Source organism: Streptomyces sp. NPDC002588, assembly GCF_040295925.1.
In the GTDB taxonomy this organism is placed as follows: domain Bacteria; phylum Actinomycetota; class Actinomycetes; order Streptomycetales; family Streptomycetaceae; genus Streptomyces.
Genome location: NZ_JBEOWF010000007.1, coordinates 57,672 through 115,342, shown reverse-complemented (window position 1 = coordinate 115,342; position 57,671 = coordinate 57,672). Strand labels below are relative to the sequence as shown.

The 57,671-nt window shown below is 71.6% G+C and carries 44 protein-coding genes (1 of these 44 only partly in view); 21 read left to right on the top strand and 23 right to left on the bottom strand.

The annotated features are described in order from the left end of the window. The 7 genes from ABT057_RS10000 to ABT057_RS09970 form a co-directional block, all read right to left on the bottom strand. On the bottom strand, positions 1–194 hold the 5' end (the start) of the coding sequence (locus ABT057_RS10000; protein ID WP_352341988.1) for a bi-domain-containing oxidoreductase. The gene continues 2,002 nt to the left of window position 1, outside the view; only the first 194 of its 2,196 coding nucleotides appear in the window; its start codon is at positions 192–194; the stop codon falls past the left edge of the window. A 20-nt stretch (positions 195–214) separates the two neighbouring features. Continuing rightward, the gene (gene asnB / locus ABT057_RS09995) at positions 215–2,149 is read right to left on the bottom strand and encodes an asparagine synthase (glutamine-hydrolyzing) (RefSeq protein WP_352341987.1); all 1,935 of its coding nucleotides are present in this window, start codon (positions 2,147–2,149) and stop codon (positions 215–217) included. Between the two features lie 3 nt (positions 2,150–2,152). Further along, the gene (locus tag ABT057_RS09990) at positions 2,153–3,673 is read right to left on the bottom strand and encodes a Wzz/FepE/Etk N-terminal domain-containing protein (RefSeq protein WP_352341986.1); all 1,521 of its coding nucleotides are present in this window, start codon (positions 3,671–3,673) and stop codon (positions 2,153–2,155) included. After that, positions 3,670–5,046: a Wzz/FepE/Etk N-terminal domain-containing protein gene (locus tag ABT057_RS09985; protein ID WP_352341985.1), complete on the bottom strand. Its 1,377-nt coding sequence runs from the start codon at positions 5,044–5,046 to the stop codon at positions 3,670–3,672. The genes ABT057_RS09990 and ABT057_RS09985 overlap by 4 nt, the downstream gene beginning before the upstream one ends. Then, the gene (locus ABT057_RS09980) at positions 5,043–6,308 is read right to left on the bottom strand and encodes a glycosyltransferase family 4 protein (protein ID WP_352341984.1); all 1,266 of its coding nucleotides are present in this window, start codon (positions 6,306–6,308) and stop codon (positions 5,043–5,045) included. The genes ABT057_RS09985 and ABT057_RS09980 overlap by 4 nt, the downstream gene beginning before the upstream one ends. Beyond that, positions 6,298–7,614 (bottom strand): nucleotide sugar dehydrogenase, encoded by a 1,317-nt coding sequence (locus tag ABT057_RS09975; protein ID WP_352341983.1) that lies wholly within the window; start codon positions 7,612–7,614, stop codon positions 6,298–6,300. Before ABT057_RS09975 ends, ABT057_RS09980 begins: the two co-directional genes overlap by 11 nt. A 73-nt stretch (positions 7,615–7,687) precedes the next feature. Next, a complete protein-coding gene (locus tag ABT057_RS09970) occupies positions 7,688–9,166 on the bottom strand; it encodes a sugar transferase (RefSeq protein ID WP_352341982.1) in 1,479 nt (492 codons plus the stop codon). 884 nt (positions 9,167–10,050) lie between these two features. Between ABT057_RS09970 and ABT057_RS09965 the strand changes: the two genes are divergently transcribed. Next, positions 10,051–11,970 (top strand): ABC transporter ATP-binding protein, encoded by a 1,920-nt coding sequence (locus ABT057_RS09965; protein WP_352341981.1) that lies wholly within the window; start codon positions 10,051–10,053, stop codon positions 11,968–11,970. A 123-nt stretch (positions 11,971–12,093) separates the two neighbouring features. Here ABT057_RS09965 and ABT057_RS09960 read toward each other — a convergent pair whose 3' ends face one another. Beyond that, complete coding sequence (locus tag ABT057_RS09960) at positions 12,094–13,596, bottom strand: alpha/beta hydrolase domain-containing protein (RefSeq protein WP_352341980.1); 1,503 nt, start codon at positions 13,594–13,596, stop codon at positions 12,094–12,096. A gap of 13 nt (positions 13,597–13,609) precedes the next feature. Then, a complete protein-coding gene (locus ABT057_RS09955) occupies positions 13,610–15,235 on the bottom strand; it encodes a GMC oxidoreductase (RefSeq protein ID WP_352341979.1) in 1,626 nt (541 codons plus the stop codon). A gap of 242 nt (positions 15,236–15,477) precedes the next feature. On the opposite strand from ABT057_RS09955, the gene ABT057_RS09950 reads away from it, so the two are divergent. Next, positions 15,478–16,209, top strand: coding sequence for a TetR/AcrR family transcriptional regulator (locus tag ABT057_RS09950; protein WP_352341978.1), 732 nt, complete (start codon positions 15,478–15,480; stop codon positions 16,207–16,209). Between the two features lie 88 nt (positions 16,210–16,297). Continuing rightward, a complete protein-coding gene (locus ABT057_RS09945; protein ID WP_352341977.1) occupies positions 16,298–16,786 on the top strand; it encodes a GNAT family N-acetyltransferase in 489 nt (162 codons plus the stop codon). Positions 16,787–16,870: 84 nt separating this feature from the next. On the opposite strand, the gene ABT057_RS09940 is transcribed toward ABT057_RS09945, so the two are convergent. Both ABT057_RS09940 and ABT057_RS09935 read right to left on the bottom strand, forming a co-directional pair. Further along, positions 16,871–18,091 carry a metallophosphoesterase gene (locus ABT057_RS09940; RefSeq protein ID WP_352341976.1) on the bottom strand — a complete coding sequence of 407 codons (1,221 nt, stop codon included), beginning with the start codon at positions 18,089–18,091 and terminating at the stop codon, positions 16,871–16,873. 549 nt (positions 18,092–18,640) lie between these two features. Beyond that, a complete protein-coding gene (locus tag ABT057_RS09935) occupies positions 18,641–19,165 on the bottom strand; it encodes a DUF2231 domain-containing protein (protein WP_352341975.1) in 525 nt (174 codons plus the stop codon). 263 nt (positions 19,166–19,428) lie between these two features. Between ABT057_RS09935 and tal the strand changes: the two genes are divergently transcribed. Continuing rightward, positions 19,429–20,550 carry a transaldolase gene (gene tal / locus ABT057_RS09930; protein WP_352342163.1) on the top strand — a complete coding sequence of 374 codons (1,122 nt, stop codon included), beginning with the start codon at positions 19,429–19,431 and terminating at the stop codon, positions 20,548–20,550. Positions 20,551–20,840: 290 nt separating this feature from the next. Here the strand turns inward: tal and ABT057_RS09925 are convergent, their stop codons facing one another. The 3 genes from ABT057_RS09925 to ABT057_RS09915 form a co-directional block, all read right to left on the bottom strand. Next, on the bottom strand, positions 20,841–21,914 hold the full coding sequence (locus tag ABT057_RS09925) for a hypothetical protein (RefSeq protein ID WP_352341974.1): 1,074 nt from the start codon (positions 21,912–21,914) through the stop codon (positions 20,841–20,843). A 494-nt stretch (positions 21,915–22,408) separates the two neighbouring features. Then, on the bottom strand, positions 22,409–24,046 hold the full coding sequence (locus ABT057_RS09920) for an ABC transporter permease (protein WP_352341973.1): 1,638 nt from the start codon (positions 24,044–24,046) through the stop codon (positions 22,409–22,411). Continuing rightward, entirely contained in the window at positions 24,043–24,978 is a 936-nt protein-coding gene (locus tag ABT057_RS09915; protein WP_189135555.1) for an ABC transporter ATP-binding protein, read from the bottom strand. The genes ABT057_RS09920 and ABT057_RS09915 overlap by 4 nt, the downstream gene beginning before the upstream one ends. Positions 24,979–25,200: 222 nt before the next feature. Here ABT057_RS09915 and ABT057_RS09910 point away from each other — a divergent pair, with 222 nt between their 5' ends. Then, a complete protein-coding gene (locus ABT057_RS09910; protein WP_352341972.1) occupies positions 25,201–26,046 on the top strand; it encodes a DUF6544 family protein in 846 nt (281 codons plus the stop codon). A gap of 125 nt (positions 26,047–26,171) precedes the next feature. Here ABT057_RS09910 and ABT057_RS09905 read toward each other — a convergent pair whose 3' ends face one another. The 3 genes from ABT057_RS09905 to ABT057_RS09895 all read right to left on the bottom strand — a co-directional run bounded on the left by ABT057_RS09905 (position 26,172) and on the right by ABT057_RS09895 (position 31,534). Continuing rightward, a complete protein-coding gene (locus tag ABT057_RS09905; RefSeq protein ID WP_352341971.1) occupies positions 26,172–26,789 on the bottom strand; it encodes a hypothetical protein in 618 nt (205 codons plus the stop codon). Positions 26,790–26,923: 134 nt separating this feature from the next. Next, the gene (locus ABT057_RS09900; protein WP_352341970.1) at positions 26,924–27,574 is read right to left on the bottom strand and encodes a hypothetical protein; all 651 of its coding nucleotides are present in this window, start codon (positions 27,572–27,574) and stop codon (positions 26,924–26,926) included. A gap of 213 nt (positions 27,575–27,787) precedes the next feature. Continuing rightward, positions 27,788–31,534 (bottom strand): nSTAND1 domain-containing NTPase, encoded by a 3,747-nt coding sequence (locus tag ABT057_RS09895; RefSeq protein WP_352341969.1) that lies wholly within the window; start codon positions 31,532–31,534, stop codon positions 27,788–27,790. Positions 31,535–31,962: 428 nt separating this feature from the next. Here ABT057_RS09895 and pcaDC point away from each other — a divergent pair, with 428 nt between their 5' ends. From pcaDC to ABT057_RS09880, 3 genes are read left to right on the top strand one after another with little or no spacing between them, the layout of a single operon-like run. Continuing rightward, positions 31,963–33,267, top strand: coding sequence for a bifunctional 3-oxoadipate enol-lactonase/4-carboxymuconolactone decarboxylase PcaDC (gene pcaDC, locus ABT057_RS09890; protein ID WP_352341968.1), 1,305 nt, complete (start codon positions 31,963–31,965; stop codon positions 33,265–33,267). Between the two features lie 43 nt (positions 33,268–33,310). Continuing rightward, entirely contained in the window at positions 33,311–33,946 is a 636-nt protein-coding gene (locus ABT057_RS09885; RefSeq protein ID WP_352342161.1) for an MBL fold metallo-hydrolase, read from the top strand. 30 nt (positions 33,947–33,976) lie between these two features. After that, positions 33,977–34,756, top strand: a complete 780-nt coding sequence (locus ABT057_RS09880; RefSeq protein ID WP_352341967.1) for an exodeoxyribonuclease III — start codon at positions 33,977–33,979, stop codon at positions 34,754–34,756. Between the two features lies 1 nt (position 34,757). Here ABT057_RS09880 and ABT057_RS09875 read toward each other — a convergent pair whose 3' ends face one another. Next, positions 34,758–36,467, bottom strand: coding sequence for an SGNH/GDSL hydrolase family protein (locus ABT057_RS09875; protein WP_352342159.1), 1,710 nt, complete (start codon positions 36,465–36,467; stop codon positions 34,758–34,760). 216 nt (positions 36,468–36,683) lie between these two features. Here ABT057_RS09875 and ABT057_RS09870 point away from each other — a divergent pair, with 216 nt between their 5' ends. After that, positions 36,684–37,103 carry a DUF6278 family protein gene (locus ABT057_RS09870; protein WP_352341966.1) on the top strand — a complete coding sequence of 140 codons (420 nt, stop codon included), beginning with the start codon at positions 36,684–36,686 and terminating at the stop codon, positions 37,101–37,103. Between the two features lie 135 nt (positions 37,104–37,238). Further along, on the top strand, positions 37,239–37,982 hold the full coding sequence (locus ABT057_RS09865; RefSeq protein WP_352341965.1) for an amino acid ABC transporter ATP-binding protein: 744 nt from the start codon (positions 37,239–37,241) through the stop codon (positions 37,980–37,982). Between the two features lie 86 nt (positions 37,983–38,068). On the opposite strand, the gene ABT057_RS09860 is transcribed toward ABT057_RS09865, so the two are convergent. Then, entirely contained in the window at positions 38,069–38,191 is a 123-nt protein-coding gene (locus tag ABT057_RS09860) for a hypothetical protein (RefSeq protein WP_352342171.1), read from the bottom strand. Positions 38,192–38,212: 21 nt separating this feature from the next. Then, positions 38,213–38,959: a hypothetical protein gene (locus ABT057_RS09855; RefSeq protein ID WP_352341964.1), complete on the bottom strand. Its 747-nt coding sequence runs from the start codon at positions 38,957–38,959 to the stop codon at positions 38,213–38,215. A 143-nt stretch (positions 38,960–39,102) separates the two neighbouring features. Between ABT057_RS09855 and ggt the strand changes: the two genes are divergently transcribed. Then, entirely contained in the window at positions 39,103–40,902 is a 1,800-nt protein-coding gene (ggt, locus tag ABT057_RS09850) for a gamma-glutamyltransferase (RefSeq protein ID WP_352341963.1), read from the top strand. Here the strand turns inward: ggt and ABT057_RS09845 are convergent. Together ABT057_RS09845 and map are read right to left on the bottom strand one after the other, a co-directional pair. Beyond that, positions 40,897–43,437 carry an ATP-dependent Clp protease ATP-binding subunit gene (locus tag ABT057_RS09845; RefSeq protein WP_352341962.1) on the bottom strand — a complete coding sequence of 847 codons (2,541 nt, stop codon included), beginning with the start codon at positions 43,435–43,437 and terminating at the stop codon, positions 40,897–40,899. The two genes, ggt and ABT057_RS09845, sit on opposite strands and share 6 nt — an antisense overlap. Before the next feature lie 120 nt (positions 43,438–43,557). Further along, on the bottom strand, positions 43,558–44,325 hold the full coding sequence (gene map, locus ABT057_RS09840; protein ID WP_352341961.1) for a type I methionyl aminopeptidase: 768 nt from the start codon (positions 44,323–44,325) through the stop codon (positions 43,558–43,560). A 32-nt stretch (positions 44,326–44,357) separates the two neighbouring features. On the opposite strand from map, the gene ABT057_RS09835 reads away from it, so the two are divergent. The 9 genes from ABT057_RS09835 to ABT057_RS09795 all read left to right on the top strand — a co-directional run bounded on the left by ABT057_RS09835 (position 44,358) and on the right by ABT057_RS09795 (position 55,437). Further along, entirely contained in the window at positions 44,358–44,609 is a 252-nt protein-coding gene (locus ABT057_RS09835) for a helix-turn-helix domain-containing protein (protein WP_352341960.1), read from the top strand. Positions 44,610–44,754: 145 nt separating this feature from the next. After that, positions 44,755–46,248: a hypothetical protein gene (locus ABT057_RS09830; protein ID WP_352341959.1), complete on the top strand. Its 1,494-nt coding sequence runs from the start codon at positions 44,755–44,757 to the stop codon at positions 46,246–46,248. Between the two features lie 179 nt (positions 46,249–46,427). After that, positions 46,428–47,270: a nitrilase-related carbon-nitrogen hydrolase gene (locus ABT057_RS09825; protein ID WP_352341958.1), complete on the top strand. Its 843-nt coding sequence runs from the start codon at positions 46,428–46,430 to the stop codon at positions 47,268–47,270. A 29-nt stretch (positions 47,271–47,299) separates the two neighbouring features. Then, complete coding sequence (locus tag ABT057_RS09820; protein ID WP_352342157.1) at positions 47,300–48,550, top strand: aspartate aminotransferase family protein; 1,251 nt, start codon at positions 47,300–47,302, stop codon at positions 48,548–48,550. A 27-nt stretch (positions 48,551–48,577) separates the two neighbouring features. Then, positions 48,578–50,164: a PucR family transcriptional regulator gene (locus ABT057_RS09815; RefSeq protein WP_352341957.1), complete on the top strand. Its 1,587-nt coding sequence runs from the start codon at positions 48,578–48,580 to the stop codon at positions 50,162–50,164. Positions 50,165–50,388: 224 nt separating this feature from the next. Further along, positions 50,389–51,231 carry a nitrilase-related carbon-nitrogen hydrolase gene (locus ABT057_RS09810; RefSeq protein ID WP_352341956.1) on the top strand — a complete coding sequence of 281 codons (843 nt, stop codon included), beginning with the start codon at positions 50,389–50,391 and terminating at the stop codon, positions 51,229–51,231. Positions 51,232–51,330: 99 nt separating this feature from the next. Next, a complete protein-coding gene (gene hydA / locus ABT057_RS09805) occupies positions 51,331–52,734 on the top strand; it encodes a dihydropyrimidinase (RefSeq protein ID WP_352341955.1) in 1,404 nt (467 codons plus the stop codon). Between the two features lie 11 nt (positions 52,735–52,745). Then, on the top strand, positions 52,746–53,765 hold the full coding sequence (locus tag ABT057_RS09800; RefSeq protein ID WP_352341954.1) for a TIGR03842 family LLM class F420-dependent oxidoreductase: 1,020 nt from the start codon (positions 52,746–52,748) through the stop codon (positions 53,763–53,765). Between the two features lie 121 nt (positions 53,766–53,886). Beyond that, the gene (locus ABT057_RS09795) at positions 53,887–55,437 is read left to right on the top strand and encodes an NCS1 family nucleobase:cation symporter-1 (RefSeq protein ID WP_352341953.1); all 1,551 of its coding nucleotides are present in this window, start codon (positions 53,887–53,889) and stop codon (positions 55,435–55,437) included. A 69-nt stretch (positions 55,438–55,506) separates the two neighbouring features. Here ABT057_RS09795 and ABT057_RS09790 read toward each other — a convergent pair whose 3' ends face one another. Further along, entirely contained in the window at positions 55,507–56,178 is a 672-nt protein-coding gene (locus tag ABT057_RS09790; protein ID WP_352341952.1) for a hypothetical protein, read from the bottom strand. 195 nt (positions 56,179–56,373) lie between these two features. Here ABT057_RS09790 and ABT057_RS09785 point away from each other — a divergent pair, with 195 nt between their 5' ends. After that, positions 56,374–57,648 carry a YhgE/Pip domain-containing protein gene (locus tag ABT057_RS09785; RefSeq protein WP_352341951.1) on the top strand — a complete coding sequence of 425 codons (1,275 nt, stop codon included), beginning with the start codon at positions 56,374–56,376 and terminating at the stop codon, positions 57,646–57,648. The last annotated feature ends 23 nt before the right edge of the window (positions 57,649–57,671 follow it).

Sequence of the window (57,671 nt, the reverse complement as noted above, 5' to 3'; positions counted from 1 at the left end):
GCCACTTGGTCCGGCCGGGAGCGGGCCTTGCCCACCATCGACATGCCGGCCTCGGACACCTTCATGAGCTCGGTCCCGGTGGATATCAGCGAGTAGGCGCTGCGGACCAGCACACCGCCCGGCTTGCACCCCGGCACCGGCACGTCGAGCAGGGCCAGCTCGCCGCTCTTGTAGTTCTGCACAACCTGTTTCACCGAAGAAGTCCCCTTGTTTTCTACGCAGTCGAGGGAGAGTTCTGGCCGGCCCCGGAGGTCGCGCCGCGATACCAGTACTCGAGGGTCAGCACATGCCACAGATGCTTGGAGAAGTCCTGCTGCCCGGCGGCGTCCGCGGCGACCATGCGCGCCAGCGCGTCGCGGCGCAGGAGCCCGGAACCGACGAGCACGCCGTCGTTCACCACCTCGCGCACCAGCGGAGCCAGATCCCGGCTCATCCAGGCGCGCAGCGGGGCGCTGAACAGGCCCTTGGGCCGGTACACGATCTCCCGGGGCAGGATCGACGTGGCCGCCTCCTTGAGGACGGCCTTGCCCTGCCGTCCGACGATCTTGCGGTCACCGGGTACGGCGAACGCCGCCTTGACCACCTCGACGTCCACGTACGGCACCCGCACCTCGGTCGACGCGGCCATGCTCGACCGGTCCGTGTAGGCGAGGTTGAGGCCCGGCAGGAACATCCGGGCGTCGGCCAGGCACATGCGGTTGACGAAGTCGTCGAGGTCGTTGTCCCGGTAGACGTCCGCGTGCTCGGTCAGCACGTCATCGACCGTCCCGGCCAGGTCGGGATCGATCAGGGCGAGCAGCTCGTCCCGGTCGTACATGGTGTAGCTGCGCCGGAACGCGGTCTCCTCCGGCAGATCGGCGAAGGAGAGGAACCGCTTCGCGAAGCGCACCGACCGGTACCCCCGCCGGGCCGTCGCGACCGGCAGCCGGTCCACGGCGGCGGACAGGCCGCGCCGCAGGGGCCGCGGGACGCGCTGGTAGCGCAGCGCCATCAGGTTGGCCAGGTGCTTGCGGTACCCGGCGAACAGCTCGTCGGCGCCCATCCCCGAGAGCATCACCTTGACCCCGGCCTCCCGCGCGGCCTGGCAGATCAGGAACGTGTTGATCGCGGCGGGGTCGCCGATCGGCTCGTCCAGGTGGTACGTCATCTGCGGCAGCATGTCGAGCACGTTCGGAGCGATCTCGATCTCGTGCAGGTCGACGCCGAACCGCTCGGCCACCTGCCGGGCGTAGCGCAGGTCGTCCGGCATCGCCTCGAACCTGGCGTCCTCGGCGCGGAACCCGATCGTGTAGGCGGAGATCCCGGGCCGGTCGCGGGCCGCCAGCGCGGTCAGATAGCTGGAGTCGAGACCGCCGGACAGGAAGGTCGCCACGGGCACGTCGGAGAGCAGATGACGCCGGGTCGAGTCCTCGACGACGGCGGCGACATCCGGCAGCTCGCCGGCCAGGGCCCGCTCCCGGGCCTCGGCCGCGACGTCCTTCAGATGCCAGAACCGGCCGCGCTCCGTCCGGCCGTCCGCCCGGCACCGCAGCCAGCTTCCCGGCGGCAGCTTCTCCGCCTCGCGGAACGCGCACCGTGAGTCCGGCACCCAGTAGTACAGCAGCGAGGCCACCAGCGCCGCATGGTCCACCTCCAGCGACCCGCCGCTCACGGCGGCGAGCGCCTTCAGCTCCGAGGCGAACATCAGACCCTCGCCGCGCCGGAGCAGGAACAGCGGTTTGATGCCGAGCTGGTCGCGGGCGAGCACCAGGTCACCGGTCCGCTCGTCGAAGATCCCGAACGCGAACATGCCGCGCAGCCGGGGCAGGCAGTCCGTGCCCCAGCGCCGCCAGGCCTCCAGCAGCACCTCGGTGTCGGAGGTGCCGCGGAAACGCACCCCGGCCGCCGCCAGCTCGGCACGCAGCTCGGGCGCGTTGTACAGCTCGCCGTTGTACGTCAGGACGAGACCGCCGGAGACCATCGGCTGGGCGCCGGTCTCGGACAGGTCGATGATGGACAGCCGGCGGTGCCCGAGATGTACTTCCCCGTCACCGGCGGGGTGGCTGTACCGGCCCGCCCCGTCCGGACCGCGGTGGGCGAGGGCATCGGTGAGCCGGTCGGTCACGACCTTCCCGTCCGGCCATCGGTAAGTGCCTGCGATGCCACACATGTGCTACCGCGCCTCCTGGTCGCTGTCCGGGACTCGCGCCGCCCACATCGGCAGCCGCTCCGTCCACCGCTGGCCCGTCCCGGTCTGCCGGGCCGGCCGATCGTTCTGGCCGCGCAGCGCCGTCTGCAGGCCGTCCCACAGCGTGCCGTCGGTCCGGTCACGCGGATCGGGGTCGATCAGCACCACACCGATCACCGGAATGCGCTGGTCCGCGAGCTGCCGGGCCACGGTGTGCAGCCATGCGGCGCTGCCGTGGCCGGCCCGCACGACGAGCACGGTCCGAGTGCCGAGGTACTGGAGATCGGTCCACGCCGTGCCGGGCGCCACCGAGCCGACGCCGAGCCGGCGCTCCTGGTGCGACACGGCCGCGGCACGCTCGCCGGTGACCACGGCCGGGTCCCCCGGCTTCGGACGGCGGCCGGCCAGCTGCCGCCCTGGCAGACCGTCGACGACGAACACCGGCCCCTCCGCCGACAGTGCCCTGGCGAGGTCCAGGGCGATCACGCTCGTGTTGCGCGCGCAGCCCAGTTCCAGCAGCGACACGGGCTCCACCGAGCCGCGCACGGCACGGGCCAGGGACGTGGTGAGCCGTTCGCGTGCCGCCCGGACCCGGCGGCGCTGCCATCGCCCGGCCGACCGGTGGGGCAGCTCCGCGATGACCGAGGCGCCCAGGTTCGCGGCGATCTCCCGGCGCAGCACGGGACGGTCCGCCACCACCGCGCCGACCGCGGCCGCCGCGAGCCCGAGGAAGAGCCCGAGGAAGAGCCCGATCCCGGCGTCGGTGGCAGCGGCCCTGGGCAGGGAGTGCCGCACCACGTGCGCGGCGTCAACGATCTGCGTGCCGGCGACGAGCCGGGGCGTGCCGATGCTCGCCTCCGCGGCGCGCTGGCTGAAATCGGTGATCTGCGAGGTGAGTTCGGCTCTGCGGGCATAGAGCGACTCCAGGTCCGCCGACGACTCCGGCCCGTTCGTCTCCGTTCCGTCTCCGATCGCCTTGTTGACCTGCTTCAGTTGGTCCTTCAGCTGGTCACGCTGGTCGCGCAGGGCCTTGGCCTCGGCGTCCGCGGCCGCCCGTATCCGCCGCACGTGGTCCGCGACGAACGCGTCGGCCAACGCCTTGGCGCGGGCCACCGCTTCCGCGTCGCTGTCACCGGTCACGGTGATCTGCAGCAGGTTGTTGGTCAGACCGATGCCGCTGTAGTCCTTCATGAAGTCCTCGGCTTCCTCCCGGGACTTGAGGGACTTCAGGGCCTTGTCGGCGATCCGTGTGGTCTGCAGCAGCGCGACGTCGGTGCGGATCAGCGTTCCGGGGTCGTTCGGCTGGTCCTCCTCATGCGCGACCAGCACCTTGGTCACCGCGGTCGGCGGCTGCGGCAGCAGGAACGCCGCCGCCGCGCCGACGAGCAGCCCCAGCACCGCGAGGGAGCACCAGAGGCGGCGCCGCCTGCGCACCGCCGCCACCAGGGCCTGCAGATCCAGCAGCGGAGCGGCGCCCGACGAATCCGGAGTCGTGCTCGTCGTCACCCTGTGACTCCCGTCGCGTCGTCCAGTTCGCCGTCGAAGGCCGCGAGCTCCGGTACAGCGGCATGCCGAGAGTGGCCGGCCGGCCCCGTCGCACGGACCGGACCGGCGAGGACGATGCCGGCGACCGCGTGCTTGGCGTCCGCACACGCCTCGGCGATGCCGGTGAGTTCCCCCGCGGTCCAGCTGCCGGGGCTGAGCACGACCAGGACACCGGACTCGTGGCCGCGGTCCGGCACCATCGGCCGGGACACCGAAACCGCCACCGCCCGCAGCAGCGGACCGCTCCCGGCCTCGACGACGAGCTGACCGGCGGCCCGGCGGGCGATCTCGTCCCCTTCGGGGAAGACGACCAGCAGCCGCCGCGGGGGCGGCAGCTGGTCCCGGAGACGGGAGCACACCCGCCGGTAGCGGATCCGCCTGCTGGCCTCGTCGCCGGACGTCTGCGGGGTCGGGATGTCCCACCGGACGTCGAGGCCCAGCAGCCGGCGGATCCAAGCCCGCGGGCCACGGCCTTCCGACCGGTGCGTGGGCCGTTCGACGGGCACGTCGACGATGCCCAGCACCGCCGCGCCCAGCGCGGCGGTGATCTCCGGTTCGCCGCGCAGCCGGCGGCTCATCCGCGCGGTGGTGAGATGGCCGATGACCGCGAACAGGAAGAACAGCAGCGCTCCGCCGGCGATGAGCTGGTTCCTCGTCGGCGGTGCCTCGCCGGTCGGCCGGGCCGCCGACCCCATGACGACCAGGTTCTTCGCCTCGTTCTTGGCCGGGTCGGCCTGCTCCAGCGTGTTGATGGCCTCCCGCAGCGCGGTGCGCAGCTTCTCCAGCTCGGTGCGGGTCTGCACACTCTCCACGGTCTGCCCCGGATCGGCCGCGTCAGCGAGCTTGCTGATGCGGCGGCTGGTGTCCTGCACCGCCTGCTGAAGCGCGTCGAGCTCCGCCGCCGCTTCGGGGTCGGCGCTGTCGTTCGCGATCCGCGTGGCGTAGGAGACGAAGTCCTTGGCCACCTGGTCGGAGAGCCGCTTCGCGCGCTCCGGGGTGTCGGCCGTGCCGGAGATCTTGATGATGTTCCCGTCGGTGGCCTTGGCGCTGACCTGATCCCGCAGGTCGCTGCCGCTCACCCCGGACCAGCCGAGCGTGGCGGCCGCGCGGTCGACCACCACCGAACTGGTCGCCACCTCCGCCTGGGTCAGCAGCTCGCGCTCCTCCCACGTCCCCGGCAGCAGCACCGATGCCGAGGTCGTGTAGCGCGGCGGGAACAACAAGGAGGCGCCGTAGCCGACGAGCGCACCCACCAGGGCGAGGATGGTGAGCAGCCGCCAGCGCCGGCGGATAATCCGCCCGATGGTGACCAGGCGTATCGTGTCATCGCTCAACGGCGCTGCCTCTTCCTCGCCCGGTCCGGGTCGCCTGCCGGCACCGGAGGGTTGTCACGGCAGGCTGCGGCGTACGCGGCGAGCAGCGATCGCTGGGAGTTCCGCCAGGAGAGCGGTCCGCTGATCCGTTCCTCGCCGATCTTTCCCATCTGGGCCCGCTTCTCCGGATCGTCCAGCAGCAGCGCGACGAGCCCGGCGAACCGGGCCTCGTCGTTTGCGGGCGCGTAGACGGCGGCGTCACCGGCGGAGACGCGCGCCTCCCGGAGGTCGAACGAGACGATCGGCCGGCCCATCACCATGTACTCCAGGACCTTGTTCATGGTCGACACGTCGTTGAGCGGATTGCGCGGGTCGGGGGAGAGGCACACGTCCGCGGTGGACAGGTAGCGCACCAGGTCGGCGTCCGGAATGCGCCCGGTGAACTGCACCTGCTCCGACAGCCCGAGCTCCCGGGACAGTTCCACCATCGCGTCGAAGGTGTCGCCGCCACCGACGAACACCGCGTGCCAGTCGGTCCGCCCGAGCTCGTCGCGCAGCTTCGCGAGGGCTCGCAGGGCGTAGTCGACGCCGTCCTGCGGGCCCATGACGCCGAGGTAGCACAGCAGATGGGGCTTGCCGCGCTTCAGTTCCGGCTCGGGCGGTACGGGGTGGAACCGGTCGATGTCGGGCGCGCTGCGCACCACGAAGACGTCCTCCGGCCGCCGGCCGCCACGGCGCACCGCGACCTCCCGGTAGCTCTCGTTCGTGGCGAGCACGATGTCCGCGGCCCGGTAGGTCCGCCGTTCCAGCGCGCACACGGCGCGGTAGAGCAGGTCTTCGCCGCGGTCGAACCGGGAGAGGTACAGCTCGGGCACCAGGTCGTGCTGGTCGAAGACGAACCGCGCGCCGCGCCGCTTCAGCCACAGGGCCGGCAGGAACAGCAGGTCGGGCGGGTTGCAGGCGTGGACCACGTCGACCGGGCCGACCTTCCGGGCCAGCCGGAACGTGTGCCACAACGCCGACCCGTACTCCCGCAGGTAGCCGGCCGGCCCTCCGGTGGCCGCGCGCAACGGGTAGCGGTGGATCCGCACCCCGTCGATCTCCGCCTCCGGCTCCGTGTCCCGTTTGCTCCCCTGGGGACAGATGACGTGCACCTCCCAGCCGGCGTCGCGCAGCGTCGTGCACTCCTGCCACACCCGCCGGTCGAACGGCACCGACAGGTTCTCCACCAGGATCAGCGCGCGCCGGTCGTGCCGGTCGCCGCCGGTCGCGTCACCAAGCAAGGCCCACGTACCCCGGTTCGGCCCGGCGCGCTTCGGCGTCGGGAAGGCGGATGAGGTCGACGATCACCGTGCCGTCGCCATGAGGCAGCGCCGACAGCACGGCCGGATCCCTGGTCCCGACCAGGCACACGTCGGCGTGCTCGAGCACCTCCTCGACGGAGTCCGCGAGCAGCTGCGCGAGGTGCGGCAGCCGGGTCTCGATGTACTCGCGGTTCGCGCCGAGCAGCCGGGACAGGCTCACATTGGCGTCGTAGATCTTGAGGTCGTAACCCTTGCCGAAGAGTCTCTCCGCCAGTTCGACGAGCGGGCTCTCGCGGAGGTCGTCGGTGCCGGGCTTGAAGGACAGCCCGAACAGGCCCGCCCGGCGCTTGCCGGTGCGCTCCACCAGGTCCACCGCGCGCTGCAGGTGGTCGGCGTTGGAGGGCAGCACGTGGGAGAGGATGGGCACCGAGACGTCGGCCCGCTGCGCCGCGTGGACCAGGCTGCGCAGGTCCTTGGGCAGGCAGGAGCCGCCGAAGGCGAAGCCGGGCCGCAGGTAGGCGGGGCTGATGTTCAGCTTGCGGTCGGCCAGGAACACGTCGATCACCTGGTGCGAGTCCACCCCGAGCGCCTGGCACACCGCGCCCAGCTCGTTCGCGAAGCCGATCTTGAGGCCGTGGAACGCGTTGTCCGCGTACTTGATCGCCTCGGCGGTCGGGACCGGCACCCGGAACACCTCGCCGGGCAGGCCGTCGTACAGCGCCATCACCGCGTCGCCGCTTGCCGCGTCGAGCTCGCCGATGACGGTCTTGGGCGGGTCGAAGAAGTCCCGCACGCTCGTGCCCTCGCGCAGGAACTCCGGGTTGACCGCGACCCCGATGTCCACTCCGGCCGTGCCGCCGACGTACTTCTCCAGGATCGGCACCAGCAGGTTCAGGCAGGTGCCCGGGAGCATGGTGCTGCGGAACACGACGGTGTGCCGGCCCCCCCGCTCGGCCAGCGCGGCGCCGATCTCCTCGGTGACCCGCTCCAAGTACGTGGTGCACAGGCTGCCGTTGGGCTCCGACGGTGTGCCCACGCAGACCAGCGACACCTCGCTGTCCATGATCGCCTCGCGGACGTCGCGGGTGGCGCGCAACGCTCCGGTCCGCACGACCTCGGCGATGAGCTCACCTATCCGCTCCTCGACCACCGGGGCCTTGCCGTCGTTGACCAGGTCGACCTTCACCTGGTTCACGTCCACCCCGACGACCTCGTGGCCCATGCTGGCCAGGCACGCGGCCGACACGCAGCCCACGTAGCCGAGCCCGAAAACGCTGACCCTCATGACTCGTTCCTCCCCCCAGGCAGGCCCTTGCGGCCTGCGGTCCGCGCGCCGACCGGTCGACGCTCCCCGTGCATCAGTAGGCCCCCTGCCCGTAGAGCACCGCACGCAGCGTCTTCCACAAGATCACTGTGTCCAGGGCGAGCGACCAGTCCTCCACGTACCGGAGGTCCAGCCGGACCGCCTCCTCCCACGACAGGTCGCTGCGTCCGCTGATCTGCCACAGGCCGGTGAGGCCGGGCTTGACCAGCAGCCGCCGCCGGATGTCCGGGCCGTACGCGGCGGACTCCTCCGGCAACGGAGGCCGCGGGCCGACGAGCGACATCGATCCGGCGAGCACGTTGAAAAGCTGCGGGAGTTCGTCGATCGAGTACCGGCGCAGCACTGCTCCGATCCGGGTCACCCGCGGATCACGGCGGACCTTGAACAGCAGGCCGGCGCCCTCGTTGCGGTCGGCCAGCGCGGCACGTGCCCCGTGAGCCCCGGCGACCATGGTGCGGAACTTGAGAATGGTGAACTCGCGGCCGTCCTTGCCGACCCTGCGCTGGCGGTAGAACGCCCCACCCCGGCTGTCCGTCATCACGAGCAGCGCGACGAACGCCATCAGCGGCGCGAACAGCACCAGCAGGATCGCCGCGCCCATCCGGTCGACGACCTCTTTGACCGCCCGGCGGCCCCCGGTGAAGGTCGGCATGCTGACCCGCAGCAGCGGGATCCCGAGCACCGCGTCGATGTGCAGCCGCGGGCCGGCCACCTCCATCAGCACGGGGGCCACGACCATCTCGGCGTCGCTGCCTTCGAGGTTCCAGGCCAGCCGCTGCAGCCGGTGCGGTGACCAGTGCGGGTCCGAGGTGACCGCGACGACGCGGTAGCCGTTGCGGCGGACGTGGTAGGCGACGTCCGCCAGTCGGCCGATGACCGGCACTCCGTCCAGTTCGTCACCGCCGAGCCCGAGACCGTCCGTCGTGCACACCGCATCCACCCGCCAGCCGAGATGCGGGAACTTGCGGGTCCGGGTGATCAGGTCGCGCACGGTGGCCGGGCTCCCGGCGGCGAGCACCGGCCGCAGGCACCGTCCTTCTTTCCGCTGTTTGTGCAGCCAGAGGCGCAGCAGATACCGCGCGGTCATGGTGACGAGCGCGATGGCGGGGATCGCGACGAAGATCCAGAGCTTGATGTTGCGCGAGGTGAGGGCGATCCCGCCGAGCGCCAGTACGACGGTCGCCGTGAACAGCGAGCGTCCGAGCCGGCGGAATTCCTCGGCGCCCTGGCCGAGCACGGCCGGAGCCCACGACCGGCTCACCGTGAACGCCCCCAGCACCAGCAGCTCGGTGCCGAACGCGAGAATTCCCCACTTCTCATGCCAGTTGGCCGCGTCCCGGGCCCCGAAGAAGTTGCCGATCGCCGCCACCACGAAGGCGGTGGCCACCGTATCGCTGGTGATCACGGCACGGCGGTACCGCTGCTCCCAGCCGGTCGCGGACTGGCTGATCGCGCCGTTCGCCAGACGCTCTCGCGCCGACGGAAACGGGCTGACTAGTCCCCCTTGCGGCACAGAACCCCCCCAGGTCCCCAGTGGTTCGACGTGTTCGCCCAACACTGTTCCTCCCCTTCGGGAGGCCCCCGCCCCCCGCACTGTTCCTCCCCTTCGGGAGGCCCCCGCCTCCCGTGCCGCGTCGTTCCTCCCCTCGGGAGGCCCCCGACCCCCCCACGCGTGACATACCGGCTATGTGAGAGCGACTTGAACACCCCGCCCTGGCGGCAGCGGACTCGTATGTTCCGCCGGACTCGCGAGGTGGCAGGAGCCCGTCGAAACCTCGGGTGCTCCCCGCACCCAAGGCCCTCTCGGGCTCCAGGAATTGATCACCCCCACGCCTGGCGCCGGGGATGCGACTGCTGGTTTTCCGGAGCGCCGGACCTATAGATCATTATGGGTCGCCTCGTGTCCGAACGGCCGAAGCAAGGTCAATCTAGACCATCGAGGCCAGTATGAAGAGAGGATGTGAGTATTTTGTGCTCAAGCTTTGATACTTGATCGATTGAAGGGTGACCGCCCATGGGCGCCTTCACGCCACCGCGCGCTCCGGCAGCTCACCCGGCCTCCGGGCGCGGTTTCTGTGCCGTAGTGGTCGGTGAGGCGCAACAGGCGTTCCTCCGCGCCCGGTTGGGCGACAACTCGGGGAGCGCGACCGCTGGGCGACCGCCCCCGCCCCAGAGCCTGCGGTGTGACGGCGAAGCCCTGCGGAAGATGCTCCGGCGGGGCTTCTGTGTGTGGCGGTCCGCCGGTCTCGCCCCGATGCCCACCCGGTGGTCGTCGGAGCCGGGCCACTGCGTACGTTGAACGCGACGATGTCCGGTTCTCGCCGGTCCGCGGTAAATGTGTGGACTGAGGACCTCCCCTGACGGGACACTTCCGACTTCCGAATCTCCGGGAGTGTGATGGGGACGAAAGACACGCGAGGACCGACGCCGGGCAGGAGCGCGGTCGTTCTGGCACTGCGCCGCTACGGCCGGGAACTGCTGCGACTACGACGACTCGCCCTGCCCGCGCTGCTGCTGCCGGCCGTGGGCAACATCGGCACCCGCTACGTCGCCCCCCTGCTGATCGCCAAACTGGCGGGACAGGCCGCCGACGAAGGCGGGCTCACCCTCGCCTCGGCGCTGCCGTACGTGCTGGGTTTCGGCGTCACGCTGCTGCTCGCCGAGGCCGTGTGGCGGGTCGGGCAGCACTGCCTGAACCGCGTGGACGCCCTCGGCATGGAACATCTGTACGTGAGCGGTATGGACGAACTCCTCGCCAAGGACGCGGCGTTCTTCCACGACAACTTCGCCGGCTCCCTGACCAAACGGGTGCTGAGCTTCGGCAAGCGATTCGAGGACTTCGTCGACACGGTGACGTACCGGATCGTGGGCAGTCTCGTCCCCCTGGTGTTCGGTGCCGTGGTCCTGTGGAGCTACGAACCGATGCTCGTCACCGGACTTCTGGTGATGATCGTGCTGACCGTGGTGGCCGCGACACCTCTGATCCGTCGCCGGCAGAGGCTCGTCAACGACCGTGAGGCGGCGCTCGCCCTGGTCTCCGGCCATGTCGCCGACAGCCTCGTGAACATGGAGACCATCCGGGCGTTCGCGGCCGAGCGGCGGGAGGCCGACGAACACCGCAGCCGCGTCGCGGACTCCCGGCGCCTGACGCTGAGGTCGTGGGACTACGGCAATCTGCGCGTCGACACCCTGATCGCCCCCATGTCCGTGCTGACCAACGTGCTGGGCCTGTTGGTCGCCATCGCCTTCGGTGGCCCGGGCCGGGGGGTGGAGGAGGTCGTCGTCGCCTTCACCTACTACTCCAACGCGACCCAGATCATGTTCGAGTTCAACCAGATCTACCGGCGTCTGGAAAGCTCGATGACCGAGGCCGCGCAGTTCACGGAACTGCTGCTGGATCCGCCCACCATGCTCGACCCGACGGAACCCGAACCGCTCGCACCGCGGGACACCGGCATCCGCTTCGAGGCGGTGACCTTCGCCCACGCGGGCGCGAAGCCGATCTTCCAGGCACTCGAACTGGACGTGCCCGCAGGCGCACGGATCGGTCTGGTCGGCAGGTCCGGCGGCGGCAAGACCACACTCACCCGGCTCCTGTTGCGGATGTCGGACATCGACGACGGACGCATCCTGATCGGTGGCCAGGACATCAGCCGGCTGCGCCAGACCGATCTGCGCTCACTGATCGCCTACGTCCCGCAGGAACCCGCCATGTTCCACCGCAGCCTGCGGGACAACATCGCCTTCGCCCGGCCCGGCGCCACCGACGAGGAGATCCACGCCGCGGCCGCGGCCGCGCACGTCACGGAGTTCGCCGGCCAACTCCCCGACGGCTTCGCCACCTTGGTGGGGGAGCGGGGAGTGAAACTCTCGGGCGGCCAGCGCCAGCGCGTCGCCCTCGCCAGGGCCATCCTGCGCGACGCCCCGATCCTGCTGCTCGACGAGGCGACCAGCGCGCTGGACTCGGAGAGCGAGCTCCTCGTCCAGGACGCCCTGTGGCGGTTGATGGACGGACGTACGGCCCTCGTGGTCGCCCACCGGCTGAGCACCGTCGCCGGCATGGACCGTCTCGTCGTCCTCGACCGCGGAAGCGTCGTCGAGCAGGGCACCCATGAGGAACTGCGCGCGGCGGACGGTGCCTACGCCAAGCTGTGGCAGCACCAGTCGGGCGGCTTCCTCGGTGAGAGCACCGAGTCGGCCCCCGGACGCCCGCTCCCGGGAGCCGGTCCGGGCGGGCTGCCCGGACCGGCGGACGCGGGGCCGGACGGGGACCTCAGGACGTCGTCGCATGTGCGTACGAGCACCGGGCCCACATGACCGAATCGGTTTCCGGACATCCTCGCCCGCGGGCGGCGTCACGCCGATACGTCCACCGCGTGCGGCGAACCGCGAAGCGCCGGGAGGAGGCGCGGGAGGGCCAGGGGCGTCGCCCGTTGCGCGTCAGCCGCCGATGCCGGACCGGGTGGCCGCTCCGACCAGTTCGGCCGCGTCGGCCGGGCGGATGAAACCCGTGGCGACCCCTCTCGCGGCGGCGGCCGACCACTTCGCGACGAACGTGGCGTGATCGGGATACAGGGTTGCCAGCTTCCCGGCGGTGAAGGGGGTGGTCGTGCCGAACAGGAAGCAGAACGACTCCCCGGTCTGCCCGAGGCCGGACAGGGTGGCGACCGGCGCGTCGACCGCCGGTGTGCGGAGGCCGCCGGTGGCGTTGCCGTGGGCGTCGAGGACGAAGGCGGGTGCGGAGCCGGAGGTGTCCACCTCGAGGCGGGGTGCCCTGGCCGGCGGGACACCGGTGGTCACCCAGCGGTTGAGCGCGAACGCGGCGGTGTCCAGGACGTAGTGCGCCTGGCCGGTGTTGATCGGCGAGGCACAGCCGGGCCGGGTCGGGGGACTGAGCATGGCGTTCAGCCCCAGGAGGCCCACGGTTCCGCTGCCGTCGTCACCCGCGCCCATGCCGATGTAGGCATCGGCATGGGCGGTGCCGGCCACCTCCCAGAGCCGGAGGCGTGAGGAGTCGGCCTGCCGGGCCGACAGGGAACCGAGCCCGATCACGTCGGTTTCGGTCTGCACGACGAGTACCGGCGCCTCCAGGTCCGTGCGGAAGCGGACGGCCTGCGGAGTCGGCACGTCCTCCTGGGGAGCCTGCGACAGCGGCGCCCCGATGTCCCGTCGGCTGTGCACGAGGAAACCGTCGTACACGGACACCAGGGGCTGGATCGCGTCGATGTAGGTGGTGAGCCGGAAAGCGGACTGCGACTCTCCGGCGGCCTGTACGGAGCGGGGACGCAGTCCGTCGAGGATCGTGGCGGCGGAGTCCCGTACGGCCTGGCCGGCCTGGCTGAAGATGTCGTAGGAGTAGCTGTCGCCGGGGTGGGACAGCCCCGCGTAGCGGACCGGATCCGCGGCCCTGGTGGCGGTCACTCCGGTTGCCTGCGCCGAGACGCCGACCCAGGCGTAGCCCGCGCGGATCAGTTCGTCGTGGGTGTAGATCCACTCCGGGGCCGCGTCCAGCCCGGCGCTGACGTTCAGCCACTCCACGACGACGGTCCCGTTGAAGCGGGCAGGATCGGCCGGCCGGTTCACGACGATGCGAGTGGTGTACGGCGCGGTGCTCGCCGGCGTCACCTGCCAGCGGCCGTCGGGGTCGAGAGGTGCCTTCGGCACATAGGACGCGGCGTTCCCGGACAGGAAGTACTCGGACTGCGTGTATCCCACGCCGCTGAGGTCGAACGCCGTTCCCTGCAGCACGACGGCACCGTTTCCGCCCGTCACCGGCCCGGTGACCGTCGGGCTCGCGGCCGCCTGAGCCGCCGTCTCCGAGCCCGTGCCGGCGGACTGCGCGGCGACCGCCGAGGGAGCTGCGAGCAGGAGCGGGAGGATCAGCGCGGCTGCCGTCACGAGCCGGGGGCGGACTCTTCCCGACCATCGATTTTTCATGTACATGACATCTCCTGATTCAGAAAACGCGGCCGACGTCCTGGCGGACGATGGTCTGCATGCTGTGTTCGGCGAGGGCCGCGATGGTCATGGAGGGGTTGCAGGCGCCGGTGGAGCCCGGGATGCGGGCGCCGTCGAGGACGTACAGACCCTGGTGGCCGAGGACCCGGCCGCTGAGGTCGACGGCGTCTCCCATCGGCACTCCGCCCAGCGAGTGCCAGGTGGACGGTGCGCCCGCGTCGGTGTCGACCATGAAGCCGCCGCCGGCCGCCGCGATGTCCTGCATACGGGCCGCGATCAACTGCTGCAGCGTGGCGTCGGCCTCCGCGGGCCAGGTGAGCACGGCGTCGTCCTTGTCCGCGTCGTAGGCCCATGTGCCGGCGCCCTCGACGATGCCGAAGCCGACCACGGTCAGGGCCGTGACGCCCGGGGTCCGGACGGGGGATCCGGCGTGCACGACGGTGAGAGGGACGGAGCCGTCCAGGTCTCGGCCGCCGACGCAGGCCGGTCCGCCCTGCTGGGTTCCGGCGTCCCCGCTCGGGTTGATCCAGGCCCAGATCCGGTCGCCGTTGTTGCCCCACCGCGTGCCGATGGCGTCGGGCAGATCGGGGATGAGGCCCTTGGCGCCGGACTTGACCAGGAGCCGGGTCGTGCCGGGGGAACCGGCGTTGAGGAAGACCGCGTCCGCGGTGACGCGGATCCGTTCCTGGACGGTGCCGGCGGTGTCGATGCGGTCGACGGACAGCACCCAGAGCCTGTCCGGACCGAGGGCGATGTCGCGCACGACGTGCAGCGGCGCCACCTCCACCAGTCCGGTGGACTCCGCCTGGGCGAGGTAGGTGACGTCGATGGAGTGCTTGCCGCCGTTGTTGACGCCGAAGGCGATGTCGCTGGTGGTGTAGGTCGCCTCGTACCGGCCGGTCAGCTCGCCGCGGGCGTAGCTCCAGTCGATGGGCAGGGGCACCTTGAAGGGGGTGAGGCCCGCCTTGGAGGCGACGTCCTGGAACAGGCGGGACGACTTGTACGGGTCGGAGGCCAGGATGTCGTAGGGGATGGTGGAGATGCCCAGCATGCGGGCGACGGTGGGGTACGCCCACAGGTTCAGGTCGTCGTAGAGGTCCGCGGCCTGCGGTATGGAGGTGGCGAAGTCCGCCTTCGACGGTTGCAGGGTCATGCCGTGGTACATGATCGAGCCGCCGCCGACCGCGGCCCCGCACATCGCGGTCATACCGTTGCCCTCGACTGCTTCGAGCACGCCGGTGTAGGGCGTCCACGTCTTGTCGACGCCGCCGACGACGGCGTGATCGGTCAGCCAGGCGGAACGGTTGTCCATGTCGGCGAAACGGCAGAACGTGGTGGCGTTCGGGCCGGTCACCCAACGCCGGCCGCGTTCCAGGACGAGCGTGGACACCCCCGCTCGGGCCAGCCTCAGCGCGGTGACGCCGCCGCCGAAACCGGTGCCCACCACCACGGCGCGTTCGCGCCGCTCCACGACGGAGGCCGCGGTGGCGGAGCGGGTCGCGGCGCGGGCCCGGCCCGCGCCGGTCACGGTCCCGCCCACGGCGGTCACTCCGAGTGCGGCCGTGGTCAGCAGCCTGCGGCGGGTGAACGCGGGGGAGGGGAGGGGGGACGAGTGGTCGGACATGGCGCTCCCGTCGGACGATGGATGCGATTCAGTAATGTCGCGAACATGTCAATTCCTGGAGGGATGCCGCCTCGGAGGCGAGGCGGACGATGGCGGCGGCCTGCTCGTCGGGTGCGACGACGCGGCCGCTTCCCCTGCGTGGGGGCTGGTGCGGCAACACCGTACTGCGTCCTGTCCCGGTGCGCCATGCTGTCGCACCACGACATCAATTAGGATCTCCGCATCGACGTGAGGAGGGGCGGATGGCCGGGCGACCCGGTGTGGGTGCGGGGCGACCGCCGCTGACGGAACGGCGCAGGGAAGCGACCCGCATGGAGATCGCCGACGAAGCGGTACGGCTCTTCGTCGAGCGTGGCGTGGCGGGAACCACCGCGGAGGACATCGCCGCCGGCGCCGGGATCTCCACACGCACCCTGTGGCGCTACTTCCGCTCGAAGGAGGAGTGCGTGCGCCCCCTGCTCACAGTGGGCATCGACGTGCTGACCGAGCGCCTGCGCGACCACTGGAGAGGCGATCGCACGCTCGCCCAGGCGATCTCGGCCATCGACGATCCCGGCATTCCCGTCGCGCAGCACCTCGAGACACTGCGCGGCCTGGTCCGCCTCAGCCGTGACGAACCCGGATTGCGCGCCGTCTGGCTGGAGGCGCACTTCGACGCCGAAGGCATCCTCGCCGGCCTGATCGCCGAGGCCACCGACCGCTCCGAGGAGGACCTGGCCGTACGGCTGGAAGCGGGCATGATGAACAGCGCGCTGCGCATCGCGGTCGAGCACTGGGCCCTCCAGCCCCACGAGCCGACCGGCCCGCCTCTCGGTGCGACCCTCGGTCAGGCCCTGCAGGCGATCACCCGGTTCCTCGACGCCGATGCTTCCCCGTCTTCCGGCTGGAGGCCGCTGATCCACCTCCCGGCCATGGATTCCCCGCCCAGCGGTGAGCCCCACCCGAGGTGCGCGAGACCGGATCCGCCCGCCTGAGGGCTGTCCCGTGATCCCCGGCGGGCGCGCCTGCACGAGCGGCCGACCCGCCGCAGGAGGGCACTCCCCGGTGCGAAATACTCTCCCGATGAGTTCACGCACTTCCCCGGTCAGCCAGCCGATCACCATACGGAGGGCCGTCGCGCGGGATGCCAGACGGCTCACGCGGCTCGTGCGTGGCTCAGGCGCCTACGAGGGCAAGTACGCAGCCGCAGTCGCGGGCTACCGGGTCGGTCCCGATTACATCGAGGCCCACCGCGCCTTTGTGGCCGTCGGCGGCGACGAGCATGGAGGCCGGGTCCTCGGCTTCTACTCGCTCGTCCTCGCGCCACCGGAGCTCGACCTGCTGTTCGTCGCCGACGAAGTGCAAGGACGGGGTATTGGACGGCAGCTCGTGGCACACATGCAGTCCGAGGCCCGCGCCGCCGGGCTCGACCGTCTCAAGGTCGTGTCGCATCTTCCCGCCGAGGACTTCTACCACCGCGTCGGTGCGGTGCGGACCGGGACCGCGCTCGCGAACCCGCCCGCCGTGCCGTGGGACCGTCCCGAATTCGAGTTCCGCATTCCTTCGGAATGACACGGGGTGCCGGCTTCGGGGTGCCGGCTTCGGGGTGCCGGCGCACCGCCGCATCTCCGGGCGGAACCGCCGGCCCGCCCGGCGCTACGGCGTGGGGGGCCGCTGCGGGGAGCGGAGCACGAGCAGGGTGATCTCGCTCGGGGCGAAGACGCGGAAGGGCGGGCCCCAGAAGCCGGTGCCACGGCTGGTGTAGAGGAGGGTGCGGATGCCGTGGCGGCTGAGGCCGGCGAGGGCGGGCTGGTCGATGCGGACCAGGTGGTGGAAGGGCCAGATCTGGCCGCCGTGGGTGTGGCCGGAGAGCTGGAGGTCGACGCCGGCGGCTGCTGCCCGGTCGACGAACTTGGGCTGGTGCGCCAGGAGCAGGACGGGCAGGTCGGGGTCGGCGCCGTGCAGGGCTCCGGCGAGGTGGGCGCCGTGGCCGGCGAGGCCGGAGGACTCGGCCGTGACGTCGTCCACGCCGGCGACCACGAGGGTGTCGCCTCCGCGTTCGAGCAGCAGATGGCGGTTGCGCAGCGGCTCCCAGCCCAGCTCGTCCATCAGGTCGACCCAGCCCTGGGCCTCGCTGTAGTACTCGTGGTTGCCGGTGACGTAGACCCGGGCCCTGGTGGCCTGCACGGTGCCGAGCGGGACGGCCTGGGCGCGGCGGCGTTCGGCCGTGCCGTCCGCGATGTCTCCGGTGTGGCAGACCAGATCGGCCTTCAGCGTGTCGACCGTCTCGCAGACCCGCGCCGACCAGCGGGCGCGGTCGAGCGGGCCGTAGTGGGTGTCGGTGATGAGGACGACGCGCGTGCCGTCCAACCCGGCACCCAGTCGCGGAAGTTGCACGTCCAGGCGGCGTACCCGTGGTACCCGGCGGGCCTCGGCGTACCCCCAGGTGAGCAGCACGGTGGCTGCGCCGAGGACCGCCCAGGTCACGATCCGGGCCCGGTCCTGGCCGTCGCCGACGCCGGTCACGGTCAGGGCGATCCGCAAGAGGACGCCGAGCAGAACGGACCAGGTGAACAGGACCCAGCTGGTGCCCAGCAGGGTGTCACCGACGATCGCCGCCCGGTCCTGCTGGCGTCGGCCGTGGCCGCGCACCATCGCGAGCGGCATACCGATCAGGCCGAGGGCGAACAGGGCGGTGCCGGCGAGCGTGACCGGGAGCGGCCAGTGCTGGCCGGTGTACAGCAGCAGCCAGCAGGGCACCGTCCACAGCAGGACGGGGGCGATCAGGGGGAGGTGGCGCATCAGGCGGTGCAGTCGGCTCTGCCGAGTCGCGTGCGCCGCACTGTCGGCGGATCGGGTTTCGCTGGTGTCGGTCACGCTTCCCCTCCTCGAGCAACCAGACTGCCGTCGCGCGCACTGTATCCGGCCGTCCCGGGCAGGTCGGACGGACGGGGTGCCCACGGTGGGCAGCCCCATATGGCGAGGAGGCCGCCGAGTTCGCCCCTCCCCTTCGGCGACTCGGAACCAACCCCCTGTCAAGGACCCTCCGACTAGCACCCTCCTGGCGCCTGCGCACACCAGGCCGATTGACGGGCCTGCGGCGTCGGGCGCTTGTCCCGGGCGATGAGCGCGACGCAACGGCCGTCCCCGATCACCGCGTAGTTTCGCAGTTCCGTGTACCCGTCCACGCGTGCCTGTCGGCCAGCCGGGACGTCCGACAGGTCCGGCAGGTCCGTCTGCCGACTCCTGGGCATGTCCGGTGCCGGCGATGGAGAACCCGAACTGGACGGTGTAGGCGTCACCTGAAGGCACCCTTTTCGGTCGTCCGCGGCCTCCTGGTGGAGAAGGACGCCGGCCAGGGGTGCGTCAGTGTCGGTGGAACGGCAGGTCGGCAGCTCCGGCCTCTGAGTGGACTGGCTGTGCCGTTCAAGCCACGTGGGAGCCGCGATGCAGGTGGATCAGTTCGGCGCTCTGCACCGCCCCTTCATCGCTTTCCTGGAGAGGCGTGAGCCGGATGCCGACGTGGTAGTCCTGGACCAGCGTCCAGCCCAGGAAGCCGGCCCCGAGCGTGCAGGCGAGTCCGGCCGCGGACAATGCCAGTCCGGGAGTGACGCCAGTCGACGGGCCATCCCAATGGGTGGCGTAGACAGCAAGGCTCGCGCCGAAGAGACCCAGCGCCGCGACATTGAGACTGCCGTGCGCGATGCCGACGGTCTTGGCCGCCGACCGGCGGGGGATGCCGAACGCCAGATCAGCGATGCCGGGCAGGGCTGCCAGCAGTGCCGTGCCGACCCCGGCGATGTTGAGGGCGATGGCCAGGTTGAGCCAGAACTGCTGTCCATTGGCCGCGTAGACGGCGAATCCCACCAGCGTGCCGGTGTAGCAGGCGACGGGGAAACCGATGAGCATCGGGTGAATGGGATGGCCGGCGATGGTGATCTTGCTGTACATGGAACCTCCAGACCGGTTGGTCCGGGCTTGGTCTTTCCAGCCTCTCCCTCGACGTACAGGAGTGCCAACGGGGGCCGATCAGCGGTTCGGAGACCAGGGACGCATGGGGTAGCCCAGCGGCTTGGTCTGTCGGCCTGGCCCGGTGTGCGGATGCGGGCCACTGGCCTTCCAGAGACGATGGAGCGACAGGCAGGCTCTGGCGCGGGCCGCGGAGGAGCAGCAGGAAGCCCGTCCGCTTGGCGCGCGGGAGGAGCGGCAGCGTCATGAATCCGTTGAACACACTGAGTGACGCCGGAGTGTCGATCTGGCTGGACGATCTCAGCCGTGAGCGGCTGGTGTCCGGGAGTCTGGCAGACCTGGTCGCCCGGGACCGGGTGGTGGGGGTTACCACCAATCCGACGATCTTCGCCAAGGCCATCACGAGCGGCGACGCGTACGACGAACAGATCCGTGACCTGGCCGCCCGCGGAGTCGGGGTCGGTGAGGCGCTGCGGGCGCTGACCACCACCGATGTCCGGTGGGCGTGTGACGTGCTGCGCCCGGTCTACGACGCGACGGACGGTGTCGACGGACGGGTCTCCATCGAGGTCGATCCCCGGATCGCGCACGACACGGCGGCGACGATCGCCGAGGTGCGGGCGCTGTGGTGGCTGGTCGACCGGCCCAACCTGTTCGTGAAAATCCCGGCCGCCCGGCAGGGCCTGCCGGCGATCGCCGCGTGTCTGGCCGAGGGAATCAGCATCAATGTCACGTTGATCTTCTCCCTGGCCCGCTACGACGAGGTGATGGACGCCTTCCTTGACGGGATGGAACGCGCCCGCGATGCGGGCCGGGAGCTCTCCGGCATCGGCTCGGTGGCTTCGTTCTTCGTCTCCCGCGTCGACGCCGGGGCAGACGCACGCCTGGACAAGACGGGCACCGCGCAGGCGGTCGAGTTGCGCGGCCGTGTGGCGATCGCCAACGCGCGGCTGGCCTACCAGCATTACGAGCGGGTTCTCTCCTCACTCCGCTGGCAAGCCCTTCGGGGGGCGGGAGCACATCCGCAGCGTCCGCTGTGGGCTTCGACCTCCGTCAAGGATCCCGCCTACCCCGACACCCGCTACGTGACCGAACTGGTCGCACCCGGCGTGGTCAACACCATGCCTGAGGCCACCTTGCGCGCGGTTGCCCACCACGGCCGAGTACCGGCCGACTCGGTCCGCGCCCACTACGACGACGCTCAGCAGGTTCTCGCTGGGCTGCGGGCAGTCGGCGTGGACTATGGCGACCTCGTGCAGGCCCTTGAGGACGAGGGCGTGTCGAAGTTCGACGCCAGCTGGGAGCAGCTCTCCGAGCAGCTCGCCGAAACGTTGCGGAGCCGTCCCGCAGCCCAGGAAGGGAACTGACGATGTCCGCGAACGACGCGTGTGTGATCGTCGGGGCCGGCCTGGCCGGTGCCATTCCGGAATCAGCGAGGCCGCCTCGGCGCCGGGAACGGTAACGGCATCGCCCGCCTCCTGGTCCGTCGCGAGTAGTAGGACAGGCGCGGGGATGCGCGCGGAGCAGTCGCCGAACAGGTCGTCCTGGACGTACTGGACGACATTCACCCTCGGCGATCCGTGCGGCTCGCGGACCCATGGATCGGCTCGCGCCGGAGCGGTCGCCGAGCAGAACCCCTCTGCCCGAGCAGGCGGCCTCAGCCCGGCAGGTGTTCGACCCCGGTCCGCAGTTCCTGCCCCCAGGGGGCGATCAGGGTGTGGGGGGCGGCCTGGGTGAGTACGCCGCGGAGCCAGTTGCCGCAGTCGGCGGCGAGCGGGGTGTCGCCGGTGCGGAGGGCATCTTTGCCCAGGGCGAGCAGGAGGCCGCCCCAGTATTCGGCGTGGTCGCCGAGGGCGTGGCGCAGTTCGCCGCGGCCGGAGGCTACCGAGTAGCACATGTGGATCTCGCGGCCGGTCAGGCGCCAGCCGTCCCCGGCCGTGCCTGTGGCCTGGTCCAGGGCGCGGGAGACGGCACGGGCGGCGTCGGGCAGGAAGACGAGATGGCTACCGCGCAGGGTGGGCGACCAGCGGTCCTCCTTGCGGCCGCCGTCCACGGTCAGCGCTTCGGCGAGATCGGTCGCCCATCGCTGCTTCTCGGCACCGGTGGCGCGCAGGGCCTCGACCAGGGTGTGCGGGCCTGGCGACTCCAGGTACTCCGCCACGGCCCAGGTGGCTTCGCGCAGGGTGTCCTGCGGGGCCAGCAGGGAGAGGATCCCGGGGTCCAGCAGGCCGCTGGTGGGCTGCCCGGTGCGCTGGAGTACTGCGGCACGGCGGCCGAGGAGCTGGGAGGCGGGGGCCGTCAGTCCGTTACCGGCGAGGAACTCGGCGAAGAGGCGTCCCACGTCGAAGGCCGAGTCCGCCAGTCTGCCGCGGCCCTGGCGGTGGTGGAGCAGCATGGCCCGGCCCGCGCAGTCCACCAGAGTGGCGAGCCCCGTGGCGGCATCGGCGCCGCGGCCCATGGCGCGGGAGTTGTCGTTGTACAGACGGACCGCCTGGTCGTAGGCGGCGACGGCGAGTTCGGCGTCGCCGCTCTTTTCCTGGGTCCGGCCGAGGACGGCGGTGCTCCTGGCGAGGGCGTACCAGTTGTCGTGCGCGGCGTCCACTGCGTCATTGGCCTGGTCAACGGCGCTGAGCAGGGCTCCGTTCCGTAGAGTGGCAAGCGGTTCGGTGCCGGGCTGCCCGTCGAGCGGGTCGTAGGTGGAGAGGGACGGCGGAGCAGAGGATCCGGGCAATGGCGTCCCCGGTAAGCGCGGTGGGGTGGGGCCCGGTGTGCGGTCGTGCCGGGTTCCGCGTCGCCAGAACGCCATGCCTTGTTCCCCTTTCGCGACCTCTCGCGATGCAACAAGCCTGCGCTGAACGAATGTTCGCAGGGCGGTGTGGTCTCGACAAGGCTCGGTCGGCCCGCGTCGGGCGACCGGGCCGCGCGCGTGACGGTCGGCCTTCCGAGCGCCAAGGCGGCAGGACCGGCAATCTGGGGCGGCTGCTCGCCACGCGGGGTGTGGCTGAAGTCCGTGGCGGAGCTGAAGACCGATTCGGCTACGGCCCGAAACGGGCTGAGCGCCGCGGTCTCTCACGGCGCTCCGCCCCAGGGCTCTCGAGCCGTACGCACGCGCTGTCCCTTTGCTGTTGTCCGGGCAGCGCGGCAGCGGGGCCCGCATCCTCCTTCAGCCACACCTCACGGAAGTTATGCGGCAGGCCCGTCAGACTCCCCCTCCACGTCGGGAGGTCAGGCCGGGAGGGCCAGGTTGCGGTGGCGGGATGTGACGATGCCGACCACCGCGAGGGCGGTGAAGGCCACGAGGAGGGTGAGGACGGGGGCCATGGTGATCGCGGCGGCCGGTGCCTTGGGGGTATGGGTGAACGGCGAGAGGTCCTGGGCCCACTGGGGCCATTTCAGGCTCGGGCCGAACAGCGGGCCCAGCAGGACGGACGCCATGAGCACGGTCCAGGAGACCGGGCCGGCCCACCGCGGCAGCAGCCCGACCACCGCGACCACGACACCGCCGAGCACCAGGATCCCCGGCAGCTGGGCGAGCGCGGCCGTCGCCAGGTCGCCCAGCTGGGCGGCGACACCTCCGCCCAGCGTCCGGCCGGCCGTTACTCCCATGCCGACCGCGAAGAGCAGGAGGAGCCCGGCGGCGCCGAGTACGGCGTTCACGATGTGGCCCGTCGCCCACCGTGCCCTGCTCACCGCGGTCGCCAGGACGGGCTCCAGACGGCCCTCGGTCTCCTCGGCATGCATGCGCAGCAGGATCTGCACCGTGTAGATCGCGGCGGCCATGCCGGCCATCCCGATGATCGAGGTGCGGTAGGCGTCGACGATCCGGTCCGTGCCGCCCACGCGCGTGTACCAGTCGCGGGCCGAACCGTCCATGTCCGCGACCTCGCCGCCGATGGCGCCGAGGACCAGGCCGAAACCGAGCATGCCGACCGCCCAGGCGAGCAGGGCGCCGCGCTGCAGCCGCCGGACCAGCCCGAAGGGGCTGAGCAGCCCGGGCGCGGCCTCGGCGTGGCCGCGCCGCTCGGGGAGCATGCCCCTGCCGACATCCCGTCGGCGCACGAGCGCGCCGGCCACGCCGAGCAGGACGGCGAAAAGGACGGCGAACAGCGCGAGCGGCCACCAGCGGTCGCCGCCGAACGGCCGCATCTGCTGGCCCCAGCCGATCGGGGACACCCAGGACGGCCAGGCACTGACCACCCGCAGCCCGCTCGCGTCGGCCCGGCCGAGCATGTTCCCGACGCCGCTGAGCAGGAAGGCGAGCCCGAGGACCGCCGAGGCGATACCACTCGCCCCGCGCGTGGTGGACGACAGCTGTACAGCGATCGCGGCGACACCGGCGAACACGATGCCCACTGCGCCGACCGACACGCCGGCTGTGACCGAACCCGCCGTCGGCTGACCGTTCACAATCATCGCCAGGCCCAGCAGCGCCGACAGCGCGATGTTCGCGCCGACCGTGACGACGACTCCCGCGGCGAGCCCCGCGTATCGCCCCACGACGGTCGCGCCGACCAGATCGGCGCGCCCGGTCTCCTCGTTCTGGCGGGTGTGCCGCACCACGGCGAACGTGCTCATCAGCGCCGCGAGCACCGCCAGCGTGAGATAGCCGCGGACCAGCGTGTAACCGCCGACACTGGCGCCGGAGGCCAGGCCGAGCATGCGCATCGCCGCGTTGCCCGCCATGAGCTCGGTCTGTTCGATCACGTCCTGGCGCGTGGGGAGACCGCTGACACTCATGGCGGTGATGCCGGCCATGAAGGCGCTCAGCCCGAGAACCCAGGCGGAGAGGGTGAACCGGTCGCGCCGCAGCGCGAGCCGGGTGAGCGCGACCGTGCCGGTCAGCCCGGCCGTCCGCCCGGTCATCGTGAACTCCCCAGACCCGCTTCGGCGTCCGAGGCGTCCGGGACGCGTATGTCGTCCCCGTAGTGGTGCAGGAACAGCTCCTCGAGCGTGGGTGGCGAGCTGGTCAGGGTACGGACGTCGAACGTCACCAAGCGTCTGAGCACCTCACCCACTTCACCGGGGTCCACACTGAACCGCGCACGGGTGTGGTCCCTGCTCAGGTCGTGCACGCCGGGCACCTCGCCCAGCGCGTCGATCGGCTCGGCGGTCTCGACGGTCACCGTCGTACGGGTCAGATGGCGCAGTTCGTCGAAGGTGCCCGACTCGGCGGTCCGGCCCGCGCGGATGATGGTGACGCGGTCGCACAGCGCCTCCACCTCGGACAGGATGTGGCTGGACAGCAGCACACTCCGGCCGGCCCCGCGCAGCTCTCGGACCACCTCCTGGAAGACCGCCTCCATCAGCGGGTCGAGACCGGAGGTCGGCTCGTCCAGGAGATACAGCTCGACGTCGGAGGCGAGGGCCGCCACGAGGGCCACCTTCTGCCGGTTGCCCTTGGAGTAGGCGCGACACCGCTTGCCCGGGTCGAGCTGGAAACGCTCCAGCAGGTCGGCCCGGCGCTTGCGGTCGAGGCCCCCGCGCAACGTGCCCAGCAGGTCGATCACCTCGCCCCCGGTGAGGTTCGGCCACAGATTCACCTCCCCCGGCACGAACGCCAGCCGGCGGTGGAGCGAGACCGCGTCCCGCCACGGATCCCCGCCCAGCACGGAAACCGCCCCGGCGTCCCTGCGCAGCAGTCCCAGCAGGACCCGGAGCGTGGTGGTCTTGCCGGCGCCGTTCGGCCCCAGGAAACCGTGCACCTCCCCGGTCCCGACCGTCAGGTCGAGACCGTCGAGGGCCCGGGTCGCACCGAACTTCTTGACCAGTCCGGTTACCGAGATCGTCGCTTTCACGTCCGCTCACCCCATCGCGAGCATCCACGCAGAAGGCGGCCTCGGGGTAGGGCCGAACAGTCCCGGGTCCCGGGCCCATCGTCCTGTGTGGCGGGCAGGCGGCACGTGGGGACCACCGGTCCCGAGCGACGGGGACTCACGGCCCTTGTCCGCCGGGTCTCCCAAGGCGTCGCCTGGGGGTGGTGCCGCGCACGGCGGCACCACGCCAGAGAGCCAGGGCCGATGATCAGCACACGCGCAGGAACAGGCCGCGGCGGCCCGGGCGAGAACCCGCTCCGGCCGAAGGACCGCCTCTACGACCGGCTGGTGGCGGACGTCGCCGCCGCCCACCTGCGGTCCGGTCACCCCGAAGGTGTGGTGACCGACGCCGACCTGGCCGGGCTGCCGGACGCCGTGCAGCGCTACATGCGGTTCATGGGCGTCGTCGGCAGGCCACGCGACTGGTCGTTCCGAGCCCGCTTCGTCGGCCGTTTCCGCATGCGGCCCGACGCCGGCTGGGCGACGGCGGAGGCATGGCAGTACAACTCCGCCGTCGAGATCGCCCGCGTCTTCTTCCTGCGGATCCGCCTCGCACACCTGGTACCGGTCGTCGGCCGGGACACGTACGTCCACGGACACGGGCGGATGCTCGTCAAGCTGATGAACCTCGTCCCTGTGGCCGACGGTAAGGGCGAGGAGTTCGACCGCAGCGAGCTGATCACCTATCTCAACGACGCCGTCCTGCTCGCCCCGTCGATGCTCCTCGGCCCTGCCGCATCGTGGGCAGCGGTCGACGGCCGCGCGTTCGACGTCACACTCACCGACGCGGCGCGCTCCGTGACAGCACGGGTGTTCGTCGACGAGCGCGGCGCTCCCGTCGACTTCCACGCCGACCGCTACGCCACGCTGCCGAGCGGCCTGACGCTGGCTCGCTGGAGGACCCCGGTCACGACCTGGGACACCGCCCTTTCGCAGCGGCCACTGCCCGGCCCGGCCAAGGCCGTCTACGACCTGCCCGACGGGCCGTTTCCCTACATCGAGGGCCGGTTCATGCCCGGCACGGTGGCCTACAACGTCGCACCGGGCTGAGGCGGCGGCCGCCAGTTGCGCATCAAGAATCCCCATCAACGCATGATGGGAAGCGGGAAGATCCCCAACCCCGTGGGAACGGCCCGGCGCCGGCAAAGGCTCCGCCAAGGCACGTCGGCAGAGGCTCACTGCCCGGCGGGCAGCTTCGCGGTGATGGACCGGGCCACCTGGACCACCTTGTCGCTCGGCACACCGTCCGCCGTGGTCGCGAAGGTCAGCACCCAGGTTCCGGCTCCCGAGTCCCACACGACGAAGGTGATGTGCTGCCCCGCCTGTATCTGGTAGCTGGTCTCCCGAAAGGCCTGCCGGCCCAGGTCGCTCACCGTTTCCACCCGCACGTCGCGCATCCCGGCCGAGGCCGGGTCCCCGCTCAGGGCGTGGGCGGCGGACAGTTCGGCGGCGTAGGTGCGGGAGGCCGGGGTGAGGGCGAGCGTCGACCTCTCGTCGGCGGCGACGTAACTGCAGCCGTCCGGGGCTTCGCCCTTCGCGGGGCTGAGCCGGGTCTGGAGCCGAGGGTCGGCAATGAGCTGCTCGGCGGCGCTCGTGGTCAGGGCGGTGCTGCACAGTCGGGACGGTGGCAGCGTCTTCATCGAACCGGAGGGGGTGGGGGCGGCGACAGGAGCGGTGGTGCCGGCGGCGGCCGAGGGCGTGGAGTCGGTGGTGCCGGTGCAGGCGGTCAGCACGGCGGCCGCGAGCACCGCGATCGAACCGGCGGTGGCGCGGAGGAAACGACGCTCCATCATGGAATCAGGTCCTGTTTATCGTGTTTGTTGTGTTTGTCTGGTTTGCAGGGGTCAATGCGGGAAGGGTGCGAGAGCCGAAAGGCGCCCTGCCGGACGGCGGGGCGCCTTCGCGGACCGGTCACGACCGGGCAGGGTCACGAATGGACGTTGTACGTCCCGTAGTCCCTGACGCTCAGATTGGTCGTCCAGCTGCCGAAACGGTCGTTGGGGGACCAGTTGTACCGCCAGGCCTTGCCGTTCGGCCTGCTCGGGCTAGGCAGGCAGGACTTCCCGGTGGAGTGGTAGATGCCCTGGTAGGTGCCCTTCGTCCAGCGACGCTCCACGATCTGGATCGGCTGGGCGAACTGCCCCGGCTTCAGGTTGGTCGTGAAGGTGTACGAGGTGGTGGTGGAGCCGCCGCGGTCGTACGAGGGGGTGAGCTCGTCGAACAGCTTGCCGACGTAAGGGATCGGGACCTTGATGCTGAGGCCGAGCGAGACCTTCCAGCTCGTCGTCTTCGACTGCTGCCAGGCGTAGGAGCAGCTGGGGACGTTCGTGGGGCACTTGAACGTGGGGCCCCGCCAGACCCAGTCCTGCCAGGTGTTGGACGCCCACTGCGTGGTCACCGACCGCGTCCTGTCCGGAGTCGAGGAGTTGCCGGCGATGTCGGTCTGGGAACCGTCGGAGTTCTGCAGGCACACGTTGGTGGCCGCCGAGGCGACGCCGGGGGACGCGATCACCACCAGCGGGACCAGCCCCAGCCCCAGCAGCCCCACCCACTTGCTCCGTATCAGGCTCTTCTTCACCCTTGTCTCCATTCTGTTGCCCTGAGCGGGCGCCGGCAGCGTGCGCCCGGCGCCTGGGCACCATGATTTGCCGGGGAGAAGTTGATCGGGCACTCGTCCCGTGGGGGCAATCAATTGCCTGACGGACATCTGCGGCATCGTTGACCCGCCCGTCACCTCGCCGTCGCACAGCTGCCGTTCTCGGCCGTCTGTCGGTCCGGCGACGCGAGGCCGTCAATCGCCGCAGACCCTCCGGTACCCCGCGTCCGGCACGTACGTCCGCCACTCCTCCCGTGTCAGGCCCGCCGCCCCCACCCGCGCGCACACCTTCGCCACCGCCCGTTCCGGATCCACCACGTACCGCTGGAGCGGCACATGCGCGCCCCCGGCGTAGAGAGTCCTGCCGTCCGTGGCGAAGGCGAGGCTGTCGATCTGTTCCCCCGGTGTGGTCAGCGGTCCGCCCAGTGGCTGCTGGGTCGCCACGTCCCACAGCTGGATGCTGCCCGCGTCGCCGCCCACGGCCAGGGTGTGGCCGTCGGGGCTGACCGCCAGTGCCGTGACCGCCTCCGGGATGCCCTCCCTCGGGGCCGGGAAGACGTTGCGCAGGACGCCCGCCCGGTGCTCGACGTCTCCGTCCCACAGCGCGACCCGGCCCGTCTGGTCGCCCACCGCCAGCAGTGAGCCGTCCGCGCTGAAGGCGAGCGCCCCGATCTGGTCGCCCTGGACGAGGTTGCGGCCCCGTACGGATCCGTCCGGCATCCGGGCCACCCGGTTGTCGCCGACCAGGAGCCCGCCGTCCGGCCGTACCACCAGGTGGCTGCTGGTCAGGCCCTCCACGGAGGACACCTGCCGACGGCGCCGGGTGTCCCACACCTCGTCCTTCAGGTCGTCGCCGAGGGAGGAGCGGACGGCGTACAGCGTGCGGCCGTCGCCGTTCAGGGCCAGGCCGATCACCGCCTCCGCCGAGCCTCCCGTCGCGAGGTCCACCGCACCCCGCACGCGTCCCGCGGGCAGGTCCCAGAGCACGGTGCGCTGCGGTGCCGCCTCGTATCCCGGGGCCGAGACACCGTAGGCGAGGGTGCTGCCGTCGGAGCTGAAGGCCATCAGGGACATCGTGTGCGCCGGGGTGATGGGCCGTTCCGGGTCGCGGGAGACGGGAAACGGCGGTGCCGGCAGGGTGCGGATCAGCCGCCCGTCCGCCGTGTCGCGCAGCTGGAAGCGGTAGGCGTCGCCCACGCGCTCGGTCGTGGCCAGGGTGCCGCCGTCGGGGCTGAGCAGGACGTCGTCCAGGGCGCGGTCGTTCCAGGCGGTCGTGACCGCCCGGGTCACGTCGAGGGAGTGGACGGTGCCGCCCTCGACGTAGCGCAGGACCGGGCGGCCGGGGTCCCAGTACAGGCCCCGGTACAGGTGCTGGTTGTTGAGGGCGTGGCGGAAGACCGGGGCGTCGGTCGCGGACAGCCGCCACACCTGGATCTCCGCGCCGTCGGCCGTCGCCAGGAAGTTGCCGTCCTTGCTGAAGGCCGCGTACTCGACGCCCCGCTGGGACAGGATCGCCAGCTGGTGACCCGACCGCAGGTCCCAGACACGGACCCCGCTTCCCGTGACGAACGCCAGCCGTCCGGAGCCGAGGAACGGCAGAGCCTGGCCGTCGCCGCAGACGTCGGTGGCGTCCTGCCAGTCGCCGGGCAGCACGCGCCCCTTGCGTACGTCCCACACCTGCGGGGCCGCCGAGGCCGAGGGGCAGACGACCGTCAGGGCACCGCCGGCGGGGCCCCGGGCCGCGTCCGTCGTCCCCCGGTTGGAGTGCTTGTCGAAGAGGAGGCGGCCGTCGGCGACGGTCCGCAGCTGCACACGGTCCTCGTCGCCCGCGCCGATCACCACATAGCCGGCGTCGGTGAGGTCGACCGTGGCGTTGGGTGGCTCCGGGTGCTTCACATCGCCGGTCCAGCGGCCGGTCGCCGTGTCCCACAGGCGGATGCCGTCGCTCGACGAGAGCGCGAGGACCCGGCCGTCCGGGCTCGCCGCGTCCACCAGGTCCGCGGCCGGGAGGCGGCCCGAGGCGATACGGCGGTGGGTGGCCACGTTCCAGGTGCGCCAGGTGCGGCCCTCGACGCTGAGCAGGGTGCGGCCGGAGTCGGCGAGGAAGCGGGCGGGGGTCTCGCCGGGGGCCGGGTCGGTGAAGGTGTCCAGTTCCGGCTGGGCGAGCGAGCCGAGCAGGGCCCGGCGGGTCTCCGGGAGTTCGTCGACCCGCCAGGCGGCGACGCCGAGCAGCTGGGCCAGGCGCGGGTCGGTGGTGCGCAGGGCGTCGGCGACGTCCGCGATCCGGCGGGCCGCATCCGCGGTGCGGCGGTCCCGGTTGTCGGTGTGGAATTGCCAGGCGGAGAGCCCGGCGACCAGGGCCACCACCAGGACCGCCGAGAGTCCGGCCAGCAGGGTGCGGGAGCGGCGGGCGGAGCGGGCGGCGGTCCGGCGTTCCGTCTCACGGGCCTCGACGGCGGCGACGAGGAAGGCGCGCTCCGCCGCGGTCATTTCCGGGTCGGTCGCGAAGCCGGGGAAGCACTCCTCCGCGCGTTCCAGGCGGCTGCCCCGGTACAGGTCGCCGGGGTCGAGGTCGTGCTCCCGCCAGGCGCGGGCCGCCTCGGTGAGGTGCCGGTGCCGGCTCAGCCGCTCGCGGTCCTCCTCGATCCAGCGGTGCAGCCGGGGCCAGCAGGTGATCAGTGCCTCGTGGGCGAACTGGACGCCGTCCTCGTCGGCGGTCAGCAGCCGGGCGCGGGCCAGCCGGTCCACCACCTCCGGCACGTCCGGGTCGGCCCATTCGTCGAGTTCGGCGCGGGTGAGCGGACGGCGGGTGTCGGGGGTGCCCCGGCCCGGCTCGACCATCCGCAGCAGCAGCCGGCGGGTCACGGCCTTCATCCCGCGGTCCAGCTGGCCGTAGACGTCCTCGGCCGTGGCCGCGATCGCGCCGTGCACCCCGCCGGCCGCCTCGTACGCGCCCAGGGTGAGCAGCCGGCCCTTGCGTCTTCGCCAGGTCTCCAGCAGGGCGTGCGAGAGCATCGGCAGGCTGCCGGGCTGGTCCAGGACCTCGTCGACGACCCGTGCGGTCAGCTCCCGCTCCACCAGGTGCCCGGCCACCTGCGCCGGTCTGATCACGGCCTCGCGCAGTTCGTCCGCGGTCATCGGGCCCAGCAGCAGCCCCGCCCCGGTCAGGGCGTCCGCGAGGCCGCGGTGTTCGGAGCAGCGGGCGTAGAAGTCGGCCCGTACGGTGACCAGGACCCTCAGCCGGCTCTCCGGTGCCCGGGCGGCGAGCAGCAGGTCGATGAAGCGGGCCCGCTCGGCGGCGTCCCGGCAGAGGGTGAAGGCCTCCTCGAACTGGTCGACCACCACCCAGCTCTCCGGCTCGTCCGCGGCGGGCGTGAGCAGATGGCCGTACCGCTCGGCGGGCCGCTCGCCGGGGGTCAGCACCCGCAGGACCGCCGGGCCGTCGCGGCGGGCGATCTCCTTCCGCAACCGGGGTATGAGCCCGGCCCGCAGCAGCGAGGACTTGCCGCTGCCGGAGGCTCCGAACAACACCGCGAAACGGTGATCGCACACCAGCCGGTTGAGCTCCTCGGCCATCCGGTCCCGGCCGAAGAAGAGATGATGGTCGTCGGGTTCGAAGCGGGCCAGTCCCCGGTACGGCGGCGGCACGTCGGCCGCTTCCTCGCGCACCGCGCCGGACAGTTCGGCCTCGGCCTCCTTCCAGCGGGCCTCCCACTCGCCGGGGTCGGCGCCGCAGGCCCGGGCATAGCCCAGGACGGCGTCGAGCGAGGGCAGCCGCTCCCCGGCCGCCGCCTGGGACAGCGTGGTCGCGGAGAAGCCGGCCGCCGTCGCCATCGCACGGTACGAGGGGCCGCCGGCGGCCTTGCGGAGCTCGCGGAGGCCATGGGCGAGGCGTTGTACGGGACCCGCCTCGGGGTCCACGGGTCTTTCGGGTCGGCCCATGGGGTGCCCCCTCGTAACCGTTGGCGGCTTTCGTGCGGCTTTCGTACGTGGCTTAAGAGAAGACAACCTAACGTCCGGACAAATAGCGGATCCAGCGATTCGCGGAATTGATTGCTCTGATGAAGAGGAGGCGCCGGTCAACTCTCCGGTTGCCAAGGCGGAAGGAGTGGCCCTGGCCGTCGTAACTGAGAGCATGCGGCTACGGCCGAGCCTTCCACCAAGCGTTCACCGTGTGGTGTTCAAGCTGCTGTTGGGCGGGATTCCGGGCACGCGCCCGGAGGGCCCACTGCCGACACGGCCACGAGTACACGCCGGAGAAGGTATACCTGGGCTCTCGTCAGCAGGTCCGGCAGTGCCGGAGCGGGGCAAGGTCCGACAGGTCCACCCCGGCGATGTGACATCTCGTGACAGATGAGAGGGTCGGGCGGGTGAGTGAGACACCGATGAACACCCTGCAATACCGCTTTGACGGGCCAGAAGACGCCCCGGTCCTGATCCTCGGTCCCTCACTGGGTACCACATGGCACATGTGGGACCGTCAGGTTCCAGAGCTGGCCCAGCAGTGGCGGATCTTCCGCTACGACCTCCCCGGGCACGGCGGTGCCCCGGCCTACCCGGGGGGCTCCGTCGTCGACCTCGCCGAGCGGCTGCTCGCCACGCTCGACGGCCTCGGTGTGCAGCGCTTCGGCTACGCGGGCTGCGCGCTCGGCGGCGCGATCGGCGTGGAGCTGGCCCTGCGCCACCCCGAGCGGGTCGCCTCGCTCGCGCTGATCGCCGCCTCGCCCCGGTTCGGCACGGCCGACGAGTTCCGCCAGCGCGGGGTGATCGTCCGCACGAACGGCCTGGACCCGATCGCCCGCAGCTCGCCCGACCGCTGGTTCACCAGTGGGTTCGCCGCCGCGCAGCCCGCCATCACCGAGTGGGCGGTGCAGATGGTGCGCACCACCGACCCCGGCTGCTACATCTCCGCCTGCGAGGCGCTCGCCGCGTTCGACGTGCGCGCCGAACTCGGCCTGGTCGGCGTCCCGACGCTGGTCCTGGTCGGCTCCGACGACCAGGTCACGGGACCGGCCGAGGCACGGACCCTGGTCGCGGGCATCCCGGACGCCCGCCTGGCCGTCGTACCCGGCGCCTCGCACCTGGTGCCGGTCGAGCAGCCCGCCGCCGTCACCGACCTCCTCGTACGGCACTTCTCCACGGCCTGGCAGCCCGCCTACGACTCCGCCACCGGACAGACGGCCGTGCCCGGCATCCCGGTCCGGGCGGTCGTGGCCGCGCCCCCGCAGCCGGTGCCGATCGCGGAGATCGCCCCCGCCCCGGCGGTCGAGCCGTCGCAGCTGACGGGCGGCCGCCCCGACCCGTACGACGCCGGTCTGAAGGTGCGCCGCGAGGTTCTCGGGGACGCGCACGTGGACCGGGCGCTGTCGCAGGCCGACGACTTCTCGGCGGACTTCCAGGAGTTCATCACCCGCTACGCGTGGGGCGAGATCTGGGACCGCCCCGGCCTGGACCGGCGCTTCCGTTCCTGTGTCACCCTCACCGCGCTGGTGGCCGGCGGCCACCTCGACGAGCTCGCCTTCCACACCCGCGCCGCCCTGCGCAACGGCCTCACCCCGGGCGAGATCAAGGAGGTGCTGCTGCAGGCGGCGGTCTACTGCGGCGTACCGGCGGCGAACAGCGCCTTCCGGGTGGCGCAGCAGGTCATCCGGGAGGAGACCACGCCGACCGAGTGAGCGTCCGGTCTTCCCGCGGAGGCAGGATGGACCCATGACGTCCTTGAAGCTCACGAAGAAGTCGCACGCCTGCGTCCGCCTCGAGAAGGACGGGCGCACGCTCGTCGTGGACCCGGGCGGGTTCAGCGAGGAGGACGCGGCCGTCGGCGCCGACGCGATCCTGGTCACGCACGAGCACCCCGACCACTTCAACGAGGGGCGGCTGCGCGCGGCGATGGACGCCGACCCCGCCACCGAGATCTGGACCCTGCGCTCCGTCGCGGAGAAGATCTCCGCCGCCTTCCCGGGCCGTGTCCACACCGTCGGTCACGGCGACACCTTCACCGCGGCGGGCTTCGACGTCCAGGTCCACGGCGAACTGCACGCGGTCATCCACCCGGACATCCCGCGCATCACCAACGTCGGCTACCTGATCGACGGCGGCCGCGTCTTCCACCCCGGCGACGCCCTCACCGTCCCCGACCACGCCGTCGAGACGCTGATGCTCCCGGTGATGGCGCCCTGGAGCAAGATCTCCGAGGTCATCGACTACGTCCGCGAGGTGAAGCCGCAGCGCGCCTACGACATCCACGACGCCCTCCTCACCGACCTCGCCCGCCCCGTCTACGACAACCAGATCGGCGCCCTCGGCGGCGCGCCGCACCTGCGGCTGGCGCCGGGGGAGAGCGCGGCCCTGTGACTGTCGGTGGCGCCCGGTAGGTTGTGAGGCATGCGCATCGCGACCTGGAACGTCAACTCGATCACCGCCCGCCTGCCGAGGCTCCTGGCCTGGCTGGAGAGCAGCGGCACCGACGTGCTCTGCCTCCAGGAGGCCAAGATCGCCGAGGCGCAGTTCCCGTTCGACCAGCTGCGCGAGCTCGGCTACGAGGCCGCGGTCAACGCCACCGGGAGGTGGAACGGGGTGGCCGTGATCTCCCGCGTGGGCGTCGAGGACGTCGTCAAGGGCCTGCCCGGCGACCCGGGGTACGACGGCTCCGAGGAGCCCCGCGCGATCTCGGCGACCTGCGGCCCGGTCCGAGTCTGGTCGGTGTACGTGCCGAACGGCCGCGAGGTGGACCACCCGCACTACGCCTACAAGCTCCGGTGGTTCGAGGCCCTGAAGGCGGCCGTCGCGGGCGACGCGGGCGGCAGCCGCCCGTTCGCGGTCCTGGGCGACTACAACGTGGCGCCGACCGACGACGACGTCTTCGACCCGGCCGCCTTCGAGGGCCTCACCCATGTCACCCCGGCCGAGCGGGCCGCCCTCGCGTCGCTGCGCGAGGCCGGCCTGTCCGACGTCGTCCCGCGCCCCCTGAAGTACGACCACCCGTACACGTACTGGGACTACCGCCAGCTCGCGTTCCCCAAGAACCGGGGCATGCGCATCGACCTGGTCTACGGCAACGAGCCCTTCGCCAAGGCCGTCGAGGACTCCTACGTGGACCGCGAGGAGCGCAAGGGCAAGGGTGCCTCGGACCACGCCCCGGTCGTCGTCGACCTGGACGTCTGAGTCACAACGCCCCGAGGTCCACGGCCTCCGCGAGCGCCGCGTACCCCGCGTCCCCGGGATGCAGATGGTCCCCGCTGTCGTAGGCGGGCAGCAGCCGCCCGGGGGAGGCGGGGTCGCGCAGGGCCCGCTCGAAGTCGAGGACGCCGTCGAAGACACCGGAGCCGCGGATCCACGCGTTCACCGCGGCCCGCTCGGCCTCCATGGCCGCCGAGTAGTTCCCGGAGCCCCCGCAGGGCAGCAGCGTCGCCCCGAGCACCCGCAGCCCGCGGGCCCGCGCCCGCTCGGCGATCTCCCGCAGACCGTCGACCACCTCGACGGCCGTGGCCCCGCCGCGTACGTCGTTGATGCCCTCGAACACGACCAGCGTCCGCGGCGAGGTCTGCGCGAAGACGTCCCGGTCGAGCCGGTGCAGCGCGCTGACCCCGCCGCCGACCAGGGACGGCCCGTCGCCCGGGTAGCGGTCGCTCACGACGCGGTTCGACGCGATGCCCGCGTTGAGCACGCCGTAGCGCGGTACCGCGTCCTGCCGGTGCAGCCGGGCGGCGAGGGCGTCCGGCCAACGCCGGTCCGCGCCCACCGTCGACCCGTGACCGTCGGTGATCGAGTCCCCGAGCAGCACCACGGAGCCCGGTCCGCCGCCCACGTCCACGCCGGTCAGCAGCGGCCAGCTGCCGAGGGTGGAGGTGTACGCCGTCGCGTCCGTGTCCGCCGTGTGGTCGCCGGGCCCGCTCCGGTACGACCGCTGCACCGCGAGCCCGTGCCAGGGCACGGTGGTCACCGTGCCGGGGAGGTGGAAGCTCACCAGCAGATCCGTCCGCGCGGGCACCTCGAAGGCGAGCGGATCGCTGACCGCCTGCGCCCCCGCGGGCACCTCGACGCCCGGCGCGCCCCCGAAGGACAGCGGCACCGGCGTGGCCAGCGCCGCCGCGCCCGCCGCCCGGACCGCCACCGTCGCCGCCCCGATCCGCACCGGCGCCGAGGCGAACACGTTGTCGAAGCGCAGCCGCACCCGCGGGCCGCCCGCCGAGGTGTGCACCACCAGCCGCAGCGTGCGGTCGGTCCACGGGCCCACCGCGGGGAGCGCGGAGGGCGCCGCCGCCCAGGAGCCGGTCCAGCCCGGCGCCGCCTCCCGCACTGCGAGCGCGAACACGTGCAGCCGGGGGGCGACCGGCAGCCGTACCGAGACGACGGGCCGCCCCCGCACCAGCGGCACGGTCACGACGTACAGCCGGGCCCGCTCGGCGAGCAGCCCGCCGGGTGTGCCGATGTGCGGCAGGGCGACCGCCTTGACGGCGAGGGAGCCGGTGCGCCAGTCGGGGGCGGTCAGCCGGTACCCGGAGCGGGATCCGTCGGCGTACCCGACCGAGCCCGCGCCGCCCGCCTCCAGGCCGCCGGTGCTCGTGACCAGGAAGGCGAGGGCGTCACCGCGCCCGCCGACGCGCACGGCCTGCCCGGCGGCGCGGACGTTGTCGGGGGCGCCCGGCGCCCGGCGCGGCCAGGTCAGCCGCGCCCCCTGCACGGTCGGCGCGCGGCCCGGGGTCCAGCCGGCGTCGGCCAGATCGGACGCGGGCAGGAAGCGGCCCGCGCCGTCGAGATCCGCCACGGCCGCGGTGCCGGGATCCGCCACGGCCGTGTTGTCGTACAGCGCCTCCAACGGCAGCGGCAGCGGTGGCGGCAGGGGAGGCACGGTGGCCCGCGCAGGTGTGAGCATCAGCCCGAACAGGGCGGGGACCAGCACGAACACCCCGGCAGATCGGCGCAACGACGACTCCTCCCGCACATCCGGCGGACCGACAGCGGCTCGCGACGCTAGGGAGCCCCGGCGGGCCGGTCAACGCGCCATGCGCGCCGGGGCCGCCGATTCCACCGGAAGCAGGTGCCCGCGCGCCTGTGGTGCGTACCTGGGTGCGAATGACACGCTGGGCATATGAACATCCCCTTCCTGGGCAACAGGCGCAAGAAGCACGGTGAAGCGCTCCTGGCCGCGGACCCCGAGGGGGTCGCCGAACTCCTCTCCGAATGCGAGCTGCTGCGTTCCCAGGCGGCCCGGGCGGGGATCCGGCTCGACGACACCGCCGCCTCGTTGGAGGCGCTCGACCAGATGGTGCCGCGCTGGCGCGACGACGAGGAGGCCCTTTCCTGGCTGGGCAACGACGCCGGGCTCTATCTCGGCACGGTCATCGTGCGCACCGTGTCCGGTGCCGTGTGGGACTTCTGGCCGGACGGGCAGCCCATCGTGCGGCTGCTGTCGGGCCGGGAGTTCGACGTCGTGACGGCCGGCCGCGAGTGGGCGGCGAACGGCGTGCCCGAACTGTCCCAGCTGTACGGCGAGGTGGCCGAGAACTGAACCACGGCGACGGCTCTGTATAAGGACGACATAAATACGGCTAATGCGCGGAAGGTGCGTGTCGTGTGCCGGGTCCCGGCCCGGCTGGATAGTTTGCGGCAACCACGAAACAGCTGAGAGTGAGTAGGGCTGCGGATGGCCGTCGATCCATTGATCGAGCTGCGACACGTCAACAAGTACTTCGGTGAGCTGCATGTCCTTCAGAACGTCGACCTCACCGTGGGCAGGGGGGAGGTGGTCGTGGTCATCGGCCCCTCGGGGTCGGGGAAGTCGACGCTGTGCAGGGCGATCAACCGGCTGGAGACCATCGAGTCCGGCGAGATCCTGCTCGACGGCAAGCCCCTGCCGGCGGAGGGCAAGGCGCTGGCGCGGCTGCGGGCCGATGTCGGCATGGTCTTCCAGTCGTTCAACCTGTTCGCGCACAAGACCGTGCTCGAGAACGTGACCCTGGGCCAGGTCAAGGTCCGCAAGGCCGACAGGAAGAAGGCCGAGGACAGGGCCCGTGCCCTTCTCGACCGGGTCGGCGTGGCCGACCAGGCCGACAAGTACCCCGCGCAGCTCTCCGGCGGCCAGCAGCAGCGCGTGGCCATCGCCCGCGCGCTCGCCATGGAACCCAAGGTGATGCTCTTCGACGAGCCGACCTCCGCCCTCGACCCGGAGATGATCAACGAGGTCCTGGAGGTCATGAGGCAACTCGCCCGGGACGGCATGACCATGATCGTCGTCACCCATGAGATGGGCTTCGCACGATCGGCTGCAAATCGCGTGGTGTTCATGGCCGACGGCCGCATCGTCGAGGACCGCGTCCCCGACGATTTCTTCACCGACCCGCGCAGCGACCGGGCCAAGGACTTCCTGTCCAAGATTCTCAAGCACTGAGAGGGGCGACTACGATGGGTCGTTCATCCCGTCGGTCGTAGGGGGCAGCAGTCACAGAGCCATACCCGCCCGGCGACGGCCGGAGATCACTGCTCGCGCAGCGGGAGCGACACGCACGACGGGTCGTTCGCCGGTGAGGAGAAGGTCAGCCGCGCGCCGGACGGGTTGTGCTCGATGCGGAGCGGGTCGGCCGTGTCGGCCGCCTTCACTGCCGGCAACCCGTCGGCACGTCAGGTGGGAGTGACGATCGCGCCCTCCGGCAGCGGCGTCTGGGCCGCCCGGGTCACGTCCTCGACCTTCTCGACGACGTCGGGACCGTACGCCTGGGAGTTGATCACCTTCAGGAGCAGCACGAAGGAGTTCGAGCCGTGCTTGCGGGCCAGCCGCTCGTGGTTGCGGGCGAGGTAGCGGGTGGCGGCCTGGTTGGTGATCGCGCGCTGGCCGCAGAAGAGGAACACCGGCCGCCCGTCCCGCCGTCCGGGCACGGTGAGCCGGGCCAGCAGCACGTACTCGGTGATGCCCGGGTCCAGCCGGTAGCGCTCGCCGCCGATCTGGAACGCGCCCCGGTCCGGGCCGGGTTCGGGGTCGACGTTGACCCGCACCCCCGGCAGCATCGCCGACATGTGCGCCGTCATACGGCGGTTGGAGGCGGGGCCGCCGAGACAGAACTCGGTGCGCTCGCCGAACCCCTGCTGAGCCGTGTCCTGCGTGGCCACCTGGACGCCCGCGCCGCACTCCTTGATCAACGCGGCGAGCTCGAGGAGCGCGAACACGTCGAAGCGGTGCACCGCCGGTTCCGAGGACGCCGGATCGCGGTTGACGACGAGCAGCGACTCGGAGTTCTCCGGCAGCCCGAAGAACGCCTGCTTGCGCCGGAGTCTGCGGCGCCACAGGTAGTTGCGGGCCAGCCAGCCCAGCGCGGCGCTGATGCCCGCCGCGACGACACCCAGGACGATGTTGCGCACGTCGTCGTTCATGGGCGCGCATGGTAGCGGTCGGGCGTGTCCTCCACGTACCCGTGTTCGAGGTGTGGCAGTCGTATGACAGTGCCCGGAAGGTGCCTGTCGAGGCCCCCGGAATGTGGTTACGCTGCGCGGACGGTCCTGGACTGGAGGTATGGATGCGTCGCCCTGTCGCGCGGAAACTGTCGGTCCTGGCGGTCTCGGCCGCCGTGGTCACGGTGGGGGCGGCGGCGCCACCCGCCGCCCAGAGAACTGCCGTCGGGAAGGTCCCCGTCGCCGTCGGCTACGGCGGGGCCGTGGCCAGCGTCGACGCGGACGCCTCCGCCGCCGGCATCGAGGTGCTGAGGAAGGGCGGCAACGCCGTCGACGCGGCCGTCGCCACCGCCGCCGCCCTCGGCGTCACCGAGCCCTACTCCTCCGGCATCGGCGGAGGCGGCTACTTCGTCTACTACGACGCCAAGTCCCGTACGGTGCACACCATCGACGGCCGCGAGACCGCCCCGCTGACCGCCGACTCCGGACTCTTCCTGGAGAACGGCGCCCCGCTCGCCTTCGCGGACGCCGTCACCAGCGGTCTCGGCGTCGGCACCCCCGGGACCCCCGCCACCTGGTCGACCGCGCTGTCCAAGTGGGGCAGCAGGAAGCTCGGCACGGTCCTGAAGCCCGCCGAGCGCATCGCCCGCGACGGCTTCACCGTCGACGACACCTTCCGCTCCCAGACCGCGGCCAACGAGACCCGCTTCCGCTACTTCCCCGACACGGCGAAGCTGTTCCTGCCCGGCGGCCAACTGCCCGTCGTGGGCTCCACGTTCAAGAACGCCGACCTCGCGAAGACGTACGAGGAACTGGGCCGCAAGGGCGTCTCCGCGATCTACCAGGGCGACCTCGGCGAGGACATCGTCGACACGGTGAACAAGCCGCCGGTGGACCCGGCTTCGGGCTGGAAGGCCCGCCCCGGCAAGCTCTCGGCGGCCGATCTCGCCGCCTACCGCGCCAAGTCGCAGGCCCCCACGAGGACGACGTACCGCGGGCTCGGCGTCTACTCCATCGCGCCCTCCTCCTCCGGCGGCACGACGGTCGGTGAAGCCCTCAACATCCTGGAGAAGACGGACCTTTCGAAGGCGAGCGAGGTCCAGTACCTGCACCACTTCATCGAGGCGAGCCGGATCGCGTTCGCCGACCGCGGGCGCTGGGTGGGCGACCCCGCCTTCGAGGACGTACCGACGAAGGAACTGCTGTCGCAGAAGTACGCCGACTCGCGCGCCTGCCTGATCAAGGACGACGCCGTGCTCACCAGCCCGGTGGCGCCCGGTGACCCGCGTCACCCGGCGGCCTGCGCCACCGGCGGGACGGCGGCGCCCACGACCTACGAGGGCGAGAACACCACGCATCTCACCGTCGCCGACAAGTGGGGCGACGTCGTCTCCTACACGCTCACCATCGAGCAGACCGGCGGCAGCGGCATCACCGTCCCAGGCCGGGGCTTCCTCCTCAACAACGAGCTGACGGACTTCTCCTTCGCCCCCGCCAACCCGGCTGTGCACGACCCGAACCTGCCGGGTCCGGGCAAGCGGCCCCGCTCGTCCATCTCGCCGACCATCGTGCTCGACCGGCAGAACAAGCCCGTGGTGGCGCTGGGTTCGCCCGGTGGCGCGACCATCATCACCACGGTGCTGCAGACCCTCACCGAGTTCCTCGACCGGGGCCTGCCGCTCGTCGACGCGATCGCCGCACCGCGCGCCAGCCAGCGCAACGCGGCTCAGACGGAACTCGAACCCGGCCTCTACGACAGCGACTTGAGGGCGCAGTTGGAGAAGATCGGGCACTCCTTCAAGCTGAACGCCGAGATCGGCGCGGCAACCGGCGTGCAGCGGCTGCCCGGTGGGAAGTGGCTGGCCGCCGCCGAGACCGTCCGCAGGGGCGGGGGCTCGGCACAGGTGGTGTACCCCGCCTCATAGTTCGGCCGTGGGGACGGGCGGCCGTGTGCGGAAGGCGAGCCGCCCGTCCTCGACCTCCACCCGCACCCGGTCCCCGTCCTTCACCCGGCCGTCGAGCAGCAGCCGGGAGAGCTGGTTGTCGACCTCGCGCTGGATGGTGCGGCGCAGCGGGCGGGCGCCGTACTCCGGCTGGAAGCCGCGCTCGGCCAGCCAGTCGACGGCCTCGCCGGCGAACTCCACCGTGATGCCCTGCGCGTGCAGCAGCCGCCGGGTCCCCTCCAGCAACAGATCGGTGATCTGCCGTAGTTGACCGCCCGTGAGCTGCTGGAACACGACGATCTCGTCGATGCGGTTGAGGAACTCCGGCCGGAAGTGCTCCCGCAGCGGCCGCAGCACCTGCTCGCGCCGTGCCTCCTCGTCCGCCGCCGGGCCGCCCGGCCCGAAGCCGATGCCGCCGCCGCGCCGGGTGATCGCCTCCGAGCCCAGGTTGCTGGTCATCACGATCACCGTGTTGGTGAAGTCGACCGTGCGGCCCTGCGCGTCGGTGAGCCGGCCGTCGTCCAGCACCTGGAGCAGGATGTTGAAGACGTCCGGGTGCGCCTTCTCCACCTCGTCGAGCAGGAGGAGCGAGTACGGGTGGCGCCGGACGGTCTCCGTCAGCTGCCCCGCCTCCTCGTGGCCGACGTACCCGGGCGGGGCCCCCACCAGCCGGCTGACCGTGTGCCGCTCCTGGTACTCGCTCATGTCGAGCCTGACCATGCGCTCCTCGCTGCCGAACAGCGCCTCGGCGAGCGTGCGGGCCAGTTCCGTCTTGCCGACCCCGGTCGGGCCGAGGAAGAGGAAGGAGCCGATCGGCCGGTCCGGGCTCGCCAGTCCGGCGCGCGAGCGCAGCACCGCGTCCGCGACGACCCGTACGGCCTCCTCCTGGCCGACCACCCGCTCGTGCAGATGCTGCTCGAGGCCCAGGAGCCGTTCCTTCTCCTCCTGGGTGAGGCTCGCGACCGGGATGCCCGTCTGCCGGGACACCACCTCGGCGACGGCCTCCGCGGTGACCTCCAGGTCCAGGCCCTCGTCGACCGCCTCCTCGCCCGTCTCGTCCGCGATGCGCCCCCGCAACTCGACGATGCGGTCACGCAGCTGGGTGGCCTGCTCGTACTGCTCGTCGGCGACCGCCTGGTCCTTGTCCCGGATCAGCTGCTCGACCTCGCGCTCCATGGCCCGTACGTCCGTGCCCTTGGTCCGGGCCCCGAGCCGTACCCGGGCCCCCGCCTGGTCGATCAGATCGATCGCCTTGTCCGGCAGCCTGCGGTCGGTGAGATAGCGGTCGGACAGTTCCACGGCCGCGACGAGCGCCTCGTCGGTGTAGCGGACCTGATGGTGGGCCTCGTAGCGGTCGCGCAGCCCGCGCAGGATCTCGATGGCGTCGGGGGCGGACGGCTCGGGCACCAGGATCGGCTGGAAGCGGCGGGCGAGGGCCGCGTCCTTCTCGATGCGCCGGTACTCCTCCAGCGTCGTCGCCCCGACGATGTGCAGTTCGCCGCGCGCCAGGGCGGGCTTGAGGATGTTGCCCGCGTCCATCGAGCCGCCCTCACCGCCGCCGCCCGCGCCGACCACCGTGTGCAGTTCGTCGATGAAGACGATCAACTGGTCGGAGTGGGCGCCGATCTCGCTCACGATGGTGTTGAGCCGCTCCTCGAAGTCCCCCCGGTAGCGGGTGCCCGCGACAACGGCGGGCAGGTCCAGGGCGACCACCCGGCGGCCGTCGAGCACGTCCGGCACATCACCGTCCGTGATGCGCTGCGCCAGCCCCTCCACGATCGCGGTCTTGCCGACACCCGCGTCACCGATCAGCACCGGGTTGTTCTTGCCGCGCCGGGAGAGCACCTCGATGGTCTGCTCGATCTCGTCTTCCCGCCCGATCACCGGGTCGATACGGCCCTGGCGGGCGAGGTCGGTGAGGTCGCGGCCGTACTTGTCCAGGGTGGGCGTGCCGGTGGGCCGCTGCCGCTCCGGGCGGGCCCGGTCGGTCTCCGGTGCCTCGGGCGGCAGGCCGGCCGGCGCGAACCGGGCCGCGTTGAGGATGTGCCCGGCCGCGGAGTCCGGGTTCGACGCGAGGGCGCTGAGCACGTGCTCCGGGCCGATGTGGCCCGCGCCCCGGGACCTCGCCAGCTCGTGGGCGTCGAGCAGGGCACGCTTGGCGGCCGGGGTGAGGGACAGCGAGGTCGGCGGGGGCGTTTCGCCGGGCGGGTGCTGGACCGGGCCCGAGCGGCTGTCGATCGCCGTCGCGAGGGAGTCGGGGTCCGCGCCGGCCCGGCTGAGCAGAGTACGGGTCGGCTCGGCGGAGAGGGCCGCGCGCAGCAGGTGCTCGGTGTCGAGGTCCCTGCTGCCGTGCTCGGCGGCGTACTGCGCGGCGCCCCGCACCAGATCCCTGGCGGGCCGGCTGAGGAGCTGGCCGATGTTGATCTGGCGGGGGCCTGGGCGGGGCCCGCCGAAGAAGCGGGCCAGGAATTCACCGAAGGGGTCGCCGTAGCCCTCCGGGCTGTAGCCGCTGGTCATGGCGTTCCGATCGATCGACGTGCGTCGGGCGGTGTCGACGGGTGCCCTGTCCGTGCCGGGTTACACCACGATGGCACGTTCGTCGGGGGGCGGCATGTCCTGGTGGCTCGAGGTGCCTTCCTACCGTTCGGTCAGGATGCGAGGCCCGTCCTCCGTGATCGCCACGGTGTGTTCCGTGTGCGCCGCCCTCGAACCGTCGTTCGTTTTCAGGGTCCAGCCGTCCGGAGCCACGTGGTAGTCGTCCCTGCCGCTCGCGATCAGCATCGGTTCGATCGCTATGACCATGCCGGGGCGCAGGCGGAGGCCCCGGCCGGGGCGGCCCTCGTTGGGGATCGGGGGGTCCTCGTGCATACGGCGGCCGATGCCGTGGCCGCCGTAGTCCTCCATGATGCCGTAGCCCGCCGTACGGCACACGGTGCCGATCGCGTGGGCGATGTCGCCGACGCGGTTCTCGGGGACCGCCGCCGCGATGCCGGCCGCCAGGGCGCGCTCCGCCGTCTCGACCAGGCGGACGTCCGCCGGGCGTGCCCGGCCGACCGTGAAGCTGATCGCCGAGTCGCCGGCCCAGCCGCCGAGCTGTGCGCCGCAGTCGATCGAGACCAGGTCGCCGTCGCGGAGGCGGTACCGGGTGGGGATGCCGTGCACGATCGCGTCGTTCACGGAGGCGCAGATCACCGCCGGGAACGGGGTGGGCGCGAAGTGCGGACGGTAGCCGAGGAAGGGTGAGCTCGCGCCCGCCGCGCGCAGCACGTCGTGCGCCACCTCGTCCAGCTCCAGCAGGGAGACGCCCACGCCGGCGGCCTCGCGCACGGCCGTCAGGGCCCGCGCGACGACCTGGCCCGCCTCGTACATCGCGTCGATCGACGCATCCGTCTTCAGTTCCATCATGCCAATTACTATACCGGTATTAGAATGACGGCATGGTGCGCAATCCGTTGACCCCAGAAGAGCGCGAACGAGGCGAGCGGTTCGGTCGGCTGCTGCGCGAGGCCCGTGGCGGGCGGAGCATGACCGAGGTCGCGGCGAGCGCGGGCATCTCCGCCGAGACCCTCCGCAAGATCGAGACCGGACGGGCCCCGACCCCGGCGTTCTTCACCGTCGCCGCCCTCGCCGGGGTGCTCGGGCTGTCCATGGACGAACTGGCGGGGAGGTGCGCGCCGGTCGGGGTGTGAACCGCGCGGTGGTCCGCGGACGCTTTTTGGTCAAGATCGAGCAAGGTGTCGGCCGCGTCCGCTTTGAAAACTTGCCGTAGCCCGGCCGTAACACGGAGGGTGTTTTCTACGGACCGAGGTGTTCCTGTCGGGCGGGAGTCGAGCGATGGCTTTGGATCAACTCCCGGGCAGGGTACGGGAGTTCGCGAGCTACCTGAACGCACTGCTGACGCGCCTCGACCAGGGCGCCGGATGGTGCGCGGTGTTCTGGCAGCGCGATCCCGACGGTATGCAGGCCTGCCTTGACGGGCGTGAGGTTCCGCCCTGGGACGTGGTGGAGGCGCTGCTCCACGACCTCGCCGTCGAGTACGGCGCCCCTGCGGCCGTCCGGGAGGCGGACCGCGTACGACCCCTGCACTCCGCCGCGCTCGCCGCGTACGACGACCGCCCCGGCGGCCGGGAAGCCCTCGGCGACCGTCTCGACGTCATGCTCCGCGAACAGCGCTACGCCGCCGAACGGCAGGCCGACCTCGGCCGCCGGCTCGCCGGCGCGACCACCCAGGAGGACGCCGACGCCCTCCGTCTCGACCTCGCCTGGGCCCACGACGACCATGAACGCGCCGTCGCCCGATGCGCCGAACTCCGCTACCGGATGACCGAGCTGGATCGCCGGACGGGGGAAGGGCACCGTACCGCGGTGCCCTTCCCGGCCGAACGGGAGGCGCCTGCCGCCGCCCCCGCACCCGGCGGTGGGGCCGCCTCCGGACCCACCCTCGCCGCCCGGACCGCCCCCGCGGAGCCCGGCCTCCGGGCCCCGGCACACGACACCGAGCCCCCCGCCGACACCGCCGCCGGCGACCCGCCCGGCGCCGGGGAACCCGACCCCGCCACCCCTTCGCCCGCCGAGGACGCCTCCGCCCCCCTCCCCAAGCAGCGCAAGCGGCGTCGCGGCAGCGCGCGGTTCGCCGGTGCCGCCGAGGAGGAGGCCGTCGTCGTCGTACCGCCCGGCGGTGACCCGGTCCTGCCCGACACGGCCCCCGCGAGCCGGCGTGCCCTCCGGGGCGCCCGGTTCGCCGGGGCGGCCGAGAAGGCGGAGCGGCGGCCCGCACCGCAGCGCGAGGCGCTGGACGCCGAGGCACGGCGGGAGACCGTGCACGTGGTGGAGCGGCTGGTGGCGCTGCGCTCGGAGGGCCGCAGCGGCGAGGCACACGCCCTCCTCGTCGAGCTGGCGTACTGGCCCGCCGCCCGCATCCCGCTGCTCGCCGCGGAACTGCAGCGCGCCGGGCTCGGCGCGGACTGGACCACCCTGCTCTGGGAGGCCGCCTCGCTGCCCGCCGACCGGCTGGTGGCCGCGGCGGACGCCCTGGTCGCGGTGGGGCGCGCCCCGGACGGCGAGCAGATCCTCCGGCAGGGCGTCGCCCGGCCCGCCGAGGAGATCGGGCAGGCCGTCCTGGGGCTGGCGGGCGAGGGCCGCCGCCGCGAGGCCCGCGCCCTGCTCGACGCCTACGTCCGCGTCCGTACCCCCGAGGAGGCGGCCCGCAGCGCCGCGCCCGGCCCGGGGACCCTCGTCCCGATGCTGGTGGAGGCGGCCCGGGGAGTGTCCGAGCAGCGCCACTGGGACCTGGTCCACGCCCTGCGGGTGGCGGGCTTCAGCGCCTGACCCGCCCCGGCCGGGTACGCCGTACGCCCGCGACTCACCCACGGGAGTGTGAAACGCGATCGACTCGGCGGGTTAACGACGATGGTCTTGGCAAGCCCCTCCCGGAGGCTTACGTTCGTCCCTCTACGACCTTCGTCTACGGGCGTAGAGGCTCTGACGTCCCGTCGAAGGAGCAGCTCATGACCGACGTCGTACGTGCCGCACTGGTCCAGGCCACCTGGACCGGCGATACCGACTCCATGGTGGCGAAACACGAGGAGCACGCGCGCGAGGCGGCCCGGCGGGGCGCGAAGGTGATCGGGTTCCAGGAGGTCTTCAACGCCCCCTACTTCTGCCAGGTGCAGGAGCCCGAGCACTACCGCTGGGCCGAGCCGGTCCCGGACGGGCCCACCGTGCGTCGTATGCAGGAGCTCGCCCGCGAGACGGGCATGGTGATCGTCGTCCCGGTCTTCGAGGTCGAGCAGAGCGGCTTCTACTACAACACGGCCGCCGTGATCGACGCCGACGGCTCCTATCTCGGCAAGTACCGCAAGCACCACATCCCGCAGGTCAAGGGCTTCTGGGAGAAGTACTACTTCCGGCCGGGGAACGCGGGCTGGCCGGTCTTCGACACGGCCGTCGGGAAGATCGGCGTCTACATCTGCTACGACCGCCACTTCCCCGAGGGCTGGCGGCAGCTCGGCATCAACGGCGCCCAGCTCGTCTACAACCCGTCCGCCACCCACCGCGGGCTGTCCTCCCACCTCTGGCGGCTCGAACAGCCCGCCGCGGCCGTCGCCAACGAGTACTTCGTCGCCGCGATCAACCGTGTGGGAGTCGAGGAGTACGGGGACAACGACTTCTACGGGACGTCGTACTTCGTCGACCCGCGAGGGCAGTTCGTGGGCGAGGTCGCGAGCGACAGGAGCGAGGAACTCGTCGTCCGCGACCTGGACTTCGACCTGATCGAAGAGGTGCGGCAGCAGTGGGCCTTCTACCGCGACCGCCGCCCCGACGCCTACGAAGGGCTGGTGCAGCCGTGAGCGACCTGTACGCGCGTCACCGCAATGTCATGCCGGACTGGCTGGCGCTCTACTACGAGGACCCGCTGGAGATCACCCACGGGGAGGGCCGGCACGTCTGGAGCGCCGACGGCACCAGGTACCTCGACTTCTTCGGCGGCATCCTGACCACGATGACCGCGCACGCCCTGCCCGAGGTGACCAAGGCGGTCAGCGAGCAGGCCGGACGGATCATCCACTCCTCGACGCTGTACCTCAACCGGCCGATGGTCGAACTCGCCGAGCGGATCGCCCAGCTCAGCGGCGTCCCGGACGCCCGCGTCTTCTTCACCACCTCCGGCACCGAGGCCAACGACACCGCCCTGCTGCTCGCCACGACGTACCGGCGCAGCAACACGATCCTCGCGATGCGCAACAGCTACCACGGCCGCTCCTTCAGCGCGGTCGGCATCACCGGCAACCGCGGCTGGTCCCCGACCTCGCTGTCCCCGCTGCAGACGCTGTACGTGCACGGCGGGGTGCGCGGACGGGGTCCGTTCGCCCACCTGAGCGACGACGAGTTCATCGCCGCCTGCGTCGACGACCTCAAGGATCTCCTCGGCCACACCCGCCCGCCCGCCGCCCTCATCGCCGAGCCCGTCCAGGGCGTCGGCGGCTTCACCTCGCCCCCGGACGGCCTGTACGCGGCCTTCCGCGAGGTGCTGCACGAGCGGGGGATCCTGTGGATCGCCGACGAGGTGCAGACCGGCTGGGGCCGCACCGGCGACCACTTCTGGGGCTGGCAGGCGCACGGACGGAGCGGGCCGCCGGACATCGTGACCTTCGCCAAGGGCATCGGCAACGGCACGTCCATCGGCGGGGTGATCGCCCGCGCCGAGATCATGAACTGCCTGGACGCCAACAGCATCTCCACCTTCGGCGGCACCCAGATCACCATGGCGGCCGGCCTCGCCAATCTCGCCCACCTCCTCGACCACGACCTCCAGGGCAACGCCCGGCGGGTCGGCGGCATGCTCATCGAGCGGCTGCGGTCGGCCGCCGCCCAGGACCCGGGCGTGCGGGAGGTCCGCGGGCGCGGGCTGATGATCGGCGTCGAGCTGACCGTTCCCGGCACCGACCGGGCCGACCCGGAGCGGGCGACCGCCGTGCTGGAGGCGGCCCGCGCGGGCGGACTGCTGATCGGCAAGGGCGGCGGACACGACACCAGCGCCCTGCGCATCGCCCCGCCGCTGTCCCTGACCGTCACGGAGGCCGAGGAGGGCGCCGCGATCCTCGAAAGCGCGCTGAGGAGCACGCGGTAGCACCAGCCCGAGCAAGGGAACGACGCCATGACCACCACCCCGGAGACCTGGGGGCCCGTCGAGCCTCTGGAACCCGCGCTGTCGGTCCGTCAGGTCCTCGCCCTGGAACGGGTGCTGGCCGGGGAACCCGAGGTGGTGGCCGGCGCGGCCCAGCTCGACCGGCCGGTGCGCTGGGTGCACGTCGCCGAGGCCGCCGACGTCGGGGTGATGCTCAGCGGCGGCGAGATGGTCCTCACCACCGGGGTGCTGCTCGCCGGCGACGAGAACGCGCAGGCCGAGTACATCCGCTCCCTGTACCGGGCGGAGGCCGCCGCCGTGGTCCTCGGCCTCGGGCGCGCCTTCCCGACCGCGCCGGACGCGATGCGGCGCGCGGCCGAGCGGTGCGGGCTGCCGATGGTCGTGCTGCACCGGCCGTTCCCCTTCGCCGAGCTGACCGAGGAGGTCCAGTCCCGGCTGGTGCGGCGGAAGTTCGCCGCGGTCAGCCTCTCCGAGGCCGTACGCACCGCCCTCACCGGGCTGATCACCGCCGGCGCGCCGCTGCAGCGGCTGCTCGACGAGATCGCCCACCACACCGGCTGTCCCGTCGTCGTCACCAACCTCGCCCACCGGGTGCTGGCCACGGCGGGGGAGCGGCCGGCGGTCGACGACGTGCTGCGGGACTGGGAGCGCATCGCCCGGCAGGCCGGCGGCAGCGAGGGCGACGGCTGGATCCGCGCCGAGCTGGGCGGGCGCGGCGAACGGTGGGGGCAGATCATGCTCTGCGGCTACCGCGGCGACACCGCGGGCGGGCGGCTGCTGGCCGACCGGGCCGCCGAGGCCCTCGTCCTGCACCGCATGCTCGGCGGCACCTCCGCGCACACCTGGGAGGAGCAGTCCGCGCAGAGCCTGCTGACGGACCTGGTCTCCGGCGTCGTACCGGCCAGACAGCTGCTGCCGCGGGCCCGGGCGGCCGGGCTGCCGGTCAACCGGCGCACCTTCGTGCCGCTCGTCGTACGGGACGGCGATCCCGCCCAACTGGACCGGATGCTGCGGCTGTTGGGGCTGCCGGGGCTGGTGGCGGAACTCGCCGACGGGGCCACCGCCGTGCTGCTGAGCCTCGCCCGCGACCAGGACGCCGAGGCGCTCGCCGCGCACTTCGCGGCCCGGCTGCGCACCGAGTCGGGGGAGGCCCACACCGTCGTCGCGTCGGCCGACCCCCGCACCGTGTGGGACGACGTCCCCGCCGGGCTGCGCGAGGCCCAGCACGTCGCCGACGCCGTCGCCGACTCCTCCGCCGTCCTCGACCTGCCAGCCGTCGTCCGGCTGCGGGACGTCCATCTGCGGGGTCTGATCAGGCTCCTGCGCGACGACCCGCACGTGCAGTCCTTCGCCGAACGGGAGCTGGACGGGCTGCTGTGCGGCGCGGCGGGCGACGATCTGCTCGCCGTCCTGCGCACCTACCTCGCCACCGGCCGCAACAAGTCGCGCACCGCGCAGCTCCACCACGTCTCGCGGCCCGCGCTGTATCGCCGGCTGGAGGTGATACAGGCCCGGCTGCGCGTGGACCTGGACGACTTCGAACAGGCCGCGTCGGTGCACATCGCCCTGCTCGCGCACGACGCGCAACAGGCCTGAAACACGTGACGACCAGGGAAAACGGCGGTGAAACATGAGCCCGAGCAGACGTGACACGGTGGCACGCCGGGCTCCCGCAGACGTGACACGGTGCAACTCAAATGGGTCTTCGGGCCTTCCTAAGCTCCTGGAGCGGGCGTCGGAAGTGCCGTCTGCCCCGCGACCCGGGCGGACGACGCCGCTTCCGACGCCCGCTCCAGCACACCGAGCGACCGGAGGTCCCGATGAGCAGAGTGATCCGTGCCGCCGTCTTCCAGACGGCCTGGACCGGCGACAAGGAATCGATGATCCAGGTGCACGAGCAGGCGGTCCGCGACGCGGCCGCGCAGGGTGCTCAGGTGCTGTGTTTCCAGGAGCTCTTCTACGGACCGTACTTCTGCCAGGTCCAGGACCCGCAATTCTACGAGTACGCCGAGCAGATCCCCGACGGTCCGATCGTGCAGCGTTTCCAGGCGCTCGCCCGCGAGCACGGCATCGTCCTCGTCCTGCCGATGTACGAGGAGGAGCAGCCCGGCGTCCTCTACAACACGGCCGCCGTGATCGACGCCGACGGCTCCTACCTCGGCAAGTACCGCAAGCACCACATTCCGCAGGTCAAGGGCTTCTGGGAGAAGTTCTACTTCCGGCCGGGCAACGTCGGCTGGCCGGTCTTCGACACGGCCGTCGGGAAGATCGGCGTCTACATCTGCTACGACCGTCACTTCCCGGAGGGCTGGCGGGCGCTGGGGCTGGAGGGCGCCGAGATCGTCTTCAACCCGTCGGCGACCTCGCGCGGCCTGTCCGCCTACCTGTGGCAGCTGGAGCAGCCGGCGGCGGCCGTCGCCAACGAGTACTTCATCGGCGCGATCAACCGGGTCGGCACCGAGGAACTCGGCGACAACGACTTCTACGGCACCTCCTACTTCGTGGACCCCGAGGCCCAGTTCGTCGGCGAGGTGGCCAGCGACAAGGAGAGCGAACTCGTCGTCCGCGACCTGGACCTGGCCAAGCTGCGCGAAGTCCGCGACCGTTGGCAGTTCTACCGCGACCGCCGCCCGGAGGCGTACGGCCCGCTGACCGCCCCGTAGGCCAGCCCCGACGTCCGCCGGTCCGGCGCACGGGGGGCCGGACCGGCGGGACCGAACGACCCGCACCACACCAGTGTCGACCACGGTAGGAGAGGGAGCATGAGCAGCCGTACCGTCATCCGGGGCGGTCTCGTCATCACCGCGTCCGACGAGATCCACGCCGACGTCCTGATCGAGGACGGCCGTGTCGCCGCCCTCGCCGCCACAGGCACCGCCGCCGCCGAGGCCTGGACGGCCGAGAGGGTCATCGACGCCACCGGGAAGTACGTGATCCCGGGCGGCGTCGACGCCCACACCCACATGGAGCTGCCGTTCGGCGGCACCTTCGCCTCCGACACCTTCGAGACCGGCACCCGGGCCGCGGCCTGGGGCGGTACGACGACGATCGTCGACTTCGCGGTGCAGAGCGTCGGCCACAGCCTGCGCGAGGGGCTGGACGCCTGGCACGCCAAGGCCGAGGGCAACTGCGCGGTCGACTACGGCTTCCACATGATCGTCTCCGATGTGAACGAGGAGACGCTCAAGGAGATGGACCACCTCGTCGAGGAAGGCGTCACCTCCTTCAAGCAGTTCATGGCCTACCCGGGCGTCTTCTACAGCGACGACGGCCAGATCCTGCGCGCCATGCAGCGCTCAGCCGACAACGGCGGCCTGATCATGATGCACGCGGAGAACGGCATCGCCATCGACGTGCTGGTGGAACAGGCGCTGGCCCGCGGGGAGACCGACCCGCGCTACCACGGCGAGGTCCGCAAGGCGCTGCTGGAGGCCGAGGCCACCCACCGTGCCATCAAGCTCGCCCAGGTCGCGGGCGCACCCCTGTACGTCGTGCACGTCTCGGCGATGGAGGCGGTCGCCGAGCTGGCCAGGGCGCGGGACGAGGGGCTCCCCGTCTTCGGCGAGACCTGTCCGCAGTACCTGTTCCTGTCGACCGACAACCTCGCCGAACCCGACTTCGAGGGCTCGAAGTACGTGTGCAGCACGCCCCTTCGGCCCAAGGAGCACCAGGCCAAGCTGTGGCAGGGGCTGCGCACCAACGACCTCCAGGTGGTCTCCACCGACCACTGCCCCTTCTGCTTCGTGGGCCAGAAGGAACTGGGGCGAGGGGACTTCTCGAAGATCCCCAACGGCCTTCCCGGCGTGGAGAACCGCATGGACCTGCTCCACCAGGCCGTCGTCGACGGGCACATCAGCCGCCGCCGCTGGATCGAGATCGCCTGCGCCACCCCCGCCCGGATGTTCGGCATGTACCCGAAGAAGGGCACCATCGCGCCGGGCGCCGACGCCGACATCGTCATCTACGACCCGCACACCGAGCAGACCGTCTCCGCCGAGACGCACCACATGAACGTCGACTACTCGGCGTACGAGGGCAAGCGCCTCACCGGCCGCGTCGAGACGGTCCTCTCGCGGGGCGAACCCGTCATCACCGAGCGGGAGTACACCGGACGCGCGGGTCACGGCGTCTACACCCCGCGCTCCACCTGTCAGTACCTCAACTAGGAAGGGCGCACATGGACTTCGGACTCGTCCTGCAGACCGACCCGCCGGCCTCGAAGGTCGTCGAGCTGATGAAGCGCGCGGAGGACAACGGCTTCACCCACGGGTGGACCTTCGACTCCGCCGTGCTCTGGCAGGAACCGTTCGTGATCTACAGTCAGATCCTGTCCCGCACCAGCAGGTTGATCGTGGGTCCGATGGTGACCAACCCCGGCACCCGCACCTGGGAGGTCACCGCCTCCACCTTCGCGACCCTCAACGACATGTTCGGCAACCGCACGGTGTGCGGTATCGGCCGCGGCGACTCCGCGATGCGCGTCGCGGGCCGTGCCCCCAACACCCTCGCCCGGATCAGTGAGGCCATGAAGGTCATCCGGGCCCTCGGCTCGGGCCGGGAGGCCGACCTCGGGGGGACGGTCATCCGGTTCCCCTGGATCAAGGAGGAGGCCGAACTCCCCGTCTGGATGGCCGCGTACGGCCCCAAGGCGCTGAAGATGACCGGCGAGGAGGCCGACGGCTTCATCCTCCAGCTGTCCGACCTGTACCTCACCGAGTACATGGTGAAGGCGGTCAAGGACGCGGCGGTCGGCGCGGGCCGCGACCCGTCCGAGGTGAAGATCTGCGTGGCCGCCCCTGCCTACGTCACCGACGACGACTCGCCCGAGGCCCTCTCCCACGCCCGGGACCAGTGCCGGTGGTTCGGCGGGATGGTCGGCAACCACGTGGCCGACCTGGTGTCGAAGTACGGCGAGCACTCCTCCCAGGTCCCCGAGGAACTCACCGACTACATCAAGGCCCGCCAGGGGTACGACTACTCGCACCACGGTCGCAGCGACAACCCCGACACCGAGTTCGTGCCCGACGAGATCGTCGACCGGTTCTGCGTCATCGGACCGGTCGAGAAGCACATCGAGAAGCTGAACGCCCTGCGCGCGCTGGGCGTCGACCAGTTCGCCGTCTACGACATGCACGACGCGCAGGAGAAGGTCATCGACGTGTACGGCACGACGGTGATCCCCGCCGTCAACGGCTGACCCGTCCCCACGGATCGACTCCCCATCCCCCCACTCCAGTTCTCCCCTCCCCTCCTGGGGAGGGGGCCGGAGACCCCCGCACGGCCTTTCCGGATCCGCCCCTCGTTTGATTGGCCTGCCCATGACCGACACCGCTCCCACGGCCATACCCATGGCCGACCAAGTCACCCGTACCGACGGACGCGTGGAGCTCGCCCCGGGTTCCCCGCCGCCCAGCGGTCCCTACGCCAACGAGGACCTGCTCCCGGTTCCCGTCGAGAAGCGCACCTGGACGACGTACAACTTCTCGGCGCTGTGGGTCGGCATGGCCCACAACACGGCGTCGTGGACGCTGGCCTCCGGGCTGATCGCCGTCGGCATGGACTGGAAACAGGCGGTGCTCACCATCGCCCTGGCCAACGTGATCGTGCTGGTGCCGATGCTGCTCACCGGGCACGCGGGACCCAAGTACGGCATCCCCTTCCCGGTCTTCGCCCGCGCCTCCTTCGGTGTCCGCGGCGCGAACCTGCCCGCCGTCGTACGGGCGTTGGTGGCCTGCGGCTGGTTCGGCATCCAGACCTGGATCGGCGGCGAGGCGATCTACTTCCTCGCCGGGAAGCTGATCGGAGGCGGCTGGAGCGACGCCGGGAAGATCGGCGGCTACGCCTGGACCATGTGGCTGTCGTTCGCGATCTTCTGGGTGATCCAGGTGGCGATCATCTACCGGGGCATGGAGACGATCCGCCGCTTCGAGAACTGGGCGGCGCCCTTCGTCCTCGTCGGCGCGGTCGTGATGCTGATCTGGATGAGCAACAAGGCCGGCGGCTTCGGCCCGCTGCTCGACCAGCCCTCCAAGCTCGGCTGGGGCGGCGACTTCTGGAAGCTGTTCTGGCCCTCCCTGATGGGCATGATCGGCTTCTGGTCCACGCTGTCCCTGAACATCCCGGACTTCACCCGCTACGGGAAGTCGCAGAAGGCGCAGACCTGGGGACAGGCCCTCGGCCTGCCCACCACCATGACGCTGTTCGCGCTGCTGTCCGTGCTGGTCACCTCCGGCTCGCAGGCCGTGTACGGCGAGACGATCTGGGACCCGGTACAGCTCGCCGCGAAGACCGACAACGTCTTCGGCCTGCTGTTCGCGCTGGTGACCGTGCTGGTGGCGACCCTGTCCGTGAACATCGCGGCCAACCTGGTCTCGCCGGCCTTCGACTTCTCCAACATCGCACCGCGGAAGATCAGTTTCCGCGCCGGCGCCCTCGTCACCTGTGTGCTCGGTGTGGTGATCATGCCGTGGAAGCTGTACTCCGACCCGCAGGGCTACATCTTCACCTGGCTCGGTCTGGTCGGCGGTCTGCTCGGCACGGTCGCCGGCATCCTCATCGCCGACTACTGGATCCTGCGCCGCGGCAAGCTGGCCCTCACCGACCTGTACCGCACCGGCGGCCGCTACTGGTACGAGAGCGGCTGGAACTGGCGGGCCGTGGTGGCGTTCGTGGCCGGCGGGGTGCTCGCCGTCGGCGGCGCGAGCTTCAAGCCGCTGCTCGACGGGCGGCCGATCCCGGCGCTGGAGCCGCTGGCCGACTACGGATGGGCCGTCGGCCTCGGCACCTCGACCGTCGTCTACCTGGCCCTGATGCTGCTGCGCGGACGCCAGGAGGAAGCCGAGGAGGGAGTGGAGGTCCGCACGGCCTGACGCGGCACGACGGAAGAACGGCCGGAGGAGTCCCCAGCCCCTCCGGCCGTTCCCGTGCGCGTGCCGTGCTCAGCCGGCCGTCTTCTGCAGCGCGGCCACCGCTTCCTTCGCCGCCTTGATCGCACCCGTGTTGATCACGTCCGTGCTGGGCGCCTTCTTCGACTCGAAGTCGCTGCCGTTGTAGGTGATGACCACGAGCGCGTTGGAGACCCGGGCGATGACGGTGCCCTCGCGGGTCTGCTGCTTGTCCTCCGTCGTCAGGTTCACCAGGGAGTAGCCCTCGTCGCCGAGCCCGGGGACGGCACCGCCCCCGCTCTTCTCCTTCAGGCGGTCCTTGTACGTCGAGGTCGCCTCCGCGTCCGACTCGGTGATCTCGAAGGAGATGTCGAGCCAGCGGTAGTCGTACCCCTTGAGCGCGTTCCAGGAGCAGGTGCGGCGCAGCTTGGTGTCCGTGGAGGGGATCTCCTTGCCGGCCGTCTTCGCGCCCGGCACCAGCGAGGTGACCGTCTTCGTGGTCACACTCGTGCAGGGCGCCGGCGCGGCGGAGTACGTCCTGGTCACCGCCGCGGCGGACGGACCGGACGTCGACGCGGTCCCGGACTGGGTCGTCTGGTTTTCCTTGGCCGCGGTGTCCTTGGCGTCGTCGGCCGGAGAGGACGACATGGCCCAGCCGGCACAGGCCAGCACGACCACCGGGGTCAGGCGCGCGGTGAGGGCGAGCGGCAGTGGGAGAGAGCGCATGCGCACTTTCGTGGGGGACGGTGCGGACGGAGTCCGCAGTGCGGACAAGGACGCCAGTGTCACACGACTCCCTGTGAGGTGGAAGCGGAAACTCACAGCGTGCACGGGTGGTGACCAAGGGGCACACCCCTTCTGACGTATCGTCGGATTTATCGAGTGTACGGTGAGAAAAAGTGAGAAAAGGTATATCGCCGCATGAGTGAATCCGCCGTCCCCGAGGCCCGCGCCGCCACTCTGCTGGGCCGCCCCGGACTGTGGCTGGTGCCCACGGTCCTGACGGGACTGCTCGCCCTGCTGCTGTCCCTCCTCTACATGGGCGGCATCGTCAACCCCGGCCGCGACCTGCACCACCTGCCCATCGCGCTTGTCGACGGCGACACCGGCGAACCGCCCGCAGGGCAGCGGCAGAACGCCGGCGCGCAGGCCGCCGCCGCGATCGCCGCCGACACCGCGGACGGACAGGCCCGCTGGCGCACCCTCACCCGCGCAGAGGCCCAGGACCAGCTGGACGCCGGCAAGGTGTACGGCGCGCTCGTCATCCCGGCCGACTTCACCGACTCCCTCACCGCGCTCACCACGGCCGACGCCACGAAACGGCCGACGATCACCACCCTCACCAACCCCGGCAAAGGCAGCCTCGGCTCCTCCCTGGCGAGCCGGATCACCACCGCGGCGGCCCGTCAGGTCTCCCTGGACGTCGGCAGACAGCTCACCGCGGCCACCGCCTCCTCCGCCTCCGTGGACGCCACGACCAGGCTGCTGCTCGCCGACCCGGTCGAGGTCGTCACCCAGGTCGGCCACCCCATCGGCGCCAACAGCGGCCTCGGCCTCACCGCCTTCTACTACACGCTGCTGCTCGTCCTGGCCGGCTTCATGGGCGGCAACGTCATCAGCAACGGCGTCGACACCGCCCTCGGCTACGCCGACAACGAGATCGGCCCCTGGCACACCCGCCGCCCCACCGTCCCGATCGACCGCACCCAGACCCTGTTGCTGAAGATGGCCATGACCGCGGGCATCACGCTGCTCAGCGCCTCCCTGGTGATGGCCGCCTGCGTCGCCGTGCTCGGCATGGACGCCACCCACCTGCCGCTGCTGTGGGTCTACTCCTACTGCGCGGCCCTCGCCGTGGGCCTGGGCGTGCAGGCCATCAACGCCGCCTTCGGCGGGATCGGCCAACTGGTCTCCATGTTCGTCTTCATCGTCCTCGGACTGCCGTCCTCCGGCGCCACCGTCCCGCTCCAGGCCGTCCCCGGCTTCTACCGGTTCCTGTCCCACTTCGAGCCCATGCGCCAGCTCGGCGACGGGGTCCGCGCGATCCTCTACTTCGACGCGCGCGGCGACGCCGGCCTCACCCGCTCCTGGATCATGATCGCCGTCGGTACGGTCCTCGCCCTGCTCTTCGGCTTCGCGATGACGGCGTACTACGACCGCAAGGGCCACAAACGCCTCACACCGCAACCGGCCTGAGGCACGCCCCGGCTGGATAGCCT

Excerpts from the sequence above, each read along its gene's own strand:
- asnB (WP_352341987.1), bottom strand. The coding sequence starts at position 2,149 with ATGTGTGGCATCGCAGGCACTTACCGATGGCCGGACGGGAAGGTCGTG.
- ABT057_RS09975 (WP_352341983.1), bottom strand. The coding sequence starts at position 7,614 with ATGAGGGTCAGCGTTTTCGGGCTCGGCTACGTGGGCTGCGTGTCGGCC.
- ABT057_RS09965 (WP_352341981.1), top strand. The coding sequence starts at position 10,051 with ATGGGGACGAAAGACACGCGAGGACCGACGCCGGGCAGGAGCGCGGTC.
- ABT057_RS09960 (WP_352341980.1), bottom strand. The coding sequence starts at position 13,596 with ATGTACATGAAAAATCGATGGTCGGGAAGAGTCCGCCCCCGGCTCGTG.
- ABT057_RS09955 (WP_352341979.1), bottom strand. The coding sequence starts at position 15,235 with ATGTCCGACCACTCGTCCCCCCTCCCCTCCCCCGCGTTCACCCGCCGC.
- ABT057_RS09950 (WP_352341978.1), top strand. The coding sequence starts at position 15,478 with ATGGCCGGGCGACCCGGTGTGGGTGCGGGGCGACCGCCGCTGACGGAA.
- ABT057_RS09945 (WP_352341977.1), top strand. The coding sequence starts at position 16,298 with ATGAGTTCACGCACTTCCCCGGTCAGCCAGCCGATCACCATACGGAGG.
- ABT057_RS09935 (WP_352341975.1), bottom strand. The coding sequence starts at position 19,165 with ATGTACAGCAAGATCACCATCGCCGGCCATCCCATTCACCCGATGCTC.
- tal (WP_352342163.1), top strand. The coding sequence starts at position 19,429 with ATGAATCCGTTGAACACACTGAGTGACGCCGGAGTGTCGATCTGGCTG.
- ABT057_RS09920 (WP_352341973.1), bottom strand. The coding sequence starts at position 24,046 with ATGACCGGGCGGACGGCCGGGCTGACCGGCACGGTCGCGCTCACCCGG.
- ABT057_RS09910 (WP_352341972.1), top strand. The coding sequence starts at position 25,201 with ATGATCAGCACACGCGCAGGAACAGGCCGCGGCGGCCCGGGCGAGAAC.
- ABT057_RS09905 (WP_352341971.1), bottom strand. The coding sequence starts at position 26,789 with ATGATGGAGCGTCGTTTCCTCCGCGCCACCGCCGGTTCGATCGCGGTG.
- ABT057_RS09895 (WP_352341969.1), bottom strand. The coding sequence starts at position 31,534 with ATGGGCCGACCCGAAAGACCCGTGGACCCCGAGGCGGGTCCCGTACAA.
- ABT057_RS09880 (WP_352341967.1), top strand. The coding sequence starts at position 33,977 with ATGCGCATCGCGACCTGGAACGTCAACTCGATCACCGCCCGCCTGCCG.
- ABT057_RS09875 (WP_352342159.1), bottom strand. The coding sequence starts at position 36,467 with ATGCTCACACCTGCGCGGGCCACCGTGCCTCCCCTGCCGCCACCGCTG.
- ABT057_RS09870 (WP_352341966.1), top strand. The coding sequence starts at position 36,684 with ATGAACATCCCCTTCCTGGGCAACAGGCGCAAGAAGCACGGTGAAGCG.
- ABT057_RS09865 (WP_352341965.1), top strand. The coding sequence starts at position 37,239 with ATGGCCGTCGATCCATTGATCGAGCTGCGACACGTCAACAAGTACTTC.
- ABT057_RS09855 (WP_352341964.1), bottom strand. The coding sequence starts at position 38,959 with ATGAACGACGACGTGCGCAACATCGTCCTGGGTGTCGTCGCGGCGGGC.
- ggt (WP_352341963.1), top strand. The coding sequence starts at position 39,103 with ATGCGTCGCCCTGTCGCGCGGAAACTGTCGGTCCTGGCGGTCTCGGCC.
- ABT057_RS09845 (WP_352341962.1), bottom strand. The coding sequence starts at position 43,437 with ATGACCAGCGGCTACAGCCCGGAGGGCTACGGCGACCCCTTCGGTGAA.
- map (WP_352341961.1), bottom strand. The coding sequence starts at position 44,325 with ATGATGGAACTGAAGACGGATGCGTCGATCGACGCGATGTACGAGGCG.
- ABT057_RS09835 (WP_352341960.1), top strand. The coding sequence starts at position 44,358 with ATGGTGCGCAATCCGTTGACCCCAGAAGAGCGCGAACGAGGCGAGCGG.
- ABT057_RS09830 (WP_352341959.1), top strand. The coding sequence starts at position 44,755 with ATGGCTTTGGATCAACTCCCGGGCAGGGTACGGGAGTTCGCGAGCTAC.
- ABT057_RS09825 (WP_352341958.1), top strand. The coding sequence starts at position 46,428 with ATGACCGACGTCGTACGTGCCGCACTGGTCCAGGCCACCTGGACCGGC.
- ABT057_RS09820 (WP_352342157.1), top strand. The coding sequence starts at position 47,300 with ATGCCGGACTGGCTGGCGCTCTACTACGAGGACCCGCTGGAGATCACC.
- ABT057_RS09815 (WP_352341957.1), top strand. The coding sequence starts at position 48,578 with ATGACCACCACCCCGGAGACCTGGGGGCCCGTCGAGCCTCTGGAACCC.
- ABT057_RS09810 (WP_352341956.1), top strand. The coding sequence starts at position 50,389 with ATGAGCAGAGTGATCCGTGCCGCCGTCTTCCAGACGGCCTGGACCGGC.
- hydA (WP_352341955.1), top strand. The coding sequence starts at position 51,331 with ATGAGCAGCCGTACCGTCATCCGGGGCGGTCTCGTCATCACCGCGTCC.
- ABT057_RS09800 (WP_352341954.1), top strand. The coding sequence starts at position 52,746 with ATGGACTTCGGACTCGTCCTGCAGACCGACCCGCCGGCCTCGAAGGTC.
- ABT057_RS09795 (WP_352341953.1), top strand. The coding sequence starts at position 53,887 with ATGACCGACACCGCTCCCACGGCCATACCCATGGCCGACCAAGTCACC.
- ABT057_RS09790 (WP_352341952.1), bottom strand. The coding sequence starts at position 56,178 with ATGCGCTCTCTCCCACTGCCGCTCGCCCTCACCGCGCGCCTGACCCCG.
- ABT057_RS09785 (WP_352341951.1), top strand. The coding sequence starts at position 56,374 with ATGAGTGAATCCGCCGTCCCCGAGGCCCGCGCCGCCACTCTGCTGGGC.